This is a genomic window from Micromonospora sp. DT201 (genome assembly GCF_049841575.1).
Taxonomy (GTDB): Bacteria; Actinomycetota; Actinomycetes; order Mycobacteriales; family Micromonosporaceae; genus Micromonospora.
Window position 1 is genome coordinate 487,742 of sequence record NZ_JBNCKP010000003.1, and the last position, 48,580, is coordinate 536,321.

Sequence of the window (48,580 nt, forward strand, 5' to 3'; positions counted from 1 at the left end):
GATGTGGCCCGGGCAGTCGGTCAGGCCGTCACCACCAGTCCGGCGAGTATCAGCTTCGGTCGGCAGGGGTGGCCGCACAACGACGATCCGGTTCTGACTCGTGAGGTGAGGTACCACAACTTCGGCTCGGTGGATGTGACGCTGAACCAGCGCCTGAATACCTTCGGCGCTGATGGCAACCCGTCACCAGACGGGATGTTCACCGTCAGCGCCGCCACGGTGATGGTGCCAGCGGGCGGTGAGGCGACCGTATTCGTGAAGGCCGACACCCGCACGGCAGGCCCTGACGGGTACGCCGGGGGATGGCTCACCGCCACGGCGGGTGACATCGTGGTGCGGACGCCACTTGCGGTGCACAAGGAAACCGAGAGTTACGACGTCACCTTGAAACACATGAACCGCGCCGGCTCGTCGCCGGACGTGTCCCATACCCGGCTGTGGCGAAACGACAGGGACAACCTGCCATACGACACCGGGTACCTGTTCGGCGCGGAAGGCGACAGCGTCACCATGCGGGTGCCCAGGGGTGTGTACACGCTTGTCAGTTCGTCGAGCACGTCGGGTAGCGGCCCCAAGGGAAGTGGCGGCGCCGCGGATGAAGATGTCCTACTCGCCCAGCCGGTGCTCGAGGTGGACCGGCCCCGGACCGTCGTCCTCGACGGTCGACTATCTCAGCCGATATCGATCACCGTGCCAGAGTCGACGGCGAAGGTGGCGAGTGTGGGGATGCGAGCGGTCGCCAAACGTGGGGCCTACACTGCCGCCACAACGATACTCGGAACGACCTTCGAGGGGCTGTATACGGCTCGAATCGGACCCGATGTCCGCAACGAGGACTTCACCGTGAGCTTCGGCGGGCAGTGGGCCAAGCCGAAGTCGGACGGGACCTTCGACGACAGTCCTTACGCCTACCTGCTGAACTTCGCTGAACAGGGCCAGATGACGACCGGCTACAACCGGCAGGTTGCCGACCGGGACCTCGCGCGGGTGCAGGTCGGCTTCGCTCGCGCCAACCCGAACGCCTCGATCGGTATCAGGCGGGTTCAGGGCGGGACCGCCTTCCCCGCCGCCATGCAGTTTCAACTGCCCTTCACGCGCACCGAGTACTACAACAACAGCCCGGACGGTTGGTTGGGAATGTTTTCCGAAGCTTCCGACAGTGGCGTCCTGACCAGCGTTACGGCAAACTCGTACGCCACCTACAAGCCCGGCCGTACCTACCGTGAGGTGTGGAACAAGGGCGTCTTCGGCCCTGCTTCCCCGCCCCGCTTCTTCTTCGAGGGCGCTACCCGAACCGGCGACACCATCTCCGTCGACATACCCCTTTACAGCGATGGCGCTGGCCGGGAAGGAGACAGCCTGACCGAATCGTTCACCGCAACCCTGTCCAGGAACGGCACCAAGATTGCCGAAACCGACCAACCCCGCTTTCAGTCGTTCAACGTCTCGGCCGCCGACGCGTCCTACCGGCTCGAACTTCGGGCGAACCGCGACCCGCAGCTCGAACTATCCACCACGACGCAGGTCGCCTGGGAGTTCCGCTCCAGCCACGTCGACAGCACCACCCCAGCACCGCTACCGCTGTGGACGGTCCGCTTCAGCCCGAGGCTCGACCGGCACAACACCGCCCCAGCGAACCGCACCGTCGCGGTGCCGGTCATCGCCACCCCGCAAGCCGGCTCACGCGCCGGCCAGCTCACCAACCTCACCGTCGACGTCTCCTACGACGATGGCGCCACCTGGAAATCCGCTCCCGTCCAGTCCGGCCAAGCGCAAGTGAGCCACCCCCGCGGCCGAGGTTTCGTCTCACTACGCGCGAAGGCGATCGACGACGCAGGGAACACCGTCGAACAAAGCATCATCCGCGCCTACCGCTACGGCTCATGACAGAACCACCCGGCTGATCACCTGAGACTGGTATACCGCGAGCGCCGTCGGGTACTGCTGACGACCAACGTGCTCGCCGCCGGCCCGTCCACCCTGAAGGCGGTGGAGGGGTCGGCGGCGGCGGTCAACTGGTGAGGTCGCGACGGTTGAACGAGGTGATGGCGACGGACACCAGCAGAGCGATGGCCGCGGTGAGGATGCCCAGGTCCGCCCACTGGAAGCTGTTCCTCAGGGGTTCGTGGCCGATGTAGTAGTGGAACGGGGACACGTACCGGGCCGCATCAGCGCCGATCTGGGTGGCGAAGGTGTTCGCCGCGTAGGTGAGCACGCCCAGAACGGCGGTACCCGCGAGCGCGGCGGCTTTGCTGCCGGTGATCGCGCCGATGGTGATGGCGGCGGTGCCGAAAAACGTGGTGAGCAGGGCCAGGGCCAGGCATTGGGCGGTGAACTGAGCGACGCTGACCGTGGCGAGCTGGGCGCCGGATCGGATGGCGAGCATGGCCAGCCAGACGAGCCCGGCCAGGGCGAAGGCACCGACGGTGAGGGTGAGGAAACGGTGCAGCAGCAGCCGGGTACGGGCGAGCGGGTGAGCCAGGAGAAGATCGAGGTAGCCGGCTTCCTCGTCCCCGGCGATGGCTCGGGTGCCGGTGGCGATGCCGTAGATGACGGCGATCAGCGGCACGATGATGCCGAACACGCTGGAGCCGAGGTACCCGGCGGCAGAGGACAGGTCATCCATGTTGAGCGCCTCGCGCATGGCCGGGGAGAATCCTTCGACGGCCTGACCCATCGCCCCGTCGGCCACCTGGGGGTAGAAGCCCGCGTACATGGCCCCGACCAGGGCGGTCCCGACCGCGAACCCGGCGAGGCTGCGGCGGGAGTCCCACAGCGACTTCGTCATGACATTAGGCACGGGTGGCCTCCTTGGTCTCTGGGCTGGCCTGGTAATAGCTGAAGAACAGCTCTTCGAGGTCGGGTTCGCTGGCGCGCAGGGCGGCGACCCGGTGTTGGGCGAGAACCTGGATCAACGCGTCGGGGCTGGCGGCGAGCTGGAACCGAGCTGTCGTGCCGTCAAAGCTGAGGTCGGAGATCTCCGGGAGTGCGGCGATGGCTGCCTGGTCGACCGGGCCGAGGAACGTGATCTCGAAGTGGTGGACGGCCTGGCTGCGGAGTCGGGCGACGGTGTCGAGGGCGACGAGGCGGCCCTCGCGGATGATCCCGACCCGATCGGCGACCGCTTCGACCTCGGTCATGATGTGCGAGGACATGAACACCGTCTGCCCGGCGGCCTTCGCCTCGCGTACCAGGTCGAGGAATGTCTGCTGGACCAGCGGGTCAAGGCCGGACGTCGGCTCGTCGAGGATCAGCAGATCCGGTTGGTGCATGAACGCCTGCACCAGGCCGACCTTCTGCCGGTTTCCCTTGGACAGGGCCTTGATCCGCGCCGACAGGTCGAGGTCCAGGCGGACGGCCAGTTCCTCGATGCGGGACTTCGGCACACTGCCGCGCAGGTCGGCCAGGAACGCCAGGCACTCGCCGACCTTCTGACGGGGGTCGACCACGAAATCACCGGCGAGGTAGCCGACGCGTCGGTGCACCTCGACGGCGTGCTCGCGCGGGTCGCGGTCGAACAACCACGCCCGGCCGCCGGTGGGGCGGATCAGGTCCAGCAGCAGCCGGATCGTGGTCGACTTCCCGGCGCCATTCGGGCCCAGATAGCCGAACACCTCACCCTCGGCCACTGTCAGGTCCAGGTCGGCCAACCCCCGGCAGCTCCCGTACGTCTTGCTCAGCTTCTCCAGCCGAATCACATCTCCCATGTCTTCGACAGTAGCGAGATTTCAGAGATCTGCGAAGAGTCGAAGCTGTTAGTATTCCGTCAAGATGAGTGACGAGAGGACTTCGATGGCCGCCTTGAGTGACCCTGCGGAGCAGCTTGCCCTGACCCTCACCCAGGGCGGCCTGCAGCGGATGACCGCCCGGGTGCTCGCCGCGTTGCTGTTCACCGAACAGGAGACGATGACAGCGGGAGAGATCGCCGAAACGCTCTCGATCAGCTCCGGCAGCGTCTCCACCGCCGTGAAGGCACTCACCACCGTCGGTCTGATCGAACGCGTACCCGCACCGGGTAGCCGGCGGGAACACTTCCGCCTGCCCGAGGGCGCCTGGGCAACCCTCATGTCCGGCCAGAACACGACCGTCAGGACCATGCGCGAGGCCGCCGAGCAGGGCATCGCGACCACCGGCGAAGACAGCATCGCCGGCCGCCGCCTTGTCGAAATGCGCGACTTCTACGACTACCTCTGGCGCGAGTTGCCCGCCCTGATCGACAGGTGGAAGAGGCAGAAGGTCGGTCAGTGACCTTGGCGCAGTAGTGAGCGGCAGGGATGGCGACGCTGGACAAAATGCTGGGCTGGCGATTCCCTGCCGGCTGGGCAGCACCGGCTGACCCTTCCACGGACGTCCGGCGCGGTGGCTACGGCCGCCGCGCCGGTTTCGTCTTCTCGGCAGTGATATCGGCGCAGCTTACGAACCTGCCGGCACTCGCCGGAAACCTGCGGGAACTGTCCACCTCGCTCGCGGCAATAACAGGTGTCCTGGGAAAACGTCGAGAGGCCGGAAGCAACGTGATCGGACAGATCTGGGCCACCGAACGCACCCGGTCCGGTAGGGATGACGAGCCCGACGATGCCACGGTCCTGAAGCGGTCCCGCCACGACCCCGAGGTGTTCGCCGTGCTCTTTCAGCGGCACGCCGGTCAGCTCCTGCGCTATGTCGGGCGCCGGATCGGACCGCAGGCCGCCGAGGACGTCTTGGCGGACACGTTCCTGGAGGCGTTCCGACAGCGCCACCGCTACGACCACAGCCGGCCGGACGCCCGGCCGTGGCTGTACGGAATCGCCACGAACCGGATGGGGCGCTACCGGCGTACCGAGCTGAAACAGCTGCGGGCGACGGAACGGACCGGTACGGATCCGGTCCTGGAGGCGTTCACCGAGCGCAGTGACGCCCGGGTGAGCGCGGGCGCCCTGGGTCGGCGGTTGGCGGGCGCGCTCGCCCGGCTGCCCCGGGGTCACCGTGACGCGTTGCTGCTGGTGGCGTGGGCGGACCTGACGTACGAGGAGGCGGCGGAGGCGCTCGGAACACCTGTCGGGACGGTCCGATCCCGGATCAGTCGGGCCCGCAGGAGATTGCGCGAGGAGTTCGGTGGAGTCGATCCCAGGGCGGCCGAGAAGGGACTTGTCAATGAATGAAATCGAGGTGTTGCGCGAGATGCGTGCGAATGTTCCCGTTCCAGGGCCGGAGGAGTTGATGGGTGCGCAGGAGCGGTTGAGGGCCGCTTCGGCGGCTGAGTCCGGCCGGGCGGCCACGCTGGCGCCGGGACGATGGTGGCTGCCGCGCCCGGCGGTACGCGTCGCGGTGGCCGCGGCGGCGGTCGGCGTGGTGGCGGTCGGCGCGGTGTTCGCCGCGGGAGGTGGCGTCCCGGGCCTGGGCGAGGATGGTGCCGGCCCGGCGGTGGTAGCGGAGCAGTCGCCGAACCTGCAACTGGTCGCCGCAGCGCAGGCGACCGGGCAGACCAGTTTCAAACTGACGGTGTCGCCCTCGGACCAGAGCGCCCGGGCGGTGCAGGAGGGCGCCTACGACCCGGTGGCGAAGCGCGGGTTTCTCGCCTGGACCGACCAGCACGGCAACCGCATTGAACAGCGGGTCATCGGCAGCGATCTATATTTGATCGCCTCGGTGGACGGCCGGCCGAGCCAGGCCCGGAAGGTGACCGGTTCTGGCCGGGGATTCCGCATCTCGGGCGTGCCGGCCGGTGGCACGCTCGACGACGGCGAACGGGTACTCACCGGGGTGGATGGCGCTCTCTCGGTCGATCCTGACAAGGTCCTGGAGATCCTGGCCGAGGCGGGCACGGTGGAGAAGGCGGGAAGTTCCGGCGGGGTGGCGACGTACACGTTCCGGTACGTACTGGAGAGCCTGTCGGAGCAGACCATGGTCGGCACCGTCGAGGTGCGCTCGGGCAAGGTCAGCAAACTGACGTACGCCCTGGCCGGGCACCCGCTGTCGGAGACCGTCATGGTGTTCTCCGACTACGGCACGCCGGTCGACGTCGAGCGTCCTGCCGTCTGACAACGGTCCAGGGGTGCGCTGACCCGGGGCCCGGACAACCGGGCCCCGGTGTCGTCCCGGCGCTTGGACCTGTTTCGGGACTGCCGGTTTCGAGTCGTCTCAGGGTAGCCAGTGGGAGTGCGGTCGCCGAACCCCGTCGTGGGCAGCGCCGGATCGCTGACCGTGGCTTTTGCGGCGTGCAGCCGCCTCACCCATTTGGGAAACAGCCAAGATCCACGGCTGAAACAAGCGGCCGGAACATTAGGATCCGCCCTGCCCTTGTTGATCAACTTGAGGAAACGTGTTGCTACCTCCACGCCTCCGCGGACGCGGGCCGATTGCGCTGTGCACCGCGCTCGCGGTGCTCGCCCCATCGCCCGCCCTGGCCTCGGCCGGATCCGCTGCACTCCCAACCCCATCCTCCGTCGCGTCCGCCGCACCGCCGGCTCCTGCGACCACCCCCACCGTCACCCTGATCACCGGTGAGAAGGTCACCGCCACCAGGTCGGCGGACGGCAGCCTCAGTCCTCAGGTGCGGGACACCGAGGGCCGGCTGACCGGGTTCACCTCGTCCCGGGAGGGAGGGGACACCTACGTCTACCCGCACGGCGTGCTGCCGTACGTGAGTGCCGGGCTGCTCGACAAGCAGCTGTTCAACCTCTCCGAACTGCTGGCGGACGGATACGACGACGCGCAGCGCGACCAGCTTCCGCTGATCGTCACCTACAACGCCGCCGCGGCCCGCTCCCGTAGCGCCGTGGCGCCTGAGGGCGCCCGCGACGTCCGCAGGCTGGACAGCATCCAGGGTGCCGCGCTGAACGTCGACCGCTCGGAGACCTTCTGGTCCTCGATCACCGGCGGCGGGGAGATGACCGCCCGTTCCGCGGGTAACCAGCTCGCACTCAGCGGCGGCATCGCCAAGATCTGGCTGGATGGCAAGGTCAAGGCTGATCTCGCCGACAGCACCGCGCAGGTCGGCGCCCCCCAGGTCTGGGCGTCCGGAAACACTGGCAAGGGTGTCGACGTCGCCGTCCTGGACACCGGCATCGACGCCGACCACCCCGACCTCGCCGGCCAGGTCGCCGCCGCCGAGTCCTTCGTTCCCGGGGAGACGGTGAAGGACGTCTTCGGCCACGGCACGCACGTCGCCTCCACCATCGCCGGCACCGGCGCGGCCTCGGGCGGCACGGAGAAGGGCGTTGCCCCGGGCGTGCGGCTGCACGTCGGCAAGGTCCTCGCCGACGACAACTTCGGCCAGGACTCGTGGATCATCAGCGGCATGGAGTGGGCCGCCCGCGACCAGCACGCCAAGATCATCAACATGAGTCTCGGGGCCGACCCCAGCGACGGCACCGACCCGATGAGTGTTGCGGTCAACGAGCTCAGCGAAGAGACCGGGGCGCTGTTCGTCATCGCTGCCGGTAACACCGGTCCCGGTCCGTACACGGTCGGCACCCCCGGCGCCGCGGACGCTGCGCTGACCGTCGGTGCCGTCGACGGCAACGACGCCCTCGCCGAGTTCTCCAGCCAGGGCCCGCGGGTCGGCGACCGGGCCCTCAAGCCCGACCTCACCGCCCCCGGCGTGGGCATCCTGGCCGCCCGCTCCCAGTACTCCGCCGGCGAAGGCTTCTACCGCCTCGGCGACGGCACCTCGATGGCCACCCCGCACGTTGCCGGCGCCGCCGCGCTGCTGGCCGCCCAGCATCCCGACTTCACCGCCAAGCAGCTCAAGGAAGCCCTGGTCAGCACCGCGAAGCCGATCGCTGGGCTCAGCCCGTACCAGGGCGGCAACGGCCGGCTGGACATCGCCGCCACCACGACCGCGTCCGTCGTCGCCACCACCAGTGCCGACTTCGGGTACCCCGAGTGGCCGAACGCCCCGAAGGGAACGGTCGAACGGGAGGTCCGTTACACGAACCTCAGTGACAACGCTGTCACCCTCGACCTCGCGGCGACCGTCGACGGTGCCCCGGAGAACCTCTTCACCCTGTCGTCCCGGCAGATCACCGTCCCGGCGCGCGGCGTCACCTCGGTGACCGTGGCCACGGACTTCGACCGGGTACCGGCCGACAACCCCTTCTCCGGCTTCCTCACCGCCACCGATGCCTCCGGCGCGGTCCGCACCCGTACCGCGCTCGCCATCGGTCAGGAGGGCGTGCGCCACCACCTCACCTTCAAGGCCAAGGACCGCGGTGGCAAACCGACAGGTGGAGACCTCCTCCTGCTCGGGCCGGACAACACCGTCCTGCAGCAGCAGATCGACGCCAGCGGCACCCTGGAGCTGCGGCTTCCCGCCGGCACGTACGCGGCCTGGCTCAAGACCGAGGTCGAGGGCGCGAACGGGCCGAACTCGCGAGGGCTCGGCGTGCTGCCGGTCCCGGAGATCACCCTCGACCAGGACCGCACCGTCACGTTCGACGCCACCAGGGCCCGCCGGGTCACGGTGACCACACCCCAGGATTCGAGCCTGGACGGTGCCCGCATCGAAGTGTCTCGCGACCTCGGCGGCAACCGCTGGACCGACGGGTGGCTCCTGGATTCCTCGTACGACAGCGTCTGGGTGCTGCCCACCGACCGCAAGGTCACGAAGGGCACCTTCAGCGTGAGCACCCTGTGGCGCACGGTGCAGCCCGCCCTGACGGTGGCGGCCGACGGCCGTGACTACGACGACCTGCGGGTGCAGCGGGCCGGAACGCCGCTGCCCCGGGGGAGCCAACACCTCGACGCGGTGTTCGCCGGCGAAGGCGGCAGCAGCGGGTACGCCAAGCTGAACGCCCGCGGCAAGGCCGCCGTGGTGCGCCGCAACGACGCCGTACCCCTGGAGCAGCAGGCTGCGGCTGCGGCGTCCGCCGGTGCCCGTGTCCTGCTCGTGGTGAACGACGGCACCGGGCGCCTAGCGCCGTGGCCGGGTTCGGTGTGGGCACCGCAGGACCCACCGCCGGTCACCGTGACCACCCTCACCCGGGACGAGGGCGAGCAGCTGATCGCCCAGATCAAGAACGAGAAGCGGGTCCGGCTCGACGTCACCTCCCACCCGACCACCGAGTATGTCTACGACCTGATCCACGAATACACCGGTGCCGTTCCGGCGGACCTTGCCCAGCGGGTCACCCCACACGACCTGGCCCGAGTCAACATGTCCCTGCGAAACTGGCGTCCAGGCCAGGCGATCGAGACTCGCAGCGGTTTCACCGCGTCGGGCTCGTCGAGCAGCCTCGATTACCACGAGATCCCGGCGCGCGGCGAACGCACCGACTGGGTCACCGCCGGTACGCGGTGGACCACGGACGTCGCGCTGCCGAATGAGCAGGCGCAGGTGACGGCACCCACCGCCTACCGGGCTGGCTCGGTCCAGGAGGAGCGGTGGTTCGGCCCGGTGCAACGGCCCCGGCTGCTGACGACCAGCAACGTCTTCCGGGGCGACGGTGACGGGATCACCGCAGTGATCCCCGGCTGGGGCGACTCGGGCACCGCGCACGAGGGCAGCACCCCCGGCAACGGGGCCGTCGACAACAGCCTGCGGCTCTACCAGGGCGACAAGCTCGTCGGCGAGGCCGACCGTACCCAGCCGATGTTGACCAGCGACGTCCTCAGCCCGGAGCCGCTGCCGTACCGACTCGTGTCGGAGAACAAGCGTGACGCCTGGGCCGGGCCGTACTCCACCGCCACCAGGACGGAATGGGGCTTCACCTCCGCCCGGATCAAGCCTGGCGTCCTGTGGTGGGAACCGTCCCTGATCCAGCTCGACTACGCCGTCGACACCGATGTCGACGGCAAGGCGAAGCGCAACGCCGAACTCACCGTCACCCCGGTGCACCTGCCGACGGCGACCGAGGCGTCCGCCATCCGGACGGTGACGGTGGACGTGTCCTACGACGACGGCGTGACCTGGCACCACACCAAGCTCAAGAGCAAGGGCGACGGCTGGCGTACGCGGATCGACGCCCCGCGTACGGCGAGTTTCGTCACCCTGCGCACCACCGCCCGGGACGCCCGGGGGAACAGCGTCGAGCAGAGCATCACCCGGGCCTTCGGCCTTCGGTGATCTAGCGGAGGGCGGGGACCGGCATCGGTCCCCGCCCTCTGTCTGTCCGGCGCCTGCGCGCCCGGCTCAGACTCGGTGTGGTTGCGATCGACGCGCCGTGACCCCCCACACACCGGGAACGTCGTACGGCTTCTGGACGTTGGCGAGCGAGAGAACGACCACTGGATGATCGCCTCATCCACCCCACCCCAACCCCGTCTCGACACTTTTCCGCTGCCCAACGACGGGCACCCCTCACCGTGCCCCCGCATCCTTGGATGCGGTGCCGCCGAGCTTCCGCAGAGAGATCGAGATGATGAAGCAGTTGGTCGACAAGACCGGACCCGGCACCCGGGTGGAAAACCCGGGTACGACCGAGGACGTGTTGCCCGGCGACCTGATGACCAACCGTCAGCGGGTACAGCTCGTCCTCGTGCTGGGTGCGTTGATCGCGATCGGGCCGCTGACCATCGACATGTACCTGCCCGCGCTGCCCACCATCACGGCAGGCCTGCAGACCACCGAGACCGCGGTGCAGTTGACGCTGACCGGCACGCTGATCGGCCTTGCACTGGGTCAGTTGTTGGTCGGGCCGCTCTCCGACGTGATCGGGCGGCGTAAGCCACTGCTGGCCGGGCTGGCCGCGCACATCGTGGCATCCGTGCTGTGCGTCTTCGCACCCAACATCGCCGTGCTCGGCGCTCTGCGCGTCCTGCAGGGGCTCGGCGTCGCGGCCGCCACCGTCGTCGCGACGGCCGTCGTCCGCGACCTGTTCAGCGGTGCAAGCTTCGCCCGGATCTTCTCCCGGTTGATGCTCGTGATGGGCCTGGCGCCCATTCTCGCGCCGACGCTGGGCAGCGCCCTGCTGCGCTGGACCGAGTGGCGGGGCATCTTCGCGGTGCTGGCGCTGCTGGGTGCGCTGCTGATCGTCGTAGCCGTGTTCAAGCTCACGGAGACCCTGCCGGTGGCACGTCGTCGGCACGGCGGGGTGGGCGCGACCCTGCGCGACTACCGAGGACTGCTCAACGACCGTGCGTTCGTCGGCCTGGTGCTGGTCGCCGGGCTGGCGATGGCGGCACTGTTCGCGTACGTCTCGGGGTCGTCGTTCGTGCTGCAGCAGCAGTACGGCCTCGACGAGCAGCAGTTCGGCCTGGCCTTCGGGGCCGGGGCCGTGGGCCTGATCGCGGCCACCCAGTTCAACGTCCGGTTGCTGCGCCGCTACACCCCGCAGCAGATCCTGGTCAGTGCCCTCATCGCGGGGACGGCAGCCGGGCTCCTGCTTGTCATGTTCGCCGCGACCGAGTTCGGTGGCCTGGGCACCCTGCTCGCGTCATTGTGGCTCGTCCTGGCGGCCACCGGTCTGGCCCTGCCGAACGCTCCGGCGCTGGCCATGAGCCGGCACAGCGAGGCCGCGGGCACCGCCGCTGCGCTGCTCGGTGCGGTGCAGTTCGGCATCGGTGCGTTGTCGGCGCCGTTGGCGGGCCTGTTCGGCACCGGGAGCGTACCGATGGCGGTCGTCATCGCGGGCGGCATGGCCGCCGCGCTGATCGTCATGCTCCTCGTCGTTCCCCGCGCCAGCCTCGGCACGGTCGATCCGGAGCTGGCGGTCGCACTGCACTAGAAAGAGGGCGGGCCGGTCATCCGGCCCGCCCGACCATCAGCGGATCTCGGTGGTGTCCTCGGGGCGCGGTTGACCGCGCGGCGGGGCGGACCAGGGCGACTCGCCACCCACCCGGCGTGGCAGCGGCTCGGTCGGTGTCGAGTCGGCCGGGTAACCCAGAGTGAGCGGCGCGGTGTCGCGCTCCGCCGGGGCCGGGGACGGCCAGTCGGTCAACGTGAAGTCGTCGTTGCGGGGGCCTCCGTCGGACGCGGCAACCGGCGTCACGGCCGGCTCGGTCGCCGGGCACGGCCACTGCCGCCACCGCTGCCCGCTGAAGGTCGCCATCAGCAGCAGCAGGCCGATCAGGAAGAGCGTGCCGTTCTCCACGGGCAGCCGCAGCGGCAACGAATCGCCGGCCACCTTCCACTCGTGTGGGATCGCGTCCCGTACCGCGAAGGGTGCCACGAACATCCCGATGTACGGGGTGACCAGCAGCAACCCTGCCGCCAGCGGGCCTAGCGGCGAGAAGCGCAGCGTGCCGAGCAGGCCCAGCAGGACACCGCCGACACCGACGTACACGGCTGGCTCGATCAGGTTGGCGGTGTTGAACGTGCCGGTCTCCACCCAGCGGTCGACCGTCCGGCTCGACCCGTCCTGCCCCAGTGTGACCAGCACCCAGGTGATGGGCGCCACCACCAACCCGGCGAGGAAGCTCCAGAGATGTCGCATCCGCGCACCGTACCGTTTTCGACATGACTGAGCACCTCTCCGCCGCACCGATCGGCAAGCCGACGTCGTACTCACGCGTCACGCTAAGCAAGATCATGACTGCCGTGGACGTGAACCTCTACGGCACCGTGCACGGTGGGGTTCTGATGAAGTTCGTCGACGACGTGGCGGGAGCCGCTGCCGCCCGGCACAGCGGCGGTACGGCGGTAACCGCGGCGATCGACGAGATCGTCTTCTCCGAGGCGGTCCGGGTCGGCGACCTCGTGCACGCGCACGCTCAGGTCAACTGGACCGGCCAGACCTCGATGGAGGTGGGCGTACGGGTGGTCGCCGAGCGATGGGACTCAGCCGAGGACGCACCGGTCCGGGTAGCCACCGCGTACCTGGTCTTCGTCGGGGTGGACGTGGGTGGGGCGCCGCGGGTGGTCCGTCCGGTGCTGCCGGAGACGGCCGAGGACGAGCGCCGGTACAAGGAGGCCGAGATCCGCCGCGCGCACCGCCTCGCCCGTCGCCGCGCCATCCAGGCCCACCGCGCCGGCTGAGACGCGGCCACACAGGTCGGGACGGGCGCATGTGGGACGGGCACGCATCGGTTGGGGCAACCGGTGCGCAGAATGGCGCTTCGAGGTAGGGCAAGATGGCGCCACGGCCCATTCACAGTGTCGTGTCGGGCCAGGGGGAGGGTGGAACAGTGGGTGACATGCTGTGGGCGCCGCCAGCGGACGTACGTGAGCGGTCCCGGATCGGCGGCTACCTGCGCTGGCTGCGGGAGCATCGCGGGCTGGACTTCGCCGACTACGACGCGCTGTGGCACTGGTCCACCACCGATCTGGACGCGTTCTGGCGCTCGATCTGGGACCACTTCGAGGTGGTCGCGCACACCCCGCCGACCGCCACCCTGGCCGAGCGGGACATGCCCGGCGCCCGCTGGTTCCCCGGGGCCACCCTCAACTACGCGGAGAACGTGCTGCGGATGCCGGGGCGTGTCGACGACGACCCGGTGGTGATTGCGCACAGCCAAACGCGACCACCGGTCACGCTGACCGCCGTGGAGTTGCGCGAGCAGGTCCGTCGGGTGTCGGCCGGGCTGCGCCGGCTCGGCGTCACCGCCGGTGACCGGGTGGCGGCGTACGCCCCGAACATCGGTGAGACGTACGTCCTACTGCTGGCCACCGCCAGCCTCGGCGCGATCTTCTCGTCCTGCGCCCCCGAGTTCGGCACGCGCAGTGTCACCGACCGGTGGCAGCAGATCGAGCCGACCGTGCTGGTCGCCGTGGACGGCTACACCTACGGCGACAAGCCGGTGGACCGGCGTGCCGAGGTCGCCGCGATTCGGGCCGCCCTGCCATCGCTGCGGCACACCGTCAGCATCGCGTACCTGGACCCGGAGGGCGCGACCGACCACGATCCGGCTTCCCCGGGGGCCACGCTGAGCTGGGCTGAGGTGGCCGCGCCCACCGACGAGCCGTTGACGTTCACGCCGGTGCCGTTCGACCACCCGCTGTACGTGCTCTATTCCTCGGGCACCACCGGGCTGCCCAAGCCGATCGTGCACGGCCACGGCGGCATCCTGCTGGAGCATCTGAAGATGCTCGCCCTGCACCACGACCTGGGCGCGGCGGACCGGTTCTTCTGGTTCACCACCACCGGCTGGATGATGTGGAACTTCCTGGTGTCCGGCCCGGCGGTGGGCGCGACCATCGTGCTCTTCGACGGCAACCCGGCGGTACGGGCCGAGCCTGGCCGGCCGGCCGAGCCTGACCTCGGCGGGCTGTGGCGGCTGGCGGCGGAGACCGGCACCACGTACTTCGGCACCTCGGCTCCGTTCCTGTTGGCCTGCCGCAAGGCCGGCCTGGTGCCTCGGGACGTCGCCGACCTGTCGGCGCTGCGCGGCGTCGGCTCGACCGGGGCGCCGCTGCCCGCCGAGGGCTTCCGATGGGTGTACGAGACCGTGGGCGACGACCTCCAACTCCAGTCGCTCTCCGGCGGCACCGACGTGTGCACCGGCTTCGTCGGCGGGGTGCCACTGCTACCGGTGTACGCCGGTGAGATCGCCTGCCGGGCGTTGGGCGCGAAGGTGGAGGCCCGTTCCGCCGACGGCACCCCGGTCATCGGCGAGCTGGGTGAGCTGGTGATCACCGAGCCGATGCCGAGCATGCCGGTGGGCTTCTGGAACGACCCGGATGGCACCCGCTACTCCGAGGCGTACTTCGACGTCTACCCGGGCGTCTGGCGGCACGGCGACTGGATCACCATCAACTCCCGGGGCGGTTGCGTGATCACCGGTCGCTCCGACGCCACCCTCAACCGCGGTGGTGTGCGACTGGGCACCGCCGAGTTCTACTCCGTGGTCGAGGGGTTGGACGAGGTGCGCGACTCGGTCGTGGTGCACCTGGAGGACGACGAGGGCGGCGCTGGCGAACTGCTGCTCTTCGTGGTGCTGGCCGAGGGCCTGGAGTTGGACGACCCGATGCGCGCGAAGATCTGCCGCGAACTGCGGACCGCGCTCTCGCCCCGGCACGTGCCCGACGAGATCCACCAGGTGCGCTCGGTGCCCCGCACCCTCTCGGCGAAGAAGCTGGAGGTGCCGGTCAAGAAGATCCTCACCGGTACCCCGGTCGACCAGGCGGCGGCCAGGGGTGCCCTGGCCAACCCCGAGTCCCTGACCGCCTTCGCCGCCTTCGCCCAACGCCGGGCCACCGACAGCACTCCCGCCTGAGAGTTCCTGCGCGCCGGCTCACTCGACCGGGGGCAGCCCTGCCCTGGCGAGGTCGCCCTTTGCTCTGCTTCACCCCAGGCAACAGTGTGGGTCGCTAAGTGTTGCCTCGGTTGAAGCAGAGCAAAGGGCGCGGGGCGCACCCGCGTGCCCTCGACGCCGACGTATGCCGGCCGAAGGGGACGGCGGGTGGGTCACGGGAGAGAGTGGGTGACTTTCTCCGTGGTCACCCGGTCGGCCAGGCGGGCCGGGTCCGGGTTGGCGCAGAGGACCACGGTGGCGGCCCGGGTCAGGGGAGCCAGCAGCCAGTCGACCGGGTCGCGGTATCGGGTGGCGTCCACGAGGACCCGCGCGCCGGGCTCGATGCCCAACTCGCTGGCGCGGGCCTCGGCGCGGCCCAGCAGGTGCGCGTCGGTGGGGCCCGGACCGGATTGCGGCGTGAAGTGGTCACCGTGTCCGCGTACCTCGACCACGTAGTCGGCGAACCCGGGCGGCACCTGGCGGAGCGGGGCGGCGAGCGGGGCCAGCCCGAGGGCGTACCGCTCGTCGGCGGACCAGGACTGCGCCTCGTCGAACTGGTCGACGGCCGCGAAGAGCACGCCCACGTCGCCCGGTGTGTCGACGACTGTCAACTTTGCCGACCAGCAACCCAACAGCACCGCCGCGGTCTGCCAGTGCGGCGGCAGCAGCACGCCGGCCGGGGTGCCCGGAGCGAGGCCGACCTCGTCGACGAGAAGGTTGGCGGTCTTCGCCACCCAGTTCGCCAACGTGGCGCCGGAGAGTTCGGTGCGGTCGCCACTGGCGTCGTCGTACCAGGTGAGCAGCGGTCGGGTCGGGTTGGTCGCGATCGCGTCGGCGAAGACCCGGGCAATGTTGTCGGCCATCGGCGCGAAGGATACGCCCCTGCGGGCCGTACTCGATGACGATGACAAGTCGGCGTACCGTCGGGTCGCAGTCAGCGTCGGCCCCACGCCCCGGCGTAGGCTTGGCCCCCGGAGTGTTGTTCCCCACAGACCCGCCAGTGCAAGGAGTCGCCCCGTGACCGCCGGTCGCCCGCCCCGCGTGCTCATCGACGCCACGAGTGTCCCCGCCGACCGCGGTGGTGTCGGTCGATACGTCGACGGTCTGCTCGGTGCCCTCGGCAAGGTGTGCGGGTCGGGGGTGGAGCTGGCGGTGGTCAGCCTTCGCACCGACCTGGAGCGTTACACCCGGATGCTGCCCGGCGCGGAGATCATCCCCGCTCCGGCCGCCGTGGCGCACCGCCCGGCCCGGCTCGCGTGGGAGCAGACCGGCCTGCCGCTGCTCGCTCAGCAGGTGGGCGCTGACGTGCTGCATTCGCCCTTCTACACCTGCCCGTTGCGGGCCGGGTGCCCGGTCACGGTCACCGTGCACGATGCGACGTTCTTCACCGAGCCGGAGCACTACGACAAGTCCCGCCGCACGTTCTTCCGCAGCGCCATCAAGACCTCGCTGCGCCGCGCCGACCGGGTGATCGTGCCCAGCAAGGCCACCCGGGACGAGCTGATCCGGCTGCTCGACGCCGACCCGACGCGGATCGACGTGGCCTACCACGGCGTCGACCAGGCTGCCTTCCACGCCCCCACCGAGGAGGAGAAGGCCCGCGTACGCGCCCGGCTGGGGCTGGGCAACAGCAGCTACGTCGCCTTCCTCGGTGCCAAGGAGCCGCGTAAGAACGTGCCCAACCTGATCCGTGGTTGGGCACGTGCGGTGGCCGATCGGGCGGAGCCGCCAGCCCTGGTGATCGCCGGTGGGCAGGGGCACGACGACGACATCGATCGCGCGGTGGCCGAGGTCCCGTCGCACCTGCGCCTGCTACGCCCCGGCTATCTGCGCTACGCCGACCTGCCCGGCTTCCTCGGCGGCGCGCTCGTCGCCGCCTATCCGTCCTACGGCGAGGGGTTCGGGCTGCCGATCCTGGAGGCGATGGCGTGCGCCGCCCCGGTCCTGACCACGCCCCGGCTCTCGTTGCCCGAGGTGGGCGGCGACGCAGTCGCGTACACCTCCGAGGACGCGGAGCAGATCGGCACCGACCTTGCCGCCCTGCTCGACGACGAGCAGCGGCGGTTGTCGCTGGCGAAGGCTGGGTTCGACCGGGCTAAGGAGTTCACCTGGGAGTCCAGCGCCGAGGTGCACATCGCCGCCTGGAGTCGCGCCCGTTCGTGACCCCGGGGCATCTGGTGGTGACCCGTGCCACTGCAGGCAGGCTCGTCGGGCATGATGGGCGGATGCTTTATGCGGTCATTCCGGCAGGTGGCAGCGGCACGAGGTTGTGGCCCTTGTCCCGCGCCGGCCACCCCAAATTCCTCCATCCGCTGACCGGCACCCCCTCCTCGCTGCTCCAGGCGACCGTGGAGCGGCTCGCGCCGTTGACCACACCGGACCGGACCCTTGTGGTCACCGGTGCCGCGCATGTCGCGGCGGTGGCTCGACAGCTGACCGGTCTGCCAGAGGAGAACATCCTGGTCGAGCCCTCCCCCCGGGATTCCTGCGCGGCGATCGCCCTGGCCGCTGCGGTGATCGCGGTACGCGACCCGGAAGCGGTGATGGGCAGCTTCGCGGCAGACCACCTGATCCGCGACCCGGGAAGCTGGGTCCGCACCGTCCAGGAGGCGGTTCGAGGGGCCGAGCAGGGCCTGCTGATGACCGTCGGGATCACCCCGACCCGGGCGGAGACCGGCTACGGCTACCTGGAGACCGGTGAGGCGACCGAGGGCGCGCCGTGGCGGCCGGTGGCCGAATTCAAGGAGAAGCCGGGCGCAGAGGTCGCCGAGGCGTACGTCCGTTCGGGCCGCCACCTGTGGAACGCGAGCATGTTCGTGTGGCGGGTGGACGTCTTCCTCGCCGAGCTGGCCCGCCAGCAGCCAGCGCTGCACGCTGGTGTCGCCGCGATCGCCGCAGCCTGGGGCACCCCGGAGCAGGACGAGATCCTCGGCGCGATCTGGCCGACCCTGCCGAAGATCTCCGTCGACTACGCGGTGATGGAGGGCGCGGCCACCGCGGGTCGCGTTGCGACCGTGCCGGGTGACTTCGGCTGGAACGACGTCGGCGACTTCCACACCCTGGGCGACGTGTTGCCGGCGGACGACGACGGCAACGTGGTGCTCGGCACCGACGCAAAGCCGGGTGTGCTGCTGCGGGACAGCGCCAATCTGGTGGTCGTGCCTCAGTCGGGGCGGTTGGTGGCCGTCCTCGGGTTGAGCGACCTGATCGTGGTGGACACCCCGGACGCGGTGCTGGTCTGCCCGCGCGACCGGGCCCAGGACGTCAAGGCGCTGGTCGACGAGCTCAAGGAGCGAGGCGAAGAGGGCTACGTCTGAGGGCTGCGAGGGCCGGCGCGACGAGTTTCCTGGTCCCGCCGGCCAGCGGCTCGGGCAGTTGGTCCGGCGGGAACCAGCCCAACTCATCGGCCTCGTCGCTGACCTGCTCCACCGCGCCCGGCGGGGCGACAACGGCGAACCGGACGTCGTGATGGCGTGAGCCGCCCTGGCAGAGCACCTCGTGCACATCGATGTCGATCGGCACCGGGTCGATGCGCAGGCCAGCGATCCCGGACTCCTCGGTGGCCTCGCGCAGCGCGGCGTCGACCAGGGTCTGGTCGACCGGCTCGCAGTGCCCGCCGAGCTGCACCCACCGACTGAGTTTGTTGTGCAAACAGAGCAGCACCCGCGTGCCGGTGGCGTCCAGCACCAACGTGCTCGCGGTTACGTGCCCGAGGCGGTGCTGCCGGCTCATCGCGATCGGCCCGGCGCCGAGCAACGTGAGGGTTCGCTCCCGGGCGATGGCCGCCTCGGGGCTGGTGGGCTGCCAACCTTCGAGCAGCGCGGTGGCGTCGGCGTGCAGCGGCGCATACGCCTCGGGTTCGGTCGGGTGGGCGGTCGGTCCGGTGATCGCGGTGTCGGGCACCCCGTCACTGTACGAGCGGGTGCTCCGTACGCTGGCGCGGTGACTCTCCGACTCGTCGAATTCGTGGTGGCCGGCAACGAGGCCAGTGATCTGCTGCCGGTTCGGTCGGCGGCGCTGCTGCGCGCGTACGGTGCCCGGCGGGGCTTCTGGACGGTGCTGGACGAAGGGCCCGTGGAACGCTGCCTGGTGCTGCTGCTGCAGCTTGACGACGGCGAGTGGACGGCCCGGCACGTGGGGGCGGACGCGGGTGAGGAGAACGGGCGGACCGAGGATGGTGAGGCGCTCGCCCACCACGACGGCTGGGTGTACGTCTTCGGCTCCCACTTCGGATCGAAGGCTGGCCCGCTGCGTCCCCGGCGTGCCTTCGTGGCCCGGTTCCGGGAGGACGACGCGGCGGCCGGGCCGGTGCCGGTGCAGGTGGTGCGCAACTCGTTCCGGCTGCACCGGGCGGTGAACGATGCCCTCGCCGCGTCGCCGCTGACCCTGTTGCCGCCGGGGGAGCGGGTGCGGGAGCGGTTCATCGTCGAAACGTTGGCGAGGGGGACCGCTCGGGAGAAGAAGTGGGTGAGTCGGTTGGCCCCCGACGACCTGCCGTTGAACGTGGAGGCGGCGGTCTTCACCCCGGCCGGGACGGTGCTGCTCGGGCTGCGGTTCCCGGTCACGGAGGCTGGTGAGCCGCTCCTGGTCGAGGTGGCTGGTGTGCCGGAAATGTTCACGGCCGAGCCGACGTGGCCGCGGGCGTTGCGCGCGTACGCGTTGACCGGGGTCACCCCACCGGGGGAGCTGACCGGATTTCGCGCGATCACCCCGACCTCGGACGGCGGGTATGCGGCCGTGATCGGCTCGATCGATGCGCTGGGCAAGGGTTCGGTGCTGCTCGACGACCATCCGGGCGGGGGTGACGTCACCTCCCGGCACGTCCGCTTCCGGCTTCCGGGCGGTGCGTCGAACGGCGCATACCGGCTGGTCGGGGAGTCGGTGGCGAACCTGGCGCCGTTCCACCACGTCGAGGGGCTGGCCGAGTTGGACGGGCGACCGTTCTACGTCACGGACGAGGATCACCGGGTCGCGCTCTGGGTCGGCTGAGCCGGGCGGGTGCTGTGAGGGCGGGTTGACCGGACGGCACCTCTGCGGAGCAAGGGCCGCAGACCCTCGTGGTGCCGCCCGATCACCGAGGCCTCCCCGGACCCGGTGCCCTCGGGCCAGTGCATGCAGAACGTACCGGCGCGGTGTTCGGGCACTGGCAGCATGCCGAACCGTTCCCGGCGACGTCGAGGGTTTTCAGTCCAGGCTTAAAGATGGAGATTAGTGCCGTCCGGGTAGAGTCGAACGGTCATCTGGCATCCCCCTGCCGGCGACACGGGAGCGCTCCATGCTGAAGATCCACTTTTCTGGGGAGGACATCCTCCGGACCCGGGTGGCGCCGGCTGCGGACCCGGTCTGGGAACTGGTCCTCAGCCTGCACGCGCTACGGGGCCGCAACCGCGATCCGCTGACGGCGGGTTGGCGACGCACCGTGTCCCGAGGGCTGCGCCAGGACGCCGCCTCCGAGCAGCTTCGGCTGCTCTTCGCGTTGAACCCGCCGCGCGGCTACTTCCCCGACTTCCTCACCCCGTACGCCAGCGTCGACGGCTTCGAGGCCGGGCTGGACGCGCTCCGCAGCACCCCGACGGGGATGCTGCACCGGGACCTGAACGTGCTCGCCACCGAGAACCACCTGCCCTCCTCGGCCGCCGCGCTGGCCCGAGGTGACGTGGCGGTGCTGCACCACCTCACCGATTCGATGGAGCAGTACCGGTCGCTGGCGATCAGCCCGTACTGGAGCCAGATCCAGTCGGCCGTCGCGGCAGACCGGGCCCGTCGGGCCAGGGCGCTGCTCGACGGCGGTGTCGAGGGCCTGCTCACCAGCCTCCGACCGGCTCTGCGATGGGAGGGCGGGGTGCTCGAGGTCCGCCACTACCCACACAGCCGGGAGCTGCACCTGGACGGACGAGGGCTGCTGCTGGTGCCGTCGTTCTTCTGCGCGGACACGCCGGTCGCCCTGCTCGACCCGGCGCTGCCACCGGTGCTGGTCTACCCGGTGGACCGGCTGGGCGGGCTGGCATCGGTCGATGACACCGGAGCCCCGTCAGGTGCTGCCCGCGACTCACTCGCCGCGCTGCTCGGCCGCACCAGAGCTGCCGTGTTGCAGGCCAGCGACGACGGCTGCACCACCGGCGAGGTCGCCCGCCAGCTCAACATCTCACCGGCGGCGGCCAGCCAGCACGCCACGGTGTTGCGCAACGCCGGCCTCCTGGTCAGCCACCGGGACCGCAACAGCGTGCTGCACACGTTGACGCCACTCGGCCGGGCCATGCTGGACGCGTGACCCGGCCACCGGTCAGAGGGCGAGCGCGGCGCTCGCCGGGCTGTTCACAGGGCGAGTGCGGCGCTCGCCGGGCTGCCGGGCGGCGGCGGCAACAGGGTCGACCCGACGCCCTCGGCGGCCAGGGCGACGCGCAGCCGGTGCAGGTCGGCACCGAAGCGAACCAGCCCCATCGGCTCGACGGGCGTTGGGGCCGAGCCGAGCATCAGGGTGGCGCCGTCCGGCCATCCAGGCATCGTGGCGACGAGTCCTGCGCGTACCTCTGCCTCGTCGATCACGGTGAAGACCGTGCCCGGGGCGACCACCTCGGCGACCGCGTCGATCGCCCGTCGCACCGCGAACAGGTCGGCCGGCGTCGGGCCGGGACCATCGGCCAGGGCGGCGGCTTCGGCCAGCCCGGCGGCGCGGGCCTCCGCGGTGCCGAGCGAGAAGAGGTCCTGTGCGGCGTCGCGGACCAGTGCCCGTGCCCCACCGGCGTCGTCCGGGTTGCTGGCGGAGAGGTAGCCCCGCACCACCGCGACGGGGACCTGATCGCACTTGCCCTTGATCAGCTCGCCCGCACCGGCGAGCTCGTCCACCACGGCCATCTGGGTCAACTGAAGCTCGTTGCCGTACGGATCCACCTCGCCCCGGTGGTCGCGGATGGCCGGCATCCCGGCCACACCGAGCGCCACGTCGGTGAGCCCGTTGCGCCAGGGACGGCCCATGGTGTCGCTGATGATCACGGCTACGTCCAGGTCGTAGCGCTCCCGCAACGCGTCGCGCAGCGCCCGCGCCGAGGCGTCCGGGTCGATCGGCAACAGCACCAGCTGGGTCTTGTCCACGTTCGACGCGTCGATTCCGGCGGAGGCCATCACGAAACCGTGATGGGTCTGCACGATCCGGGTCGCCCCTCGGCTGGCGACCACCCGGGCGGTCTCACCAGCCAGGACCTCGTCCCGAGCGACCAGTCGCTCGGGCCCATCCGCCGGGACGTCGACAAGCTGCCCCTCCGCCTTGGAGACGATCTTGCTGGTCACCACCAGCACGTCACCGTTACGCAACCACGGCGCCGCAGTCGCGATCACCGCAGCCAGATCGTCACCCTCGGTCACGTGGCCGATGCCGAGCACCGGCAGGATCTCCAACCTCACGTCAACTCCACCGCGGCGCGGACCATGGCCACCGTCGCCGCCTCGTCGGTCATCCGCAGCGGCACCGCGCGGACCGTCACCCCCGGCACCACCGTGCCAGCGTCCTCCTCGGCCACCAGCCAGCCGTCCAACAGGCCGCCGTCCGACCGACCCCCGTAGAGGCGACCCACCCCGGCTGCGCTGCACTCCACATCGAGCACGGCGAGACAACGGTCGGCCATTCCGCGCACCGGAGCGCCGCCGATGATCGGCGCGACGCCCACCACCGGTGCCGGCCCGTCGGCCACCGCCTCGCGCAGCCCCGGCACGGCCAGCACCGGTGCGATGCTCACCACCGGGTTGCTGGGTGCGACAAGCACCAGGTCAGCCGAGCCGATCGCCTCCAGCACCCCCGGTGCCGGCTTCGCCGCCTCCGCGCCGACGAAGATGAAGCGATGGGTACGGATGTTGGCGCGGTGCCGCACCCACCACTCCTGGAAGTGGATCGCCCGCTGACCCTGCTCGTCCTCGGCAGTGCTGGCGCTGTTCGCGAGTGCGGGGCTCGCAAGCTCACTCCTCCCGCTCACGACAGCATGGGTCTCCAGGCGGTCGTCGGTCGCCGGCAGCAGACGCACCCCCGGCTCCCAGCGGGTGGACAGCGCTTCGGTGACCGCGCTCAGCGGGTAACCGCCGTTGAGCATGGTGGTGCGGACGAGGTGGGTGGCGATGTCCTTGTCGCCGAGACCGAACCAGTCCGGCTGTGCCCCGTACGCGGCGAGCTCGCCCTTGACCGTCCAGCTCTCGCCGACCCGACCCCAGCCCCGTTCCGGGTCTGCGCCGCCGCCGAGCGTGTACATGACGCTGTCCAGGTCGGGGCAGATCTTCAACCCGTGGAGCCACAGGTCGTCGCCGACGTTGACAATGGCGGTCACCTCCGCGCCGACTTCGCGGGCGTACGCCCGGACGCCGAGCAGGAACCGGGCGCCGCCGATGCCGCCGGCCAGAACCACGATGTGCATGTCGACCATCCTCGCGCACGTGACGCCTCCGGTTTGCCGGTGGCGTACGAGACTAGGCTCACGTGCGCCCTGTCCGTTCATGCCCCGAGGGGGATCTCGTGACCAGCCCCGCCGAGCCCGCGTCGTCCGACGCGTCGCAGGCCCGTCAGCTGACCAAGCCACTACGCGAACTCGCTGCGCTCGCGTTGCTCGGCGCCAACGCCGTGTTCCTCTTCGTGGGCCTGCTCCGGTTTATCGCCCCGAGCGGGTCCTTCACCGATGGTGCGGGTATTGCCTTCTCCACGTTCATCGGGGTGGAGGCGGTGGCGCTCCCACTGCTGGCCGTGCTGCTGGCCACGCACATCTCGCCGGTGGTGCCGAAGGCGAAGCTGATCACGCAGGTCGCCCTCGGTGAGTACGCGGTCAGCGCGCTCTTCGGCACGCTGACCGTGCTGATCTGGACGGTGGGCCGCCTGGCCGACGTGGAGGTGTTCGACGCGCTCCTCGGTCTGCTCAGCCGGTTCGCCTGGATGGTGATCTTCGCGGTCGCCGCCTGGGTCGTCTACACCATCTGGCGCGCCCACTACTACGTGCCACGGCCCAAGGCCCAGCCAGGCGTCTACGGCCAGCCGCAGCCAGGTTGGCCGCAGCAGCAGGGTGGTTGGCCGGCTCCGGGGCAGCCCGGTGGTCAGCCGGCAAGCGGATGGCCGACTCCCGGTCAGCCCGGCGGCTACCAGCCGGCGCAGTTCCCGGGCCAGTACGGCCAGTCCTCGCCGCCGTTCCAGGCCCCGCAGTCTGCGCCGCCGCACCCGCAGTCCGCGCCGCCGTTCCAGGCCCCGCAGTCCGCGCCGCCGTTTCCGCAGTCCGCCCCGCCGGTCAACCCCGCGCCGTCAGCCCCGGCCGGGCCGCCGTTCGGGCAGCCGCCGTCGGCCGACCCCACGCAGGCCATCCCGCGCCAGTCCGCCGACTCGACGCAGGCGATTCCCCGCCCTGCCGACTCGGCCGCCGCCGACCCGACGCAGGTGATTCCCCGCCCTGCCAATCCGGACGACGACCGTACCCAGCCCATCAAGCCCGGCGAGCACCCCGACCAGCCCCGCTGAATCGGCCTCCGGGGTGACTCCATGATCAGGTGATGAAAAGAAGGTCGGCAGCGGTCCTGCCACCTACTTTTCATCACCTGATCACCGCGCTGGTGGATCGCCGAGGTGGGCCGTCTTTCACGGTGCGGGCCGGGACTGGCAGGGCGGACTCGCGCAGCGCATAGGCTGAGCGGATGGCTGATCGCACCTACTCCGGCCCCAGCGACGCTAGCGTGCGGCGGGCACTGGGCCGGGCCGCAACCGGGCGGGCACTGGACGCCGACGAGGCGGTCGCGCTGCTGTCCGCTCGTGATGACGCGCTCGACGAACTGCTCCGGGTGGCCGGTGGGGTCCGTGACGCCGGCCTGCGTGACGCCGGGCGGCCAGGTGTGGTCACGTACTCCAAGAAGGTTTTCATCCCGCTGACCCGGCTCTGCCGGGACCGGTGTCACTACTGCACGTTCGCCACCGTGCCGCATCGGCTCCCGGCGCCGTTCCTCGACCGCGACGAGGTGCTGGCCATTGCGCGAGCTGGCGCCGCGCAGGGCTGCAAGGAGGCTCTGTTCACCCTCGGTGACCGGCCGGAGGAGCGCTGGCCGGCGGCCCGAAGCTGGTTGGACGAGCGCGGCTACGACTCCACCCTGGACTACCTGCGTGCTTGCGCGGTCGCGGTGCTGGAGGAGACCGGTCTGCTGCCGCACCTCAACCCGGGGGTGCTGACCTGGTCGGAACTGCAACGACTCAAGCCGGTCGCGCCGAGCATGGGCATGATGTTGGAGACGACCGCGACCCGGCTGTGGTCCGAGCCGGGCGGCCCGCACTTCGGCTCACCCGACAAGGAGCCGGCAGTCCGGCTGCGGGTGCTCGACGACGCGGGCCGGGTCGGCGTGCCGTTCACCACCGGCATCCTGATCGGCATCGGGGAGACCCCGGCGGAGCGGGTGGACGCGCTCTTCGCGATCCGCCGGGCCCACCGGGAGTACGGCCACCTCCAGGAGGTGATCGTGCAAAACTTCCGCGCCAAGCCGGACACGGCGATGCGCGGCATGCCCGACGCGGAGCTGCACGATCTGGCGGCCACGGTGGCGGTGGCCCGGTTGCTGCTCGGTCCGAAGGCCCGGATCCAGGCCCCACCGAATCTCATCGCCGGTGAGTTCGACCTGCTGCTGCGAGCCGGCATCGACGACTGGGGTGGTGTGTCCCCGCTGACCCCGGACCACGTCAACCCGGAGCGCCCCTGGCCGCAGATCGATGAGTTGGCCCGGCACACCGAGCTGGCCGGGTTCACGCTGCGGGAGCGGTTGACGATCTACCCCGAGTACGTGCGCGCCGGTGACCCGTGGCTCGACCCGCGGCTGCTGCCGCACGTCGGCGCCCTGGCCGATGCGACGACGGGGATGGCAGTCGAGTCGGCGATGCCGCAGGGCCGCCCCTGGCAGGAGCCGGAGGAGGTGTTCGGCGGGCGGACCGACCTGCACGCCACGATCGACACCACCGGTCGGACCGACGACCGGCGGGGCGACTTCGACAGCGTCTACGGGGACTGGGCGGAGGTTGCCACGAAGGTGACCGCCGGGCCGACGGCCCTCGCCGGCGACCACGACCTGCGTGCCGGGTTGCGGCTGGCCGCCGACGACCCCGCCGCACTGCTGGAGCCGGCGCACGCCGACGCCGCGCTGGCGTTGTTCAGCGCGGACGGGCCGGTGCTCGACGCGCTGTGCCGGCTCGCCGACGACGTGCGCCGGGACACCGTCGGTGACGACGTCACCTACGTGGTCAACCGCAACATCAACTTCAGCAACGTCTGCTACGTGGGCTGCCGGTTCTGTGCCTTCGCGCAGCGTGAGCGGGACGCCGACGCGTACCGGCTCTCCGTCGACCAGGTGGCCGACCGGGCCGTCCAGGCGTGGGCGGCGGGTGCCAGCGAGGTCTGTCTCCAGGGTGGCATCGACCCGAAGATGCCGGTCACCGGTTACGCCGACATCGTGCGCGCCATCAAGGCCCGGGTGCCCGAGATGCACGTGCACGCGTTCTCGCCCATGGAGATCGTCACCGCCGCCGCGAAGGCCGGCGTGCCGGTGCGCGAGTGGTTGACGCTGCTGCGCGAGGCAGGGCTGGACACCATCCCCGGCACCGCCGCCGAGATCCTCGACGACGACGTGCGGTGGGTGTTGACCAAGGGCAAACTCCCGGCCGCCGCCTGGGTCGACGTGGTCAGCACCGCCCACGAGCTGGGCATCCGGTCCAGCTCCACGATGATGTACGGCCACGTCGACCACCCCGGGCAGTGGCTGGCTCATTTCCGGGTGCTGGCCGGGGTGCAGGACCGCACCGGCGGGTTCACCGAGTTCGTGGCGTTGCCGTTCGTGCACACAAACGCCCCGATCTACCTGGCCGGCATCGCCCGACCTGGGCCGACATGGCGGGAGAATCGGGTGGTGCACGCGATGTCCCGGCTGCTGCTGCACGGCCGGATCGACAACATTCAGTGCTCCTGGGTGAAGCTGGGCGACGAGGGCACGGTGGCGATGCTCCAGGGTGGCTGCAACGACCTGGGGGGCACGCTGATGGAGGAGACCATCTCCCGGATGGCCGGCTCCGACAACGGGTCGGCGCGTACCGAGGAGCAGTTGCGGGCCATCGCGAAGGCCGCGGGGCGTCCGGCGCGCAAGCGGTCGACTGCGTACGGTCACGCCCGGCCCTGACGTCGAACCTTTCTCCACAGCCGGCCGTGACACGCGGTGCCGGCGGCGGTCGTGGCGAGGACCGGCGGCGGCGTCCTGGCGGGCGCGGGGGAGCGGAGGGTGCACGAGCACGCGTACGGGCCGTCGGAGAGCGGGAGCGTCGTCCTCGATCTGGGCGGCGACACGGGTGCCCTGATCGTCTACACGGGTCGAGATCTGCACGGTCGGGAAATCGAGATCAGTCGGGGCGACGACCGGCGGGTCCATTCGGCGGTGCGTGGACGCCGGGTGCGGGACGGCTCGTTCCACAATGCGGTCTATCCCGATCTGCCCGCTGGCATCTATACCGTCTGGTGGGACGAAAGCACGCCCGCCGAAGGGGTTTCTGTCCATGGTGGAGGGATCGCCGAATTTATGTGGCCGAGCAGCGGTTTCGGGGTCGCCTGCTGACCTCTTCGCATCGGTTCACCTGGCGCATTCTGTCCACATTGTGGACGGGGTGCTAGCGCTGTGCCTGGCTTGGCGGGCAGTCTGCGCTGCGCCGCGTTAACCTGTCCCCCACCAAGATCAGCTTTGTGGGGAGGGTGTCTGGCGGCGACTCGTCAGGGGAGCGCCACGGCAGAAAAGTCGGGCAACTCGCCGGAGAGGGCGTTACTCGGCCGGGGTCTGAATCGATAGGGCAGGTTGCGAGGCTGGACGACCCGAGTGGTCGACCGGGGGTGTCGGGAGGGCGACTCCATTATCAAGTTTGGCTTGACGGCGCACGCATTACACGCGTGTAATTTGAATGGGGTTGTTCGCACGGAACGCAACAAAACGGGACCGGACGGACAAGCACGCCTTTCGCGTGGGGGGTTGCAGCGGCGATGACGCCGGTGCGCGACAAGGAGGCATTTGATGGACGGCCAGCTTGAGGTGGCCGACCTGCTCGGAAACGCGCCGGAGTGGCAGGAGCGGGCTTTGTGCTCGCAGACCGACCCCGAAGCGTTCTTTCCCGAGAAGGGCGGCTCGACCCGCGAGGCGAAGCGGATCTGCTCGCGCTGCGAGGTCAAGACTGAATGTCTCGAATACGCTCTGGGTCACGACGAGCGGTTCGGCATCTGGGGTGGGCTCTCCGAGCGGGAGCGGCGCAAGTTGAAGCGGCGGGCTGCCTGAGCGGTGCGAGGTCGGGGCGGTGGGGGCCGCCCGACTCACCCGCGCGGGGCTCGGCTCAGGCGAGCTCGTCGGGATCGACCCCGAGAAGGTTCGCCACCTGTTCGATGATCACGTCATGCACGAGGTCGGCGAGGTCCTCACGGTCCATCGCCCGGAACTCCAGGGGCCGTCGGTACAGCACGATCCGCGGCGGCACCTCCTGCCGGCCGGGGCGGCCGGGCAGTAGCCGGGCCAGTGGGACCTCGCCGTCCTCCAGCACATCTGAGTCGTAGACGTTCAGGTCCGGTGGGACGTCCTCGACCGCGAACTCGACCCCGGCCAACTCCTTGGCGAACCGACGCTCCAGCGTCTCGACGGTGTCCAGGACCAGGTCGTCGAAGACCTCGGCCTTGGTCCGCGCCAGCGGCACGGTGGCCGGCACCAGCCGCCCGCGCAGGCCGCGCCCATGCCGGTCACGGTGCGCGCGCCGGCCAGGGCCGGGGCGGCGGTGTTCCGGACTCGTCATGAGGCAAAGGGTAGCGCCCGCGCCGGGCTGGCCAGCGGCAGCGCCGCTCCCGTGGCGCGGCGAGCCCAGGACGGCGAAGTGTGATCACCACAACGGGCGTGTCGCAACGCGAAGCGATGCGCTGGACCCGGTAATGGAGATACCCTGCCGCCGTGAGGTCACCACGGCGCTGCTCCCGTAACGGCTGCCCCCGGCAAGCGGTCGCCACATTGACCTATGTCTACAACGAGTCGACAGCGGTGGTGGGGCCGCTGGCGGCGTTCGCGGAGCCGCACACGTACGACCTGTGTGAGCCGCACGCCCGTAGCCTGACCGCACCGCGTGGCTGGGACGTGGTCCGGCACGAGGGCGAGTTCGAGCCGCCGCCGCCGACCACGGACGACCTGGTCGCGTTGGCCGAGGCGGTTCGCGAAGCTGCCCGCCCAGCCCCGCGCCCCCCAGATCCCGAGCAGAACCACCACGAGAACCCCCACCAGACCGGCCGCCGAGGCCACCTTCGGGTAATTCCCCCCAACCACTAACCCACCCCGGCCCCCGGGCCTCCGGCCCGCTGGCTGCCCCAGTCGGGGCATGCCGTGGGTTGATCCACTCCATGTCGACCGATGTGGGGGTGTCGGGGCGGGTCGATACCGCGATATCGGCGATGTGGAGTGGATCAAGCGCCCCTCTCCCGACATTCCCGCCGGGCGCGCCTCCCCGTCCCGCGCTCGCCGACGACGACCCCTTAGGAGTCGCCATGCGTACTCCCCTCCGGCCCCTCTCCCGGCGTGGACTGCTCACCGGCGCTCTCGGTTCGGCCGCCCTGCTCACCGTGGGCGGCAGCCTCGTGGGCTGCGGCATAAAGGGCGCGCAGCAGACCGAGGCCGGCTGTGTCAGCGAAGACCTCTCCGACGCCGAGAAGAAGCTCGCCTTCTCCAACTGGCCGCAATACCTGGACGTGGACTCGGAGGACGCGTCCAAGCGACCCAGCCTGGACGAGTTCATTGCGAAGACCGGCATCCAGGTGACCTACACCGAGGACATCAACGACAACAACGAGTTCCTCGGCAAGGTGCAGAATCAGCTCGCCGCCTGCCAGAGCATCGACCGCGACATCGTCGTGCTGAGCGACTGGATGGCGGCCCGGATGATCCGGCTCGGCTGGATCCAGAAGCTCGATCCGGCGAAGATCCCGAACGTGCAGGCCAACCTGCTTCCGTCGCTGGTCAACCGCTCCTTCGACACCGAAAACCGGATCTCCATCCCGTGGCAGTCCGGCCTGGCCGGGTTGGCGTACAACGGCAACGTCACCAAGGAACTGCGTACGGTCGACGAGCTGCTCACCCGCCCCGATCTCAAGGGCAAGGTGACCGCGCTCAGCGAGATGCGCGACACGATGGGCCTGCTGCTCGGGGCGGGCGGGCACGACCCGGCCAACTTCACGAGCGCGCAGTTCGACGACGCACTCAACAAGCTCAAGAAGGCTGTCGACTCGGGGCAGATCCGCAGGTTCACCGGCAACGACTACGCATCCGACCTGGCCAAGGGCGACATCGCCGCGTGCATCGGCTGGTCCGGAGACGTCATCCAGCTCTCCGCTGAGGACGAGAAGGTGCGGTTCGTCGCGCCCGACTCCGGCGTGATGCTCTACAGCGACAACATGATGGTCCCCAACAAGGCCACCCACAAAGCGAACGCCGAGCAGCTCATCAACTACTACTACGAGCCGGTGGTCGCGGCGAAGCTCGCCGCTTACGTCAACTACATCTGCCCGGTCAAGGGTGCTCAGGCCGAGATGGAGAAGATAGACCCCGAGCTTGCCGCGAACCCGCTGATCTTTCCGGACGAGGCGCTGCTGTCGAAGTCCAAGGTTTTCATGGCCCTGGACGAAAAGCAGGAAAGGGAGTACGAGGGCAAGTTCCAGCAGGTCATCGGGGCGTGATGGGGATGACGCGCGAGACACCCGCCGGCGACCTGCGTCTGGCCAACCTCACCAAGCGGTTCGGCATCTTCACCGCGGTCGACGACCTCAGCCTGACCGTTGCACAGGGGTCCTTCTTCGCGCTGCTCGGCGCGTCCGGCTGCGGCAAGACCACCACGCTGCGGATGATCGCCGGGCTAGAGGAGCCGACCAGCGGTCAGGTGCTGCTCGGTGACCGGGACATCGCCCGGCTGCGACCGTACAAGCGGCCGGTCAACACCGTGTTCCAGAGCTACGCGCTCTTTCCGCACCTCACCATCTTCGAGAACGTGGCCTTCGGGCTGCGTCGGCGCGGCATCCGCTCAGTCGGCGACGAGGTCACCCGGATGCTGTCGATGGTGCAGCTCGACGGCTTCGGCAACCGCCGCCCCGCCCAGCTTTCCGGCGGTCAGCAGCAGCGAGTAGCGCTGGCCCGCGCGCTGATCAACCGGCCGCAGGTGCTGCTGCTCGATGAGCCACTCGGTGCGCTCGACCTGAAGCTGCGCCGCCAGATGCAGATCGAGCTGAAGCGGCTCCAGACCGAGGTCGGCATCACGTTCGTGCACGTCACCCACGACCAGGAGGAGGCCATGACCATGGCCGACACCGTCGCGGTGATGAACGCTGGCCGGATCGAGCAGCTCGGCGCGCCGGCCGACATCTACGAGTTCCCCGCCACCGCGTTCGTGGCGAACTTCCTCGGCCAGTCCAACCTGCTCGTCGGCGAGGCCACCGGCACGGGTGGCGGCGACGTCGCGGTGACGGCGCACGGCGCGCGCTTCTCGGTGCCCGCCGGCCGGGCACGGGCCGACCACGGTCCGGTCCACCTGGGGGTACGCCCGGAGAAACTGCATCTGGTCGGCTCCGCCGACCAGGTGCCCGCTGGGCATCAGCACGTCACCGGGATGGTCACGGATGCCTCCTACGTGGGGGTCAGCACGCAGTACCTGCTGCGCACCGGCTGGGGCACCGAGCTGTCGGTCTTCGCAGCCAACAACGGATCCCCGACGCGGGTGCAGGTCGGCAGTGAAGCTGTGGCGTACTGGGATCCGCGGCACGCGTTCCTGCTGCCCCGGGACGCCGCCGACATCGACCGGACGTCGCCGGTGTTCGAAGAGCCGGTGGGTGCGTCGTCGTGACCCTGGCCCCCACCGGATCGGGGCACCTGCCGCCCGCACTGCCGGCAGCCCGGTCCGGGCGACACCGGCTCCTGCCGTACCTCCTGTTGTTGCCGGGTGCGGCCTGGCTGCTGATCTTCTTCGGTGTGCCGTTGGCGCAGCTAGCGGCGGCCAGCCTGTACGACCCCAGCGGCTCGCTCTCCACCGGGTACGCGATGACCTGGGCGTTCAAGAACTATCCGGATGTGGTGCAGGCGTACTGGCCGCAGTTCCTGCGCTCGTTCTCCTACGCCGGTGTGGCGCTGCTGCTGGCGCTGCTGCTGGGCTACCCGTTGGCGTACGCGATCGCGCAGAAGGCCGGAAGGTGGAAGAACCTCCTGCTGGTCTGCGTCGTCGCGCCGATGTTCACGAGCTTTCTGGTCCGCACGTTGGCGTGGAAGACCATCCTGTCGGACAACGGCGCACTTGTCGGCCTGCTGCGTGAGGTGCACCTGCTCGCCCCGGACGGTCGGCTGCTGGCAACCCCGTTCGCGGTGGTGCTCGGTCTGACGTACAACTTCCTGCCGTTCTTGGTGCTGCCGTTGTACGCGAGCCTGGAGCGGCTGGACCACCGGCTGCTGGAGGCGGCCAGTGACCTGTATGCGAGCCCGGCGCAGGCGTTTCGGCGGGTGACCCTGCCGATGTCCATGCCCGGCCTGGTCGCCGGCACGCTGCTGTTCTTCATCCCGGCGAGCGGCGACTACATCAACGCCGAACTGCTCGGCACCCCCAACGAGTACATGATCGGCAACGTCATCGACTCGGCGTTCCTGGTCCGGCTGGACTACCCGCAGGGCGCCGCGCTGTCGTTCCTGCTGATGGCGGCGATCCTCGCGGTGACCTTCGGCTATCTGCGCAGAGCCGGCGCGGAGGAGATGCTGTGAGGATCTCGCGCTGGCTGGCGGACCGCTGGGTGATGATCGTGGCGCTGCTGGTGCTCGGCTACCTGGCGCTGCCGATCCTGGTGGTGGCCGCCCTGTCGTTCAACCGCCCGTCGAACCGGCTGTCGTACGACTTCAGCGAGTTCACCCTGGACAACTGGCGTCAGCCGTGCGCCACCTCGGACATGTGCGACGCGGTGCTCCGCAGTGTGCAGATCGGTTTTCTCGCCACGGTGGTCGCCACCGTGCTCGGCACCCTGATGGCATTCGCGCTGGTCCGGCATCGATTCCGTGGCCGGTCCGGCATCAACGTGCTGATCCTCCTGCCGATGGCCACCCCGGAGCTGGTGATGGGCACGTCGCTGCTGGCGCTCTTCGTGTCCGCCGGGGTGCCGCAGGGCTTCTGGACCATCGTGATCGCGCATGTGATGTTCTGCGTGTCGTTCGTGGTGGTCACCGTGAAGGCGCGGCTCGCCGGGATGGATCGGCGGCTGGAGGAGGCTGCCATGGACCTCTACGCCAGCGAGTGGCAGACCTTCCGGCGGATCACCCTGCCGCTGGTGCTGCCCGGCATCGTGGCCGCCGCGCTGCTGGCCTTCTCGCTGAGCTTCGACGACTTCATCGTCACGAACTTCAACGCAGGCACCACTGTCACGTTCCCGATGTACGTCTGGGGCGCTGCCCAGCGGGGCATCCCACCGCAGGTCAACGTCATCGGCACCGCGATGTTCGCGATCGCGCTGCTGCTGGTCGGGCTCAGCTCGCTACGAGGTCGACGGTCCCGGCGCGCCGCGCTGCGGGCCAGCCCGGCGCATCACGTACGCAGGTCCTGACCCGCCCGGGCTACCGGTGCGTTGAGCCCGTGTGCTGACGGCATCTCGACACATCCCCGGTCGGTCACCGTCGGCCTCCGTCGGCCTGTGTCGGGCTCTGCGAATTGGCCGCGAGATGGCTCGACGCGTAGTGATTTGCAGCCTTCGTTGGTATTTACAGCGGCACGATCGGCCCTGCCGGGCCGACCTCAGGGATCACCCAAGTTGGCGACTCGTCGCCGGAAGGAGCGCCACCGATCTTCCCCTTTGAGCGAAAGGTGCAGGTGACAAGCGCGATGGTGGATATTGCTCCCCGTATTTGCGACGACACTCATCGCCGTGACGATGCAACCACACCCGCCGTCGTTCGGCACGGGCCCCCGACCGAGCTGGTTCCGCCGCGCCAGCCCAGGCCGCCGAGTGGCCGTGATCCTCGGCTCGGTGGCCCTCTCATTCCTGCTGCTCTGCTGCACCGGCGGCGCCATCATCGGTGCGCTGACCGGCGAGCCGGAGCCGACCCGCACCGGCACCGCCGCCGAGGCGCAGCAACCCATCGTGGCGGCACCCGCCGAGCCGACCGAGGCTGCCGACGAGCAGGTCGCGTCGCCGGTCGCCGCATCCACCACGCCGCCGCCGTTGCCGCCGCCGTCAGCCTCGCCGTTGCCGCCCGCGTCGGCCTCGCCGAGCCCGTCCAAAGCGGCGGCCCTGGTGCAGGTGACGACCGTGACGGAGAAGACCGCGATCCGGTACGGCGAGCGGACCGTCAAGGACTCTTCCCTGGCCGAGGGCAAACGGGTCGTCCGGACCAAGGGCGTGAACGGTGTACGGACGCTGACGTACGAGGTGACCACCACGGACGGGGTGCGGACAGCCAAGAAGCTCGTCAAGTCCACCGTGACGAAGCAGCCGGTGACCCAGGTCGTCGCCGTCGGCACCAAGAAGGCACAGTCGTCGAAATGCGACCCGAACTACACCCCCTGTGTCCCGGTTGCCAGCGACGTCGACTGTGCGGGCGGCAGCGGTAACGGCCCCGCCTACGTCAGCGGACCCATCAGAGTGATTGGCGACGACATCTACGACCTGGACCGCGACGGCGACCGCACCGCCTGCGACTAACCCCACCCCTCCCCCCGCCGCCCGCCCCACCCCCTCCCTGCCGCCCGCCCCGCCCCACCCCTCCCCCTGCCGCGATCTTGCACTTTCGGTCCCCGCATTCCTCTCCTTTCGGGCATTTCTTCGACAGAAAGTGCAAGATCGGCGATTGGGGAGGGCGGGAGGGTAGGCGGCTAGCACGGGAGAGGGTGGGGTGGGGGTTTGTCCACAGAGGGATTCGTTTTCCACAGGTGGGTGGTCGGGGGCTTTCCTGAGGTCTGGGGTCGGTCAGCCTGCTGACATGGCAACTCAGTTGTGGCGTACTGACGCGCTGGTGCGCGGACTCACGGTGGGACGGATCCGTACGCGGCTCAGCCGCGAAGAGCTGTTTCGAGTGCGGAGGGGGGTCTACGCCGACCAGCCCTGCGGTGATGATGACGAACTCCGTGCCCTGATGCTTCGTCTGCCTGAAGGTGCCATGTTGGCAAGGCAGAGTGCCGCACTCCGGCACGGCTTCGGGGTGCTGCGGGAAGACCTGATCCATGTACAGTTGCCCGCCGAGATGCCGAAACCCCGTCTGCCCGGGGTCGTCGTACACCGGACCGTTCTATCCGTTGATCCAGTTGTCGTTGGAGGGCTGCCGTGCGTACCTGCGGCCCGCTGCGCCGTCGACCTGGCCCGCGCCGTTCGGCGGCTCGATGCCCTGCCGGTGCTCGATGCCGCACTCCGGTCGGGCGTGGTCGACCAGGATGACCTGCTGGCGGAGGTCTCGGTCCACGCTGCGATGCGTGGTGTTCAACAAGCCCGGCAACTCATATCGCTGGCGGACGGTCGGGCAGAATGCCGGCAGGAGAGTCAACTGCGACTGATCCTGATCGACGGAGGGCTGCCACCGCCCGAGCCGCAGCTCTGGGTGAGCGACCGCTCCGGTCACCCTGTCTACCGGCTTGATCTGGGCTACCGCGAGCGTCGCATTGGCATCGAGTACGACGGACTGTCGCACCTGGATCGCCGTCGGCTCCGGTACGACCGAGAGCGGATCAACTGGCTGGACGCTGCGGGCTGGCGCATGCGCTACTTCACCGACCGCGACCTCTACCGCCGCCCTCAGCACATCATCGCCACCATCGGAGCAGCCCTGTCCTAACCCACCCCACCCTGCCCTGGGCCCCTGCCCTGGGCCCCTGCCCTGGGCCCCGCCGATCTTGCACTTTCTGTCCGAACCTTTGCGGCATCCAGGACATTTCAGCGACACAAAGTGCAAGATCGACCAGGGTTAGGGCCAGGGCCAGGGCCAGGGCCAGGGCCAGGGCCAGGGCCAGGGCCAGGGCCAGGGCCAGGGCCAGGGCCAGGGCTGGGTTGGGGGTGGGGTGGATTGCCTTTGTGGCGTGGATCACTCCTGGGTGGGTGGCGTTGTGGGTGGTGGGTGGGGCGGCGCAGACGGCATGAGTTGGGTACAAAACCGGCAGAGGCTGGGTTGCGATGGTTTGTCCGCCGGGCGTTGCCGTGGAGGATGGCTTCGGCGGGTGCTTACAGAACCCTTAACCCGGTTCTGCGACGGTATGCCGGGCAAGCCGAACTCGGGGGAGCTGAAGACGTGCGGGTGCTGGTGGCGGACGACGAGCGGTTGTTGGCGGACACGGTGGCCGAAGGGCTGCGCCGCCTCTCCATGGCCGTCGACGTCTGCTACGACGGCGACGGTGCGTTGGAGCGGATCGGAGTCAATCGGTACGACGTCGCGGTGCTGGACCGGGACATGCCTGGTCACACCGGCGACGAGGTGTGCCGCAGCATCACCGACTCACAGGTCGGCACTCGGGTGCTGCTGCTCACCGCGGCGGCCGGCATCCGGGACCGGGTGGAGGGGCTCGGCCTCGGCGCCGACGACTACCTGACCAAGCCGTTCGCCTTCGCCGAGTTGGTTGCGCGGGTGCAGGCTCTGGGTCGACGGTCCTCCCCGCCGCTGCCACCGGTGCTCGCTCAGGAGGGCCTGGTCCTGGACGTGGGCCGGCACGTGGCCACCCGGGACGGTCGCCCGCTCGCCCTGAGCCCGAAGGAGTTCGCCGTGCTGCACGTGCTGCTGCGCGCGGACGGGCAGGTGGTCAGCGCTGAGGAGTTGCTGGAGCAGGCCTGGGACGAGTTTGCCGACCCGTTCACCAACGCCGTCCGGGTCACCATGATGACGTTGCGCAAGAAGCTCGGTGATCCCGCGGTCATCCACACCGTTCCGAAGGCCGGCTACCGCATCGGCGGCACGGCGTGACCTGGACTCCCCGACGCCGGGTGCTGCTGGTGGGTTTGCTGGCGCTGCTGGCCGGGCCGCTGCTGCCAGCGATCGGCAAGTGGTTGATGGGGGTGACCTGGACGTGGGGGCAGCAGTTCTGCGACCTGCCCGTGCCGGGGCTGACGACGGTCTGCGGGAGCGTGCGCCATGGGGCGCTCGTGCTGCCCCTGGCGGCCGTTGTGGCCGTGACCCTGGCAGCCCTGGTGGCGCTCTGGTTCGGTGCGGTGTGGTGCCTGCGCCCGGTCGGTGACCTCGCCGGGCCGATCGGGCAGCTCGGCCCGCAGAACCTCGGTCACCGGATCCGACCACGGGGGCGCGACGAGCTGGCCCGGCTGTCCCGGGCGATCGACGAGATGATGGAGCGCGTTTCGGCCGGGTACGAGGGGCAGCGGCGGTTCGCCGCGAACGCCTCGCACGAGCTGCGTACTCCGCTGGCGGTGCAGCGGACGCTCATCGAGGTTGGCATGGCCAGGGCGCTCACCGGCGAGCAGTTGGAGCTGTTGACCAGCCAACTGTTGGAGACCAACGAGCGCAACGAGCGGCTGATCGAGGGCCTGCTCGCGCTCAGCGAGAGTGACCAGGGCCTGCGCTCGCGGATCCCGCAGCGGCTCGACACGATCGTCGAGGCGGTGCTTGCCGGGTATCTGGACCGTGCCCGGGAAGCAGCGGTCACCATCGACACCCATCTCGTACCCCGGGTTGTCGTCGGTGAGCGGGTGCTGCTGGAGCGTCTGGTCAGCAACCTGGTGGAGAACGGGATCAAGTACAACCGCCGGGGTGGCTCGCTGACCGTCTCGGTGAGCGGCGTGCCCGCGCTGTCGGTGGTCAACACCGGCCAGCCCGTGCCGGCCGAGGCGGTGGCCGGTCTCTTCGAGCCGTTCCGCCGGCTCGCCCGGGACCGCACCTCGCATGGCGGAGGCGCGGGCCTGGGTCTGGCAATCGCCCGCTCGATCACCCAGGCGCATGACGGCATCATCGCGGCCCGGCCTGCCGAGCACGGCGGCTTGCGAGTCGACGTCCAACTGCCCATTACGACCTGACCCCACCCACACCCGGGTTCCGCGTACCGCCGGATCCCACCTGCGGTGTACCCGAAAACAAGCCTGCGGTGTGCCCTGAAGCAGAGTGGAGAGACCCGTGACGACCGAGTTAGCCGCGCCCATCACGCCCGTCGCCAGCCCGCCGGCGGCGCGTGTGGTGTGGGCGGACGTCGCGAAGGGCAGCTGCCTCATCCTCGTGGTGCTCTGGCACGTCGTGGTGAAGCACTACCTGCAGATCGACTGGCGGGTCGGCTTGCCGGTACCGGGTGCCTGGGGGTTGCTCGGAGAGCAGCTGTTGCCGCTGCGGATGCCGCTGTTCTTCACGATCTCCGGGGTCTTCGCCGCGAACGCCATCCACCGGCAGTGGCGCGTCGTCTACCGCTCCCGGGTCAGCCGGATGTTCTACCTCTACGGGACGTGGCTGCTGATCCACACCGCCGTGCTTGCCCTCGTTCCGGGCTTCCCCACCGATCGCGCCACCGACATCGGGGGGCTGCTGGCACAGCTGACCATCACCCCGTCCAACCTTTGGTACCTGTACGCGCTGGCCCTCTACTTCGTCCTGGCCAAGGTGCTGCGCCGGGTCCACCCGGCAGTGCTGATCGCGGCCGCTGGCGTACTGTCGGCGATCGCCGCGGCCGGCCTGCTGGACACTCCTGGCAACCGCGGTGGGGTCTACCAGAACCTGGTGTTCTTCCTCGCCGGCCTGCACCTGCGGCCGTATGTCCAACGGTGGGCCGCCACCGCGACCCGCCGCCGGCTGGTGTGGACCTTCGTCCTGTACGCGGTGGCGCTCGCCGCCGTGGCGGCGGGTGCCGGGCAGTGGCTCGGTGTTGGCCTGCTGGTGTCCCTCGCTGCGGTGGCGTTCGGCGTCACCGCTGCCGCCCGGGTGGCCGACCTGCCTCTGGTCGGCGGCACCCTGGCTGCTCTCGGGCGGCGGACGCTGCCGGTCTACGTCATCCACATGCCGGTCCTCGCGCTGCTGCACCGGCTGCTCGCCGGTCCGGTCGCCGGCCTGGACGGGCACGGCCGGGCGCTGCTGGTGGCCGTCTACCCCGCCCTGCTCACCGCAGTGGTGCTGGCGCTCAGCCTGGCGCTGCACCGTGGGCTGTTGGCGGCCCGTGCGAGCTGGCTGTTCGAGCTGCCCGCGTGGCACCGCCCACCCGCGTCGCACCAGCGACCCGCGTCGCACCGGCTACCCGCGTCGCACCGGCGCTGACTACACCCGCACACGAAGGAGAAACGATGTCACGCACCGTTGGCCAGGTCCGGGCCGATGTCGAGGAGGCCGCCCGCTGGCTGGCCGGCCGCGTGGTCCGCACACCCGTGCTGCGGTCCCCGGTGATTGACGGTCTGGCCGGGGCACGAGTGCTGCTGAAGGCGGAGAACCTCCAGGACGGCGGCTCGTACAAGATGCGTGGCGCACTGCGGGCTGTTGGCCGGCTCGCCGCGGCCGGCCACACCGGGGTGATTGCGCAGAGCACCGGTAACCACGCGGTGGCGGTGGCGTTGGCGGCCCGGCAGCACGGGCTCTCGGCGACTGTGGTGCTGCCGGTCGACGCGGCACCGACGAAGGTCGACCGGGCCCGCGCGGCGGGGGCGCGGGTGGTGCTCGCCGGCACCGGCGTAGAGGAGCGGGTGGCGGTGGCCAGCGGCCTCAGCGACGAGAACGGTCACCCCGTCGTCGACGCGTACGACCACCCGGACGTCATCGCTGGGCAGGGCACCGCCAGCCTTGAGCTGATCGAGGAGGCCGAGCGCGCGGGCACACCTCTGGACGCGCTGGTCGTACCGGTCGGTGGTGGTGGCGGGGTGGCGGGCGCCTGCCTGGCCGCCGCAGGCACCGGCATCGAGGTGTACGGCGTGGAACCCGCGGGTTGTGACTCGCTCGCCCGCAGCATGGCGGCCGGTGAGCGAGTCCCGGTCGCGCCGGCGCCGACGATCGCGGATGGGCTGCGGCCGTCCTGCGTGGGTGAGTTGCCGTTCGCCATCGTGCGCGACGCGCTGCGCGGGGTTGTCCGCGTCGACGACGACGAGATCGGGGCGGCGTTCCGGCTGATCCTGATGGAGCTGAAGGTGCTCGCTGAGCCGTCCGGGGCGGCTGGCCTGGCCGGGGCGCTCCGGCTCACCCCCGAAGCTGACGCGCGTCGGGATCGGCAACGGACGGTCGGCGTCGTGCTGACCGGCGGAAACGTGGAGGCGGCGCTGGTGGCCCGGTTGCTGGTGCAACGGCCTGCCGAGGCGACGACTGTGGAAGGGGTGGCGGCGTGAGCGCGCCAACTCGGATCGAGGTTCTGTTCGTACGGGCCGGTCCGCGTCCGGGCGTCGACTTTTTCTACGACGAGAAGGCAGGCGAGCTGTACGTGAACGAGCTGAACGCGATGCCCGGCTTCACCGCGCACTCGATGTACCCGAAGGTGTGGGCGGCTGTCGGTGTCGGTCATCGGGAGGTGGTGGATCGACTCGTCGAGTTGGCCCGTCCCCGTTATGCGGAACGGTCCGCGACCACCGTGGGGAGCGTCCGATGATCCTGCTCTCCGATCCTCGGGTGGCGGCCGTGCCCAGCGCCGACGACGGCGAGGAGTTACTGGACCTGCGTGAGCTGCCGGAGCTGCGGCTCGACGGACGCGCGGCCGACCCCGCCGGGGCGTACGCCCAGCTGCGCGCTGGTGTCGTGGATCGCCTGCTGGCCGCGCAGCGTGCCCTGCCCAACGGGATGCGCCTGCTGGTCGTCGAGGGTTACCGGCCGTACCAGGCGCAGCTGGCCATCTTCACCGGCTATCGGGACGAGCTGCGTCGACGGTACCCGGACTGGTCTCCGGAGCGGCTGCATCGGGAGACCACGAAGTTCGTCTCGCCGGTCGAGGTGGCCCCGCACAGCACGGGTGGGGCGGTGGACCTGACGTTGTGCACCGACGACGGTGTGGAACTGGACCTGGGCACGGCCATCGACGCCACCCCGGAGGACAGCGACGACGCCTGCTTCACCGACGCGCCCACGATTGGCGCCACCGCCCGCCGACATCGACAGATCATGGTGGACGCTCTCGGCGGCGCAGGGATGATCAACTATCCGACGGAGTGGTGGCACTGGTCGTACGGGGACCGTTACTGGGCGCTGATGACCGGGGCGCCACACACCCGGTACGGGCCGATTGACCTGGCCGCCGCACGATCGGTACCCGTGCCGGCTGAACGGTAGGACGCCCCCGCCCGTACCAGGTGAGTGGAGGACACCACCGAGGGCGGGAGTGACGGCGATGAGGGTGCAGCGCAGGCACGCGATGGCGGCGACCGTGGCGGTGCTCGCCGCGGCGGGTGTGGCGGTGGGGACCAACTTCGGGTTCGCCGGCACCGCCCCGGCACGGTCGTCCGTCTGCTCCGGCTCGGTGACCTTCTCGGCCGAGGGCGGTGCACCGGCGGCGACCAGCGACCGGTTCCCGGTGGGTACGCGGCTGCGGGTGACCAATCTGGACAACAACCGGGCCGCCACGGTGACGGTGACCGGCCCGTCGGGCAGTTGTGTGCTGCTCAACGCGGCGGCCATGGAGCTGGTCCGGGAACCAGGGAAGAACGTGATCCGCCGCAACGTGGTGGAGCGCGTCGGCGGTGCCGCGCCGCCGGTCGGTGCGCCGGCCCCCGGAACGGTCCGCCCCGGTGCCGCATCGCCCGGCGCGCCCGGTCCGGCGCCCCGCTCGGCGTGCTCGGGGGCGATCACCTTCTTCGAGGAGGCGGCCGGGCCGGCGGCCACCAGCGGGCAGTTCCCGGTGGGCACCCGGCTGCGGGTCACGAACCTGGACAACAACCGGGCGACCACGGTGACGGTGACGGGCCCGTCGGGCAGTTGCGTGCTGCTCAACTCCGCAGCGATGGAGCAGATCCGCGAGCCCGGCAAGAACCTGGTCCGCCGCAACGCGGTCGAAGTGCTCCGCTGACGTCCGGCGGGGCCCCGGTCGAGCAGGGGCCCCTCCTGAGGTCTGTGCTCTAGTCGGCCTGCCAGGTGCCGTCGTCACGAACCCGGGCGGGGGCGCGACCAAGCAGCAGCGTGGTCAGCGCGGCGTCGATGGTGTCGCCGAGGAACCACTCGCCGGCCTGATCGAGCGCGAACACTCGGCCCCGCTCGTCCACCGCCAGGATGCTGTCCTGTTGTTCGGTGCCGATCGGAAACAGTCGTACGCCGAGCACCGCCCCGAAGTCCGCGAGCGTGTCGGCGGTGTGCGCGATGGTGTGCGGGCGAATGTCGAAACGGGAGATCCACACCTGCTCGCCCCGGCCGCGTCGGGCACCGACCAGGCTGGGGAACGCGGTCAGCGCCTCCACGGCGGCGGGGAAGACCGTGTGCTGGTGGGTCAGCCCCGGCACCGCGGTGACATCCCGCACGGCTGCGGCAGCCATGATCCGATCCCCGATGTGCGGTCGCCAACCGGCAGCGACAAGCGCGTTGGCGACCTCCGCCGGGAAGCGCCCCGGATCGGGGTCGGGCTCCGCCGGCGCACGCCAGGTTTCGGTATAGGCCCGAGCCGCCTCCGGCAGGACGTTGGCCCGTACCAGGAAGCTGATGCACGAATCGCAGGGCCGGTCGGCGGGGCCGCCAGCCGGATCACCCGGCTCACGGACCCGGAAGACTTCGAACCGGGCGTCCTCCAGCAGTGCGGCCGCCTCGGCTCGACCCATCGGCGCAATGCCCTCGGCCGCCCGACGGTGGTCGTATTCGTGTAGGACGTCGGAGACCACGATCAGCTCGGCGTGGGCTTCCCCGCCGCGGACCAGCTCGCCAGGGGGCAGTTGGTCCAGGTAGGTGCGCACGAGCGGGTGATGGTTCAGCGGGACGTCCGCCTTCGTGCCCTGGGCTGTCCAGATCCGCCCTTCGATGGTCAGATGCGCGGCGGTGTTCGGAGTGGCGATCCGGTGGATTTCCCGGACCAGCAGGCTCGACGGATCAACGGTGCGGGGAGCGCTCGGCCCGGCGGGCTGGCTGCGCCTGTACATCTCCGCCACCACCGTGCTCGGCACCCGGGGCCAGGTGGTGACCTTGCCGGTCTGCTTGTCGATGACGGTCGTCGGCAGGTCCCCGGGGACCGTGCGTGCCTCGGTGGGCACGACGGACGTGATGACGTAGCCGAGGTCGAACTCGTCGACCATCGCCGTGCACTCGTGGCCGAGGCGCTGAGAGTCGCGGCGGGCCCAGGTGGCCGCGAGTTGCTCTGCTTGTAGACGGTCGATCACACACTGAAACTACCGGACCACACGGATCGATGGCGGCCGGTATTGTTTCGCTCTACCGACGGTGACGGGAGGGGCGGCGGTGAGCGAACACTCAGACCGGGGCACCAATCGCGAGCTACGGGCCCGATTCGACGACGTGTACGGGCAATATCAGCAGCTCAGGTCCGGTTTGGACACCCTTCAGACGCGGCTCGCCGAGCTGCGGGTGACCCGGCGGTCGGCCGACGGCCAGGTGACGGCCACAGTGGGTGCCCAGGGCCAGTTGATCGATGTCGAGCTGGCGCCCACCGTCTACCGCGAGCGGGACGCCGTGGCGCTCGGCCGAAAAATCACCGAAACGGTCCACGCCGCCACGACCGCGGCCGCCGACGCCACCCGCGACCTCGTTGCCGAGACCATGCCGGCCGGCTCCGGGTCGGTGGACTTCCTGCGCACCGGAGATTTCGCCGCCCTGCTCGGCCGGGCCGATGCCGTGCTCGGCAGGGGTGAGGGGAAGGCATGACTGACGGGCAGCTCTGGCTCGATCCGTCCCGGGCCCGCCGGGGCGGTGCCGACCTGGCACTCGCTGGCGAGGCGGTGACGGCCCGTCGAGCGGCGGAAGGCGGTGCGATCGAGGCCGCCAGCGGTGCCAGGCCATGGGGTCGCGACGACATCGGCGCCGCGTTCGAGCGCAACTACCGCGGGTTCGAGCAGACTGTGCTGCGGGCCTGGGCGGGCGTCGGGCACCGGCTCACCGAGCTGGGCGGCGACGTGGTCAGCGCGGTCGATGCGAGCGTGCAGACCGACGGGGCCAGCGCCGCCCGGTTCGGTCGGGCCGCCGACCAGCGGTGACGGCTGGCGATTCCGATGAGTGTGCTGCCGAGCCCGATTCCACACCCACTGGACTACGCACCCTGGGACGTGCCCGGCTGGATCTACGAGGCCCTCGACTGGGTGGTCGGCGTGCAGTGGCCGGAGGGCAACGAGCGGGCCGTCTGGGACGTCGCCGACCAGTGGTACGCGGTTGCCGCCGTCCTCGCCGGTCCGCACACCGATGCCGCGACCGCCGCTGTCGAGGTGCAGAACGGTTACGGGGGCGTTGGGGCAGTCGACGCGGCGTTCGAGGCGGCCTGGCGGGGAATCGCCGAGGGTGCCGACGCCCCGCTGCCCGTGCTGCTCGCGGTCACCGCCGACCTCGGCCGGCTGGTCGAGGAGTGCGGCTGCGACATCGAGGGCGCCAAACTGGAAGTCTGGATCGAGCTGGGCATCCTGGTCATCGAGCTGCTCTCGGTGGCGGTGGCGGCGATACTCACCGCCGGTGCGGCAACCCCGGCCGCCAGCGCGGCGATCACCGCGACCCGCCTGCTGGTCCAACAGATCTTCAAACGGTTGATGGGCCAACTGGCCAGCAAGACTCTCAAACACGGGCTCAAGGAGGCCGGCGAGCGGGCGGCGAAGGAAGTTGCGCAGGGTGGCGTGCGCGGGCTCGCCAAGCGTGCCGCCCGTGAAGGGCTGGACGAAGCCGCCGAGGAGGCCGGGGTTACCCTGGCCACCCAGGCATACCAGAACTCCACCGGGCGGGCGCACGGCCTGGACCTGACCGACCTCGGCGCGTCGGCGGTCGGCGGCCTCGCAGGCGGGGCGGTGGCACCGCTGGCCGGCCTGGGCCGACACGCGACCGGGAGAGCCGCGCGCATCGGGGAGCACCTGGGGCGGGAGATGACCGGCGAGGTGCTCGCCGACAGCGCTGCCAGCCTGGCCACCGGGCAGGGCTTGACCTCGATGGAGGACGTGGCACGCGCTGCCGCCTCCGGGGCTACCGGTTCGGCGACCGGCCAGACCGACCACGCGCTCCGCGCCCGGCTCGACGCGCAGGCCAACGCCCTCGCCGGGGCGTCACTCGCCGGGCCGTCCCTCCCGTCCGTGGCGCCAGTCGTGGGCGACCTGTCTTCGTCCGGGGCGACCTCCGTTTCTGAGGCGTCCTCCTCCGCGGGGGCATCCGCTACGGCGGGGGGCACGTTCGCGGCGGGCTCGCAGCCGGTGGCTTCGGGTTCGGCGGCTTCGAGTTCGCTGGCGTCGAGTTCGGCGGCGTCGACTTCGGAGGCTCCGTCTTCGGGCCTTTCGGTGCAGGCGACGGCGGCCGTCGCCACGCCGCAGCCCGCCCACCTGGCACCGCTACCCGCCGAGGTGCAGACCTACGCCGGCGTTGATCTGCCACCGAGGGCCGACCTGTCGCACGCCACAGCCGCTGACGTGAACACGTCGCCCCCGCTGCCAAGAAGCGCGGCCGCCGACGTGGACATTGTCGACCATCCGGTGCGCCCGTCCGAGGTGATGCCGCCGGTGGACGGGCCTCAGACGGAGAGAGCGGGCACCGCACACCCGGTAGCGGCCGATCCCACACCTTCGTCGCCGGCCGATCCGAGGCTTTCGTCGGTGGACACAGATCCGAGGCCCTCGTCGGTGGCCGCTGATCCGAAGCTCTCGTCGGTGGCCGCTGATCCGAGGCTTTCGTCGGTGGCCGCGCCGGCACCCGTGGCCGGGGGCATCGAGCCGGCCACCGGTGTTGCACCGGGCTACCCCAGCAACTCGCCGCACGTCACCACCGGTCCAATGGCCTGGTCTCCGTCGACTGGCACGCCAGCACCGACGATCACCCCCGGCCCGACAGCGCCAGTCTCCTTCGCTGCCCCGGTGGTGGGCCGGTTCCCCGTACCCTCGCGTTCCCCCACGCGGGAGGTGCTCGCACCCGACCATCCGGCCCGGGGCAGAGCGTCAATCCCCGTCGACGTGGCGGCGTTCGGTGACCCGTCGGTGCCCGCAACCGAAACCATCGACTCGTACGCGGCGCAGTGGGCCGCCGAAGCGGAAGCCGCCGAGCGGCGGCGCTACCGAGGCCACTACGAATCGCAGCGGACCGGGTTCGAGCACAATCGCCGGCAGGCAGAGGCCGACCGACTACGCGCCCGGGCCGCGGAGCACGATCGCAGGGCCATCGAGTACGCCACCTACGCCCGACAACTGCACCAAACTGGTCACCGGCAGTGGTCCGACGGCTGGCAGCGGGCCGCGAACGACGAGACACGCGCGTACGCCCAATGGCGTGACCTGGCAGACGCGGTGCTGGCTGGCACCACGGCACCGCCGGTCGTGGACATCGGCGCCGGAGCCTTCGACCACGCAAACAGGGACGTGGGGGCGCTCGCGCTCGGCGCGGTCGAGACCGCCGGCCCGTCCCGGCTCACCGGCGACGACGTGCCCCCACCGATCGACGACTCCCGACCGTACGGGCAGCCCGGAGGACTGCGTCCACCACTCGCCCTGCACCAGGTCGACGTCGAACGCCAGATGCCCCGCGACCCGGACGGCGCCGTCACCCGCACCGCCGACCCACGACAGGGCAACTGGTTCCGGCTCCTCAACGACGGAGGTCCCGCAGCCGACGCCACCCGGGGCATCAACTGCCTCGACTGCACGCTGTCGATGTTCGAAACGTGGGTGCACGGGCGGCCACGAGTGTCGGCACCGCGCACCTTCGACGGCTACCTGGACGGTGACATCCGACGCCCGATCCGAGGCGAAGCAGGCGGCCCCGGCCGAGTGGAGGACGTCACCGGCGGGCGCTTCCAGCAACTCCTCGCCCCGCCGTCCGGCCAACGTTCCTATGCCGAGGACGCACGGCAGGCCGCCGAACGGGGCTACCGCAACCTGCACGACCAACTCCTGCTGGGAGGCCACGGCAGCTACGCGTTCCTGGTCACCGAGTCGCCACACGGCGGTTCGCACGCCTGGGTGGCGCTCAACCAGAACGGCACGGTGCTCTACGTCGACCCGCAGAACAGCCTGATCCGGGACCGGCCGTTGTACCCCGATGTGGTCGGCATCGACGCGCTGCTGCTGAGCGGAGACGGCCGGCCAATGCCGCTCGGCGGGCTGCCCCGGGGCCGGTTCAGCGAGCGGCCCGACCTGCCGGACCACCCGCCAACGTACGACAACGGCAGCCACGGCGACCCGTACATCAACCGCATGCACCTACTCCTGGACGGCCCAGGGTCGGCCTTCGAGGGCAGCGGGAAGCCGATCCCAACGGATTCGCAAGGGAGTGTGGGAGAGAAGCGGCTATACGAAGCCGGCTGGCAGCTTGCTGCCCAACTTCTGCCCGCCGATGATTCAGGCCGCCAGTTGGAGCCGAGGGATTGCGAGTTTCTTGGCATTACGCCTGAGTCGGTGATGGCCTGGGCCGACAGGTCGGCGCCTCTCGGAATGACCGCCGCTCAGTTCGCAGAGATGAAGGCTGGGCTCTTCGAAGCACTGCGGGGAGACGGCCTTGACCCGGCGCTTGTCGATATGCGTCTGCAGGGATCCTCGGCCCACTTCTTTTCGGGAGCTCACAAGCGCCTGCCAACGGAAGCTGATCTAGTTGACGAACCTGAGGCGTTGGCACGTTTACGGGACTGGTCTCAAGGTTCCTCGTTGCCGCAGCGTAGGCCGTTTGACTCTATGTACCGGCTGGGCCTCGAAGATTCCAGCGACTACGACTTCCAATTCTCGTCGCAAGCAATGGTCGATCTCGCAACTCAGCATGCCGCGGAGAAATATCCTGAGCTGCGTGTCGTCAACAAGCGCTATGGGTTCGTTGCCAAGAAGGTCGCACGGGAGTGTTTTCCACGACTGTTCGAATGGGCTGAGCGATTCACGAATGAGCTCGGACGTGATGTAGTGCCTGCGATCTTTCCTGGCGCTGGGCCACCTGACCGCCGAGATTCTGGTGTCTCATCCCATTTTCGGGACTCTGACTGGATTATTAGGGAAGAGTAGATGTTGGCTAGTTGGGTTATTGAGTTGGCGGGAAGACTGGACCAGTCCTCCTTGGACAGGCTGCGTGCCACCCTCGGTCTGAGCAGGGTTGGTCGGCTCGGCGACGACTGGGACGAATTGTTCGGCGAGGCCAAACGGACGGTTGCTGAGACGTCTGCCCGGGTCGGGCTTTGGCGGGACGTGGACACGGGTCGGTGGCGTCTCGACGTTGAGGGGCTCTCGGAGTCTGCGGACCCAGATGTTCAGAGTCTGCTGACAATGATTCGGGGAGAGATCGTCGCCGCGCAGGTGCAGGTCGCCTCGATCACGCGACGTCGCTGAACGGGCTATAAGATCAATTTCGTAGGTGGTCCTTCATCGAGACCATCGGTCTCGGCCGGTTCCTAGTACGGCAGCCGCCGTTCGTGATCATGGTTGGAGTTCGAGGGTGAGGCGGCGAGCGTAGTGGGCTCGTTTGG

42 protein-coding genes (1 of these 42 only partly in view) are annotated in these 48,580 nt (G+C 70.1%); 33 read left to right on the plus strand and 9 right to left on the minus strand.

Going from position 1 to position 48,580, the window contains the following annotated elements; genetic code table 11:
* A protein-coding gene (locus ACLQ28_RS09280) for a S8 family serine peptidase (RefSeq protein ID WP_425685766.1) crosses the window boundary here: on the plus strand, positions 1-1,887 show its 3' portion. Its footprint begins 1,482 nt before the window's first position; 1,887 of the gene's 3,369 nt are visible here — the last part of the coding sequence; its start codon lies off the left edge, out of view; its stop codon occupies positions 1,885-1,887.
* A 124-nt stretch (positions 1,888-2,011) separates the two neighbouring features.
* Here the strand turns inward: ACLQ28_RS09280 and ACLQ28_RS09285 are convergent, their stop codons facing one another.
* Together ACLQ28_RS09285 and ACLQ28_RS09290 are read right to left on the minus strand one after the other, a co-directional pair.
* Positions 2,012-2,800 (minus strand): ABC transporter permease subunit, encoded by a 789-nt coding sequence (locus ACLQ28_RS09285; protein ID WP_425685767.1) that lies wholly within the window; start codon positions 2,798-2,800, stop codon positions 2,012-2,014.
* Complete coding sequence (locus ACLQ28_RS09290; RefSeq protein ID WP_425685768.1) at positions 2,793-3,707, minus strand: ABC transporter ATP-binding protein; 915 nt, start codon at positions 3,705-3,707, stop codon at positions 2,793-2,795. Before ACLQ28_RS09290 ends, ACLQ28_RS09285 begins: the two co-directional genes overlap by 8 nt.
* Positions 3,708-3,792: 85 nt before the next feature.
* Here ACLQ28_RS09290 and ACLQ28_RS09295 point away from each other — a divergent pair, with 85 nt between their 5' ends.
* From ACLQ28_RS09295 to ACLQ28_RS09315, 5 genes are all read left to right on the plus strand, one after another.
* Positions 3,793-4,248, plus strand: coding sequence for a GbsR/MarR family transcriptional regulator (locus ACLQ28_RS09295; RefSeq protein ID WP_425685833.1), 456 nt, complete (start codon positions 3,793-3,795; stop codon positions 4,246-4,248).
* Positions 4,249-4,274: 26 nt separating this feature from the next.
* Complete coding sequence (locus tag ACLQ28_RS09300) at positions 4,275-5,141, plus strand: RNA polymerase sigma factor (RefSeq protein WP_425685769.1); 867 nt, start codon at positions 4,275-4,277, stop codon at positions 5,139-5,141.
* The gene (locus ACLQ28_RS09305; protein ID WP_425685770.1) at positions 5,134-6,021 is read left to right on the plus strand and encodes a hypothetical protein; all 888 of its coding nucleotides are present in this window, start codon (positions 5,134-5,136) and stop codon (positions 6,019-6,021) included. Before ACLQ28_RS09300 ends, ACLQ28_RS09305 begins: the two co-directional genes overlap by 8 nt.
* Positions 6,022-6,301: 280 nt before the next feature.
* Positions 6,302-10,045, plus strand: coding sequence for a S8 family serine peptidase (locus tag ACLQ28_RS09310; protein ID WP_425685771.1), 3,744 nt, complete (start codon positions 6,302-6,304; stop codon positions 10,043-10,045).
* A gap of 379 nt (positions 10,046-10,424) precedes the next feature.
* The gene (locus tag ACLQ28_RS09315; RefSeq protein WP_425685834.1) at positions 10,425-11,645 is read left to right on the plus strand and encodes a multidrug effflux MFS transporter; all 1,221 of its coding nucleotides are present in this window, start codon (positions 10,425-10,427) and stop codon (positions 11,643-11,645) included.
* A 36-nt stretch (positions 11,646-11,681) separates the two neighbouring features.
* On the opposite strand, the gene ACLQ28_RS09320 is transcribed toward ACLQ28_RS09315, so the two are convergent.
* The gene (locus tag ACLQ28_RS09320) at positions 11,682-12,353 is read right to left on the minus strand and encodes a hypothetical protein (protein ID WP_425685772.1); all 672 of its coding nucleotides are present in this window, start codon (positions 12,351-12,353) and stop codon (positions 11,682-11,684) included.
* A gap of 23 nt (positions 12,354-12,376) precedes the next feature.
* Here ACLQ28_RS09320 and ACLQ28_RS09325 point away from each other — a divergent pair, with 23 nt between their 5' ends.
* Positions 12,377-12,895, plus strand: coding sequence for an acyl-CoA thioesterase (locus ACLQ28_RS09325; RefSeq protein WP_204943434.1), 519 nt, complete (start codon positions 12,377-12,379; stop codon positions 12,893-12,895).
* 149 nt (positions 12,896-13,044) lie between these two features.
* The gene (locus ACLQ28_RS09330; RefSeq protein WP_425685773.1) at positions 13,045-15,072 is read left to right on the plus strand and encodes an acetoacetate--CoA ligase; all 2,028 of its coding nucleotides are present in this window, start codon (positions 13,045-13,047) and stop codon (positions 15,070-15,072) included.
* 191 nt (positions 15,073-15,263) lie between these two features.
* Here the strand turns inward: ACLQ28_RS09330 and ACLQ28_RS09335 are convergent, their stop codons facing one another.
* Positions 15,264-15,953 carry a TIGR03089 family protein gene (locus ACLQ28_RS09335; RefSeq protein WP_425685774.1) on the minus strand — a complete coding sequence of 230 codons (690 nt, stop codon included), beginning with the start codon at positions 15,951-15,953 and terminating at the stop codon, positions 15,264-15,266.
* A gap of 154 nt (positions 15,954-16,107) precedes the next feature.
* Here ACLQ28_RS09335 and ACLQ28_RS09340 point away from each other — a divergent pair, with 154 nt between their 5' ends.
* Entirely contained in the window at positions 16,108-17,253 is a 1,146-nt protein-coding gene (locus ACLQ28_RS09340) for a glycosyltransferase family 4 protein (RefSeq protein ID WP_393134903.1), read from the plus strand.
* A gap of 62 nt (positions 17,254-17,315) precedes the next feature.
* Positions 17,316-18,407 carry a mannose-1-phosphate guanylyltransferase gene (locus ACLQ28_RS09345; protein WP_425685775.1) on the plus strand — a complete coding sequence of 364 codons (1,092 nt, stop codon included), beginning with the start codon at positions 17,316-17,318 and terminating at the stop codon, positions 18,405-18,407.
* Here ACLQ28_RS09345 and ACLQ28_RS09350 read toward each other — a convergent pair.
* The gene (locus tag ACLQ28_RS09350) at positions 18,376-18,978 is read right to left on the minus strand and encodes an NUDIX hydrolase (RefSeq protein ID WP_425685835.1); all 603 of its coding nucleotides are present in this window, start codon (positions 18,976-18,978) and stop codon (positions 18,376-18,378) included. The two genes, ACLQ28_RS09345 and ACLQ28_RS09350, sit on opposite strands and share 32 nt — an antisense overlap.
* A 54-nt stretch (positions 18,979-19,032) precedes the next feature.
* Here ACLQ28_RS09350 and ACLQ28_RS09355 point away from each other — a divergent pair, with 54 nt between their 5' ends.
* Both ACLQ28_RS09355 and ACLQ28_RS09360 read left to right on the plus strand, forming a co-directional pair.
* On the plus strand, positions 19,033-20,079 hold the full coding sequence (locus ACLQ28_RS09355; protein ID WP_425685776.1) for a hypothetical protein: 1,047 nt from the start codon (positions 19,033-19,035) through the stop codon (positions 20,077-20,079).
* 286 nt (positions 20,080-20,365) lie between these two features.
* Positions 20,366-21,361, plus strand: coding sequence for a winged helix-turn-helix domain-containing protein (locus tag ACLQ28_RS09360; protein WP_425685777.1), 996 nt, complete (start codon positions 20,366-20,368; stop codon positions 21,359-21,361).
* 44 nt (positions 21,362-21,405) lie between these two features.
* On the opposite strand, the gene ACLQ28_RS09365 is transcribed toward ACLQ28_RS09360, so the two are convergent.
* Both ACLQ28_RS09365 and cofD read right to left on the minus strand, forming a co-directional pair.
* Complete coding sequence (locus tag ACLQ28_RS09365) at positions 21,406-22,491, minus strand: coenzyme F420-0:L-glutamate ligase (protein ID WP_425685778.1); 1,086 nt, start codon at positions 22,489-22,491, stop codon at positions 21,406-21,408.
* Complete coding sequence (gene cofD, locus ACLQ28_RS09370; RefSeq protein WP_425685779.1) at positions 22,488-23,489, minus strand: 2-phospho-L-lactate transferase; 1,002 nt, start codon at positions 23,487-23,489, stop codon at positions 22,488-22,490. Before cofD ends, ACLQ28_RS09365 begins: the two co-directional genes overlap by 4 nt.
* A 98-nt stretch (positions 23,490-23,587) precedes the next feature.
* Between cofD and ACLQ28_RS09375 the strand changes: the two genes are divergently transcribed.
* The 4 genes from ACLQ28_RS09375 (at position 23,588) to ACLQ28_RS09390 (ending at position 28,389) form a co-directional block, all read left to right on the plus strand.
* On the plus strand, positions 23,588-24,571 hold the full coding sequence (locus ACLQ28_RS09375; protein WP_425685780.1) for a hypothetical protein: 984 nt from the start codon (positions 23,588-23,590) through the stop codon (positions 24,569-24,571).
* A 173-nt stretch (positions 24,572-24,744) separates the two neighbouring features.
* On the plus strand, positions 24,745-27,255 hold the full coding sequence (locus tag ACLQ28_RS09380) for a bifunctional FO biosynthesis protein CofGH (protein WP_425685781.1): 2,511 nt from the start codon (positions 24,745-24,747) through the stop codon (positions 27,253-27,255).
* Between the two features lie 99 nt (positions 27,256-27,354).
* Positions 27,355-27,684, plus strand: coding sequence for a phospholipase (locus ACLQ28_RS09385; protein WP_425685782.1), 330 nt, complete (start codon positions 27,355-27,357; stop codon positions 27,682-27,684).
* A gap of 447 nt (positions 27,685-28,131) precedes the next feature.
* Positions 28,132-28,389 carry a WhiB family transcriptional regulator gene (locus ACLQ28_RS09390; protein WP_007455784.1) on the plus strand — a complete coding sequence of 86 codons (258 nt, stop codon included), beginning with the start codon at positions 28,132-28,134 and terminating at the stop codon, positions 28,387-28,389.
* Positions 28,390-28,444: 55 nt separating this feature from the next.
* Here ACLQ28_RS09390 and ACLQ28_RS09395 read toward each other — a convergent pair whose 3' ends face one another.
* On the minus strand, positions 28,445-28,894 hold the full coding sequence (locus tag ACLQ28_RS09395) for a metallopeptidase family protein (RefSeq protein WP_007455785.1): 450 nt from the start codon (positions 28,892-28,894) through the stop codon (positions 28,445-28,447).
* Positions 28,895-29,046: 152 nt separating this feature from the next.
* Here ACLQ28_RS09395 and ACLQ28_RS09400 point away from each other — a divergent pair, with 152 nt between their 5' ends.
* From ACLQ28_RS09400 to ACLQ28_RS09465, 14 genes are all read left to right on the plus strand, one after another.
* On the plus strand, positions 29,047-29,415 hold the full coding sequence (locus ACLQ28_RS09400; protein WP_425685783.1) for a DUF3499 domain-containing protein: 369 nt from the start codon (positions 29,047-29,049) through the stop codon (positions 29,413-29,415).
* Between the two features lie 215 nt (positions 29,416-29,630).
* Positions 29,631-30,815: a polyamine ABC transporter substrate-binding protein gene (locus ACLQ28_RS09405; protein ID WP_425685784.1), complete on the plus strand. Its 1,185-nt coding sequence runs from the start codon at positions 29,631-29,633 to the stop codon at positions 30,813-30,815.
* Positions 30,815-31,972 (plus strand): ABC transporter ATP-binding protein, encoded by a 1,158-nt coding sequence (locus ACLQ28_RS09410; protein WP_425685785.1) that lies wholly within the window; start codon positions 30,815-30,817, stop codon positions 31,970-31,972. The genes ACLQ28_RS09405 and ACLQ28_RS09410 overlap by 1 nt, the downstream gene beginning before the upstream one ends.
* Entirely contained in the window at positions 31,969-32,874 is a 906-nt protein-coding gene (locus ACLQ28_RS09415) for an ABC transporter permease (protein ID WP_425685786.1), read from the plus strand. Before ACLQ28_RS09410 ends, ACLQ28_RS09415 begins: the two co-directional genes overlap by 4 nt.
* Positions 32,871-33,704 (plus strand): ABC transporter permease, encoded by an 834-nt coding sequence (locus ACLQ28_RS09420; RefSeq protein ID WP_425685787.1) that lies wholly within the window; start codon positions 32,871-32,873, stop codon positions 33,702-33,704. Before ACLQ28_RS09415 ends, ACLQ28_RS09420 begins: the two co-directional genes overlap by 4 nt.
* 324 nt (positions 33,705-34,028) lie before the next feature.
* On the plus strand, positions 34,029-34,799 hold the full coding sequence (locus tag ACLQ28_RS09425) for a G5 domain-containing protein (protein ID WP_425685836.1): 771 nt from the start codon (positions 34,029-34,031) through the stop codon (positions 34,797-34,799).
* 277 nt (positions 34,800-35,076) lie between these two features.
* Positions 35,077-35,922, plus strand: coding sequence for a DUF559 domain-containing protein (locus ACLQ28_RS09430; RefSeq protein ID WP_425685788.1), 846 nt, complete (start codon positions 35,077-35,079; stop codon positions 35,920-35,922).
* Positions 35,923-36,372: 450 nt separating this feature from the next.
* Positions 36,373-37,038 carry a response regulator transcription factor gene (locus ACLQ28_RS09435; protein ID WP_425685789.1) on the plus strand — a complete coding sequence of 222 codons (666 nt, stop codon included), beginning with the start codon at positions 36,373-36,375 and terminating at the stop codon, positions 37,036-37,038.
* The gene (locus ACLQ28_RS09440; RefSeq protein WP_425685790.1) at positions 37,035-38,099 is read left to right on the plus strand and encodes a sensor histidine kinase; all 1,065 of its coding nucleotides are present in this window, start codon (positions 37,035-37,037) and stop codon (positions 38,097-38,099) included. The genes ACLQ28_RS09435 and ACLQ28_RS09440 overlap by 4 nt, the downstream gene beginning before the upstream one ends.
* A 97-nt stretch (positions 38,100-38,196) precedes the next feature.
* Complete coding sequence (locus ACLQ28_RS09445; protein ID WP_425685791.1) at positions 38,197-39,318, plus strand: acyltransferase family protein; 1,122 nt, start codon at positions 38,197-38,199, stop codon at positions 39,316-39,318.
* A gap of 26 nt (positions 39,319-39,344) precedes the next feature.
* Positions 39,345-40,370, plus strand: a complete 1,026-nt coding sequence (locus ACLQ28_RS09450; RefSeq protein ID WP_425685792.1) for a threonine ammonia-lyase — start codon at positions 39,345-39,347, stop codon at positions 40,368-40,370.
* Entirely contained in the window at positions 40,367-40,627 is a 261-nt protein-coding gene (locus ACLQ28_RS09455) for a hypothetical protein (RefSeq protein WP_425685793.1), read from the plus strand. The genes ACLQ28_RS09450 and ACLQ28_RS09455 overlap by 4 nt, the downstream gene beginning before the upstream one ends.
* A complete protein-coding gene (locus ACLQ28_RS09460; protein ID WP_425685794.1) occupies positions 40,624-41,301 on the plus strand; it encodes a M15 family metallopeptidase in 678 nt (225 codons plus the stop codon). Before ACLQ28_RS09455 ends, ACLQ28_RS09460 begins: the two co-directional genes overlap by 4 nt.
* Before the next feature lie 58 nt (positions 41,302-41,359).
* The gene (locus ACLQ28_RS09465; protein WP_425685795.1) at positions 41,360-42,034 is read left to right on the plus strand and encodes a hypothetical protein; all 675 of its coding nucleotides are present in this window, start codon (positions 41,360-41,362) and stop codon (positions 42,032-42,034) included.
* A gap of 49 nt (positions 42,035-42,083) precedes the next feature.
* Here ACLQ28_RS09465 and ACLQ28_RS09470 read toward each other — a convergent pair whose 3' ends face one another.
* Positions 42,084-43,325 carry an SUKH-3 domain-containing protein gene (locus ACLQ28_RS09470; protein WP_425685796.1) on the minus strand — a complete coding sequence of 414 codons (1,242 nt, stop codon included), beginning with the start codon at positions 43,323-43,325 and terminating at the stop codon, positions 42,084-42,086.
* Positions 43,326-43,404: 79 nt separating this feature from the next.
* On the opposite strand from ACLQ28_RS09470, the gene ACLQ28_RS09475 reads away from it, so the two are divergent.
* From ACLQ28_RS09475 to ACLQ28_RS09485, 3 genes are read left to right on the plus strand one after another with little or no spacing between them, the layout of a single operon-like run.
* The gene (locus ACLQ28_RS09475; RefSeq protein ID WP_425685797.1) at positions 43,405-43,827 is read left to right on the plus strand and encodes a YbaB/EbfC family nucleoid-associated protein; all 423 of its coding nucleotides are present in this window, start codon (positions 43,405-43,407) and stop codon (positions 43,825-43,827) included.
* Positions 43,824-44,156, plus strand: coding sequence for a hypothetical protein (locus tag ACLQ28_RS09480; protein ID WP_425685798.1), 333 nt, complete (start codon positions 43,824-43,826; stop codon positions 44,154-44,156). The genes ACLQ28_RS09475 and ACLQ28_RS09480 overlap by 4 nt, the downstream gene beginning before the upstream one ends.
* A gap of 15 nt (positions 44,157-44,171) precedes the next feature.
* Positions 44,172-48,122, plus strand: coding sequence for a toxin glutamine deamidase domain-containing protein (locus ACLQ28_RS09485; protein ID WP_425685799.1), 3,951 nt, complete (start codon positions 44,172-44,174; stop codon positions 48,120-48,122).
* Positions 48,123-48,580: the final 458 nt, after the last annotated feature.

What these genes read in the sequence shown, in the direction of transcription:
- ACLQ28_RS09290 (WP_425685768.1), bottom strand. Translation starts at nt 3,707, where the DNA reads ATGGGAGATGTGATTCGGCTGGAGAAGCTGAGCAAGACGTACGGGAGC.
- ACLQ28_RS09295 (WP_425685833.1), top strand. Translation starts at nt 3,793, where the DNA reads ATGGCCGCCTTGAGTGACCCTGCGGAGCAGCTTGCCCTGACCCTCACC.
- ACLQ28_RS09300 (WP_425685769.1), top strand. Translation starts at nt 4,275, where the DNA reads ATGGCGACGCTGGACAAAATGCTGGGCTGGCGATTCCCTGCCGGCTGG.
- ACLQ28_RS09305 (WP_425685770.1), top strand. Translation starts at nt 5,134, where the DNA reads ATGAATGAAATCGAGGTGTTGCGCGAGATGCGTGCGAATGTTCCCGTT.
- ACLQ28_RS09315 (WP_425685834.1), top strand. Translation starts at nt 10,425, where the DNA reads ATGACCAACCGTCAGCGGGTACAGCTCGTCCTCGTGCTGGGTGCGTTG.
- ACLQ28_RS09320 (WP_425685772.1), bottom strand. Translation starts at nt 12,353, where the DNA reads ATGCGACATCTCTGGAGCTTCCTCGCCGGGTTGGTGGTGGCGCCCATC.
- ACLQ28_RS09325 (WP_204943434.1), top strand. Translation starts at nt 12,377, where the DNA reads ATGACTGAGCACCTCTCCGCCGCACCGATCGGCAAGCCGACGTCGTAC.
- ACLQ28_RS09335 (WP_425685774.1), bottom strand. Translation starts at nt 15,953, where the DNA reads ATGGCCGACAACATTGCCCGGGTCTTCGCCGACGCGATCGCGACCAAC.
- ACLQ28_RS09345 (WP_425685775.1), top strand. Translation starts at nt 17,316, where the DNA reads ATGCTTTATGCGGTCATTCCGGCAGGTGGCAGCGGCACGAGGTTGTGG.
- ACLQ28_RS09360 (WP_425685777.1), top strand. Translation starts at nt 20,366, where the DNA reads ATGCTGAAGATCCACTTTTCTGGGGAGGACATCCTCCGGACCCGGGTG.
- cofD (WP_425685779.1), bottom strand. Translation starts at nt 23,489, where the DNA reads ATGCACATCGTGGTTCTGGCCGGCGGCATCGGCGGCGCCCGGTTCCTG.
- ACLQ28_RS09380 (WP_425685781.1), top strand. Translation starts at nt 24,745, where the DNA reads ATGGCTGATCGCACCTACTCCGGCCCCAGCGACGCTAGCGTGCGGCGG.
- ACLQ28_RS09390 (WP_007455784.1), top strand. Translation starts at nt 28,132, where the DNA reads ATGGACGGCCAGCTTGAGGTGGCCGACCTGCTCGGAAACGCGCCGGAG.
- ACLQ28_RS09395 (WP_007455785.1), bottom strand. Translation starts at nt 28,894, where the DNA reads ATGACGAGTCCGGAACACCGCCGCCCCGGCCCTGGCCGGCGCGCGCAC.
- ACLQ28_RS09405 (WP_425685784.1), top strand. Translation starts at nt 29,631, where the DNA reads ATGCGTACTCCCCTCCGGCCCCTCTCCCGGCGTGGACTGCTCACCGGC.
- ACLQ28_RS09410 (WP_425685785.1), top strand. Translation starts at nt 30,815, where the DNA reads ATGGGGATGACGCGCGAGACACCCGCCGGCGACCTGCGTCTGGCCAAC.
- ACLQ28_RS09425 (WP_425685836.1), top strand. Translation starts at nt 34,029, where the DNA reads ATGCAACCACACCCGCCGTCGTTCGGCACGGGCCCCCGACCGAGCTGG.
- ACLQ28_RS09430 (WP_425685788.1), top strand. Translation starts at nt 35,077, where the DNA reads ATGGCAACTCAGTTGTGGCGTACTGACGCGCTGGTGCGCGGACTCACG.
- ACLQ28_RS09450 (WP_425685792.1), top strand. Translation starts at nt 39,345, where the DNA reads ATGTCACGCACCGTTGGCCAGGTCCGGGCCGATGTCGAGGAGGCCGCC.
- ACLQ28_RS09460 (WP_425685794.1), top strand. Translation starts at nt 40,624, where the DNA reads ATGATCCTGCTCTCCGATCCTCGGGTGGCGGCCGTGCCCAGCGCCGAC.
- ACLQ28_RS09465 (WP_425685795.1), top strand. Translation starts at nt 41,360, where the DNA reads ATGAGGGTGCAGCGCAGGCACGCGATGGCGGCGACCGTGGCGGTGCTC.
- ACLQ28_RS09480 (WP_425685798.1), top strand. Translation starts at nt 43,824, where the DNA reads ATGACTGACGGGCAGCTCTGGCTCGATCCGTCCCGGGCCCGCCGGGGC.
- ACLQ28_RS09485 (WP_425685799.1), top strand. Translation starts at nt 44,172, where the DNA reads ATGAGTGTGCTGCCGAGCCCGATTCCACACCCACTGGACTACGCACCC.